A 57,671-nucleotide genomic window follows, 5' to 3' on the forward strand; every position below is an offset into this window, starting at 1 on the left:
GGCAATTTATGGTGAAGGTTGAGCTCGTTTATATTGATAGGGAACAGCAAACAGTGCATCAGCGACTGGAGTTGCAATCAGGTGCAACCGTTGCTGATGCTTTGCATGCCTCAGGAATACATCATTCTCATCCAGAAACTATAGATATGCCGGTCGGAATTTATGCGAAACAAGTGGCATTAGACACGGTACTTAAAGAAGGGGATCGAGTAGAAATCTATCGTTCTTTATCTTTGGATCCTAAAGAGAACCGACGACAAAAAGCTCGAGGAAAGAAGTAAATAAAAAATTTGGTGTAGGTTGGGCTTATGGCCCGACATTTTATTTGGCAAATATTTAATTGTTATCTGACTCAATGGATTCAGATAGGTGAGCGTCGGGCCATGGGCCCGACCTACGTGAAATTAGATTCGTTCGATCCGTTTCAAGGTTCCGTGAGAGAAATACAAACTCACTCTTTTCATCGTCATATTGCCATGGCCACGGCGCCAAGTATAGGCATAATCCCAACGGTCATTATTAAACGTAGGGCTTAATAAACTGGTACCCATCAAGATGGCAACATCATTCTTACTCATGCCAACTTTTAAACGTTTTAGCTTGGATTCAGGTAATAAGTTTCCTTGCTGAGCTATTCGACGTGCAAAGTCAAAGGAGGTGCATTGAGTTAGGGTTAAGGTACATAAAATACCAAGGAGTAAAGCTATTATTCTCATTTTTTTGCCTACCGTGAAAAATTTCGCCATAATAGCACGTCATTTACTGAAAGACACCTGCAAGGTATATAGAACTTCGTGATCTTAGAGAAAATAGTCGAACCAGGAGCATCGATGGATGAAAGTAAGCAATTAAAAAGTGCCGGATTAAAAATAACCTTACCGCGTTTAAAAGTATTGCAGATTTTAGAACAGTCTAGCAATCATCACTTAAGCGCTGAAGGGGTTTATAAGGCATTATTAGAAACCGGTGAAGACGTCGGCCTGGCGACGGTGTATCGTGTGTTAACCCAATTTGAAAATGCCGGCTTAGTCACTCGTCATAATTTTGAAGGCGGTCATTCTGTCTTTGAATTAAGCCAAGGCGAGCACCATGATCATTTAGTTTGTGTGAAGTGCGGTTATGTCGAAGAATTTGTTGATGAGATTATCGAACAACGGCAAAAAGAGATTGCTGAACGTGCTAATTTTAGGATGACCGATCACGAGTTAAATATTTATGGGATCTGTCGGCGCTGCCATTAATTGCTGATTGTAAAATGTGGGTTTGGTCTATGGCCAAACCTACAAGCTATTGAGAACAGAGCAGATTCTCTACTATTTTTCACCTACGACATCGTCTCTTTTACCTAACAAAAAATAAGTCTTTATCGGCCCAAAACCTTTTACCGTAATCGTATCATAAGGTTCAATAATGAACTCTTCCTCCAGCATAAAAGCCATCTTTTCCGAGATGTGAATCTTATTAGGCAGAGCACTTTTTTCTAAGCGACTGGCTAAATTGACTACGTTGCCCCAGACATCGTATAAAAATTTCTTATGCCCAATTACTCCCGCAATTACTGTTCCATAGGTCATACCTATGCGAAATTGCAGATTCATTTGCTGTGATATGTTAAAGGCGTGCATACGTTCTAAAACAGCAAGAGAATAATTTGCCATATTTATAGCATGGCGAGTGGTTTGCACGGGAACACCAGAAACTGCCATATAGTTGTCACCAATCGTTTTCACTTTTTCTACATGGTATTGCTCGGTAATACTATCGAGTTCTGCAAACAATTTGTTCAAAATGGTGACTGTTTTTTTAGGGCCTAATTGGTCGGTTAATTCACTGAAATTAATAATGTCCGCAAACATCACACTTGCTTGAGGATATTCATCCGCAATGTTTTGCTCACCTAACTTAAGGCGAGAGGCGATTGATTCGGGTAAGATATTGAGCAGCAGCAAGTCATTTTCTTCATTGGCTTTAGATAAAGATCTTAGAGTTTGCACTATCGAAAATATCATGATGATTGTTGATAAAAATGCAAGCCCTAAGGATATGGAAATGGTATGCTGTACTTGGGCCTCAATGCTGAGAATGGTGCGTTGAACGCGTGAGTTGACCTGTGCAAAAAATTCCCGAATGGGTTGCATGACTTCCGTTTTGGTATTCATGTACTCATCATTAAAGAGCAGTTTTTGCGCCAGATCTGGATCTGGTTTTCCCTGGATGTTGTAATGTCCTGAGCTGTCTTGAAATTTTCCATCTACGGCATTCATCGCCTTTATTTCGATTTGCGTTAATGTATTACTTTTATTTTCAGCCTTAGCCAGAAGGGCAAACTCGTTTAAGGTGAAATGATGTTCTAACATCATTTCTGCCAGAGATTTAGGTGTTTGATAGTCTTTGGGGCTTTTGTTGGCAATAATTAAATCCCAATAGGGTTCGTCATATTTCACCGGGCGGGGTGCCAGACCATTACGTATTGCTAAGACTTGCTCATAATAATTTCGGTATTTTTTATTGCTGGTTGTCACATAAAGACGAGCCATAGTGGTTAAATCATCCGAGCTTTGGCGTAATTCATCGGCGATTGAATAGGCTTTGTGGCGATCCAACTCGATGAACATTTCTTGTGCGGAGTAGTATTTTAATTTAAATAAACAATAAATTAGGCAAATTAGCGTAATTGCCAAAAAGAAAAAAAAGCAGTTGATAAGCCGAGTATTTTTCAAATTTAATTTCATGCACATTAACCGTGTGTAAACAGCTAGTTATTATTAAAAAGATAGACTATTTTGTGCTAACCAGGGTATTTTTAATAACTAATTTTAAATGCTATTCTTTAAGAGTAAGTAATTGTATTTTTTTCATTTAGGACAAGCAGTATTAATTAGGATTATTTAATGAAATTATTATTTTTAGGCACCGCAAGTGGATTGGGTAGCGATCCTTTGAATTATCAATCCAATATGCTGCTTCTTACAGATAATGGCAAAAAGCTATTAATTGATTGTGGTACCGATATTCGCTTTTCATTAACTAAAGCCAATTATACTGCTGAAGAGATCGATGCGGTTTATATTAGCCATTTGCATGCAGACCATGTGGGTGGTATGGAGTGGTTTGCACTACAACGCAAGTTTGTGTCGCATAATGGAAAGCCTTTGCTGATTGTGCATGAAGAGTTGGCTGATATGCTTTGGGAGCATTCGCTTAGTGGTGGTTTAAAAACCCTGAATGAGGTTGATGCAACATTGGGTGATTTCTTTTCGGTGCAAACGGTTGCTAATGGACAATGCTTTGAATGGGAGGGGTTACAAATAAATTTGATTAAAACCGTCCACGTGCATTCCAATGGCTGTTTAATGCCATGTTATGGTTTGGATATCACCTACCAAGAAAAGAAATTTTTTATCACTGCGGACACGCAATTTACTCCTGACCAGTTTAAAAAATACTATGAAGAAGCCACTATTGTGTTTCATGATTGTGAAACTTTGTTGACACCCAGTGGCGTGCATGCTCATTTTGAGCAGTTAACCACTTTAGATCCCGAAATTAGGTCAAAAATGTGGCTTTACCACTATAATGATGGGGCTTTGCCCGATATAAGTACCCATGGATTTCGGGGATTTGTTCGTTGTGGGCAAATTATTGACTTAAGTTAGTAATACCTTGATTATGCGGGTTAAAATGCTCGCAAAATCTTATTTTGCCCATATTTTATTGTTATACTGCTAAGCTATTTACTTGATGTGACAGGGACTGTTTTATGTGGATTGTATGGATTGCACTGTCGCGACCTTACACCTTTATTGTTTTAGCGCTGATGCTACTCATCATTGGCCCATTAACAATAATGCGCACTCCTACCGATATTTTTCCAGATATTAATATTCCTGTCGTTAGTGTAGTGTGGAATTACACAGGCTTGCCGCCTGATGAAATGGGGAACCGCATCACTAGTGTTTTTGAGCGAGCCGTAACGACTACGGTTAATGATATTGAGCATATTGAATCGGAATCCTTGCTTGGTGTCAGTGTTACCAAATTGTTTTTCCATCCCGGGGTCAATATTGATGTGGCTCTAAGCCAGGTAACGGCGATTTCCCAAACTATATTAAAAAACCTACCCCCAGGCTCATTACCGCCATTAATTCTAAATTATAAAGCATCAACAGTACCTGTATTGCAATTAGTATTATCCAGCGCAACTATTCCCGAGCAAAACCTGAATGACTTAGCGAATAACTTTTTACGCTCACAGCTTGCGACAGTGCAGGGGGCTGCAATTCCTTTTCCCTATGGTGGGAAAACTCGGCAAATTCAAGTCGATCTCGATCCCAAAGCCATGCAAACCTATGGCGTATCGGCTCAACAAATTAATGCGGCAATTGGAGCACAAAACTTAATTGTTCCTGCGGGGACTCAAAAGATTGGTTCTTATGAGTACATTGTCAAACTTAATGGCAGCCCACTTGTTGTTGATCAAATGAATGATTTTCCGGTTGCATCTACTCCTGGACGAGTGCTTTTTATTCGTGATGTCGCCCATGTACGAGATGGGTTTGCGCCCCAGACGAATATCGTACGGGTGGATGGACAGCGTGCAGTAATGATGTCCATTCAAAAATCAGGTAATGCATCTACTTTAGATATTATTAAGCAAATCAAAGAGTTGTTGCCTAAAGTTAAAGATATTTTGCCGGAAGGCTTAAATTTGACGCAATTCGCGGACCAATCAATCTTTGTGACGGCGGCGATTCAAGGGGTTATTATGGAAGGGATGATTGCTGCCGCATTAACTGGACTGATGATTTTACTCTTCTTAGGTAGCATTCGTAGTACTTTTATTATTACGATCTCAATTCCTTTATCAATCATTGCTTCAATTACCATTCTCTCTGCGTTGGGTGAAACCATTAACATTATGACCCTAGGTGGATTGGCTCTGGCTGTAGGAATCTTAGTTGATGATGCGACGGTTGCGATTGAAAATATTAATTGGAATTTGGAGCAAGGCAAAGAAGTAGAACAATCGATTTTGGATGGCGCGAAACAAATTGCTATCCCCGCGTTAGTATCTACTTTATGTATTTGTATTGTGTTTGTACCCATGTTTTTCTTAGGGGGTGTTGCGCAGTATTTATTTGTTCCCTTGGCTGAAGCCGTTGTCTTCGCCATGCTGATGTCTTATATTTTGTCACGGACCTTAGTTGCTACCTTAGCCAAATATCTATTAAAGAAACATGATTTGTCCGCAGATAAACCTGCAAGCAGCAATCGTTTCGTGCGTATGCATGAGGCTTTTGAACATAAATTTGCAGAGTTTCGTCTGCGCTATTGTGATTTGCTTGCTTCGGCTTTAAAAAACGCAAAGTTTTTTATTCCTTGTTTTTTAGCTATTGTCTTGGTTTCCTTATTTTTGCTCTGGCCGTGGTTAGGTTCTGATTTTTTCCCAAATGTAGATGCTGGACAAATTAAATTGCATATACGAGCCCCAACCGGAACTCGGGTTGAGGATACTGCTCGCCTCGTTGATAACGTGGATACCGTAATTCGCCATATTATTCCCGCGGATGAGCTAGATAGTATTGTGGATAATATAGGCTTGCCAGTAAGTGGTATTAACTTGTCTTACAGTAACTCGGCAACGATTGGGCCTGAAGATGCGGATATTTTAATTTCCTTAAAAGAGGGGCATCGTCCTAGCCCTGATTATGTTCGTAAATTAAGAACGGTTTTAAATAATGAGTTTCCCTCTGTCTCCATTGCTTTTTTACCGGCAGATATTGTGAATCAAATTATTAACTTTGGGCTACCCTCACCAATTAATATTCAAATTATTGGCTTAAAAAGAAAAGAGAATGCTCAATATGCGAATCAGTTGATGCGTAAACTTAAATTGATTCCTGGCCTTGCTGATGTGCGTACTCGGCAAGCAGATAATTATCCGACTTTATTGGTTGATGTGGATCGGAGCCTTTCTAAAGAAATCGGTTTTACTCAATCGGATATTGCATCGGATTTATTAATTAGTTTATCCGGAAGCTTTCAAACCTCTCCGACTTTTTGGCTTGATCCTCGGAATGGCGTTTCATATCCAGTAGTTACGCAAGCACCACAATATGTGATGAATTCGCTACAGGCCTTGGAGAATCTTCCTATTGGAACCTTAACCCTGCCAAGCCAAGTACAAATTTTAGGAGCGGTGAGTCAGGTCAAGCGCACTTGGACCTCTGCCGTTGAGTCCCACTATAATGTGCAGCCGGTAATTGATATTTTTGCCTCAATACAAGACCGTGATCTTGGCGCTGTGGCTAAGGACATTCAAAAGGTATTGAATGAGACCAAAAAAGATTTGCCTAAAGGTTCTTCGGTTGCGATTCGAGGGCAAATAGATACCCAAGCTCATGCCTTTTCAGGTCTTTATTGGGGCTTAGCATTTTCTATTTTACTGGTATACCTGTTGATTGTTATTAATTTTCAATCTTGGTTGGATCCTTTTATCATCATTACTGCATTACCTGCCGCATTAGCTGGAATTGCCTGGATGTTGTTTTTAACCCATACCCCGTTAAGTGTACCAGCATTGACTGGGGCAATTATGTGTATGGGGGTGGCCACTGCCAACAGTATTTTGATCATTAGTTTTGCCAGAGATCATTTGTCGACCACGCCTAATCCTTTTACGGCTGCACTTGAAGCAGGAAGAGCCCGTTTGCGTCCTGTATTAATGACTGCTTCTGCCATGGTGATCGGCATGTTACCTATGGCTTTGGGTTTGGGTGATGGTGGCGAGCAAAATGCACCTTTAGGAAGGGCGGTAATCGGTGGTTTATCGTTTGCAACTATAGCCACGCTCTTTTTTGTGCCGACGGTTTTTTATGTAATTCACGAGCGTAAATTGAACGCGAAGACGAAGCAAAGGAACAAAAATGTTTGAAAAAATGCAATTACACCTTAAAGACAAACGGCATCGTCATTATGTGATCGGCATTGCTATTTTCTTACTTATTGTGCTGTTGCTGATTATCTTTCGCATTCATGCCGCCATTGTTTTACGTAACCGCACCATTGCCGAGGCGGTCACTGTAGTGCGGGTTCTTGAGGCAACGACGGCGAAGGGAACAGACAAAATTATTTTGCCAGGTAACGTTTGGGCCTGGCATGAAGCTCCTATTTTTGCGCGTACGAATGGCTATGTGCGAACGTGGTATGTTGATATTGGTAGTCATGTTAAGGCTGGTGATTTACTTGCTGAAATTGAAACGCCAGAACTTGATGCTCAACAGCGTCAAGCCGTAGCTGATTTAAATACGGCAATTGCTAACAGTACTCTCGCTCAATCTACCGCAAAGCGTTGGGTGAATTTATTAAAAACCGATTCGGTATCCAAGCAAGAAACCGATGAGAAGGTAAGCAGTGCGAAGGCGCTGCAAGCCGCAATGGTTTCTGCCAAAGAAAACCTTGTGCGTTTAAACAAGTTAGTTGGGTTTCAGCGAGTCATCGCACCTTTTGATGGAGTAATTACTGCGCGTGCTACCGACATAGGTGCTTTGATTAATGAGGGCAGTAGTACCACCGCGAAACCTTTATTTCGTATTGCGCAAACAAATCCGCTGCGCATTTATGTCAAGGTACCGCAAAATTTATCCACCCGCCTGACAGACGACATGCAGGTCAGCTTACATTTTTCAGAACATCCAAATAAAGTGTTTATGGCGAAATTGTTCGAGACGGCTAGAGCCATTGATCCGAACACACGCACGTTGTTGGCGCAATTTACGGCAGAAAATAAAGAGGAGTTGATGTTATCGGGTAGTTATACCGAAGTTTGGTTTACCTTTCCGCTGCCACCTAATACGGTGCGTTTGCCGGTTAATACCTTAATTTTCCAAGCAGCAGGTTTACAGGTTGCGGTGGTCGATAAAAACAATAAGATTCAATTAAAATCAGTAACCATCCGTCGCGATTTTGGTGCTGAAGTGGAAATTGCTACCGGCGTGACCCCTGGGGAACGCATAGTCTTAAATCCCCCGGATTCAATTTCCAATGATGAAGTGGTACGGGTAGCCTCATGAAAAAACTGAGTATTTCTAGTTTAATGGTTTGGGTTTTAGCCGGTTGCTCACTGGCACCAAAATATGAGCGCCCGTTCATGCCTGTTCCGGAGCATTTTAAAGAGACTGGAACTTGGAAAAAAGTAACGGCCAAACCGCGGTTGGTTAAGCCGGATGCTTGGTGGCAAGCCTTTAATGATCCAATTCTTAATGATTTGGAAGAGCGCTTGACGATGGCGAACCAAGATTTAAAAATAGCATTTGCCCACTATCAGGATGCTTATGCGTTAGCTCAAGTTGCGCGCGCAGCCCTTTTCCCTACATTGCAGGGGTTATTCAACGGGGACAGGCAGCAAAACTCACGCACGGTTGCAAATCCGCCTACGGTTTTTGTTTATAATCAATTTTTAGCAGGTGGTTATCTCAGTTATGAGCTTGATGCCTGGGGAGCTGTTCGTAATCAAATCGTTGCCACCGCTCAGACGGCGAAGGCTAGTGCTGCTGATGTGGCTGCGATTCATCTGAGCTTACACGCGGAGCTTGCTAGTGATTATTTTGCGTTAAGGGGCAGTGATGAACAGCAACGTATTTTAGATCAAACCGTTGCTGCTTATAAGAAGGCGCTTTATTTAACTCAACAACGTCATAAAGGAGGAGCGGCTCCTATTGCTGATGTGGATGAGGCGGAAACACAACTGCAAAATGCCAAAACTATGGCAGAAGAGATGCGCTTAAATCGAGCGCAGTTGGAACATGCCATTGCTGTGTTAGTAGGGGAGATTCCCTCTAATTTTTCTTTAGCTCCAGCGAAACTCCCGAAGAAACTCTTAGCTATTGCGCCGAATATGCCATCAACCTTATTAGAGCGTCGACCGGATATTGTGGCGGCTGAGCATCGAGTGCAATCGGCTAATGCCAGTATAGGTGTTGCTCGAGCGGCCTTTTTTCCGCAATTTAATTTAACTGGAAGTGGTGGTTTTCAAAGTCGCTCTATAGGGAATCTAATTTCTAAGCCCAGCGTGTTTTGGTCTATTGGGCCCTTGAGTTTGTTAACGCTTATCCAACCAATTGCCGAAGTTACCGTTTTCGATGGGGGGCGATTACGCAGCTTATTAAATCAGGCCAAAGCTGATTATTTTGCTGCTGTAGCAGCTTATCGGAAGGCGGTTTTAACGGGATTCCAGGATGTTGAGGATAATCTTATTGCGATGAAGCAATTGGATAAGGAGCGTGTAACGCAGGATGCTGCGACTCGAGCGGCAATGCGTGCCTGGGTTCAAGAGCAATATCGCTATCAGGGGGGGTTAGTGACCTTTTTACAAGTTGTGGTTGCTGAAAATATTGCATTGCAGTCCGAACTTGCTTCAGTCAATATTCGTACGCGTCGACAAATCGCTAGTGTGCAGTTGATTAAAGCGTTAGGTGGAGGATGGTCTTTTGATGTGACTAAGGCTAAAGGAACTAAAAATGCATAAAAGTAACCCTGGTTGCAAGCAACCAGGGTTACATTACTACGAGTAAGTGATGGATTATGCGGTTACTCGTGCCACTAACTGCGGTTCTGCGGAATAAGCATTGGTTGTTGCCCCAATAATCATTTGCGTTACTTTGTTAAGAAGGCTGAACGTGAGTGAAGCCGCGAGGCAGGCTACACCCACTTGGAGTATTGCTGTTCCTAAAATAGCAGCTCCCATACAACCTGCAGTAAAAGCAAAGGCCGCTCTGAAGCCAGTATTTTCCATGAAGTCAAGAAAAGAGCTAGATTGATCGAAATAGTCAGCATTAATGAATGCCTTATAGGCCATCATTGCTGGAACAACCAAAAGCGCTCCGCCTAAAGCTGCAGCACTTGCAGTCATAACGAGAGAGCCAACAGTTGGAATAGTAGCACCAATTAAAAGACCGCCAAAAACCCCATTTTTTGCAGCATTAAGAGCGCCAACACCAACATCTCCTACTAATTGTTTTGATTGGCGACTACGGAAAAAGTCAGTCATTTTTGTTTCTCATGATTAAATTTGGATTGATATGTTATTTAATTGATCAGTTCTTGTCAAGTCTAAGCTAGGAAGGAGGACGTATCAATAACTGCGTCACCCTAGGCGTTTACGATGAAGGCTCTCCTGAATGTAGCATGCTACTACAGATACCTCATTCAGGAGCTCTCTCACTGTATTCGAGATGACGCGCGTAAGAACGGACTGTTAATCCAATTTAATTGTATAGGAATAGCTACCCCAGCCATCATATTCAGTTTCAAGATAACGAATACCATTGCAAGATGCGTTTACTCTAGGGTGATTCATGTAGGGACCATCTTTGATGTCAAGTACGCACCAATTTTCTGCATCATAGGCGACAGTAACATGGGCATATCCACTTTTGCATTGATAAGAATCTCTGATAAGAAAGCTGCGTGGACCAATCACTTGCAGAATAATATCTTGATCGCTAAATGCATTGACAATATGAATCTCTGGGTGTGTGTCATCGCTTAAACGAAAATAATCTTTATAGCCACAGTAAAACTCTTTTGCATGAGCGTTCACTGCCATAAGGCTTGATGCTGCCAGTACAATCCATTTCTTCATTTTAAAGCACCTTATTGTTTAAAATCGAAACGGATTATAGAGAAAAATTGTTTTATAAACAATCATTCTGCAGCAATTGGACCACCAGATTTCACATAAGTTGGTTTAGCCAGCCAAACTAGTACCAGTAAAAAAGCAAATACCCACGCGGAAGCTCTGAATATGTCATTTGTAGCCAGCATGAATGCTTGATTAATGATGGTTTCATAAAGTACACCAAAACGTTTTAAACCATGGATTCCCAATGAGTGTAATTGCTCAAGTGCTTGTTGAGTGAAGGGGCTAAAGGCATTGACATATTCTACGAGATGACTTTGGTGTAACGCCTCTCGATCATTCCATAAGGTGACACTAATTGATGTTCCAAAACTTCCCCCAAGGATTCGGAAGAAATTACCCAAGCCCAGAGCACTTGCCATTTTTTCAGGAGGCAGGTCCGCTAAAATCATGGCAACCAGCGGGGTAAAGAAAAAGGCAAGGCCGAATCCTTGTACAAAACGTGGCTCAATAAGCTGGAGGAAGCCAATGTCTGTATAGAATAAGGATTGCCAGTAGGAGGTAAGGGCGAACACCACAAAACCGATACTTGTTACTATGCGTAAGTCAAATCTACCCATGTAATTTCCAACCACAGGAGTAAGAATAAAAGGGATAATCCCTACAGGCGCTACAGCAAGGCCGGCCCAGGTCGGGGTATACCCCATTTGTGTTTGTAACCACAACGGGAAAATAACGACGTTAGAAAAATAGACTAAAAAGCCTAGGGTAAGACAAATAACCCCAATGGTGAAACTCCTATTTTTAAATAAGTACAGGTCAATAATGGGATCGCACTGTGTAAGTAACCAAACGACTAAAAAGCTTAGCGCGATTAAGGAAATAATACTTAAGCCAATAATGATATTCGAGTGGAACCAATCGAGGTCATGACCTTTATCTAATAAAACTTGTAAACAGCCAATACCAATAATTAATAAGATTAAACCGACATAATCGATTGGGCGCTTGATGATGGGGGTTTCTCTTCCTGATAGTGTGATCATGGTAAAAATCACCGAAAAAATACCCACAGGGACATTAATATAGAAAATCCAGGGCCAGGTATAATTATCAGTAATATACCCCCCCAGAATCGGCCCAAGTATGGGGCCAACTACCGCAGTCATCGCCCAGATTCCCGTAGCCAGGCCTCTTTTTTCGGGGGGATAGTTTGCCAGTAAGATACTTTGTGACAAAGGAATCATTGGGCCAGAAACAGCTCCTTGAACCACTCGGAAAAAAATTAGCATGGGCAGATTAAATGATAAACCGCAGAGCACGGAAGCAATGGTAAATAGGGCCGTAGAAAATAGAAATAGGCGAACTTCACCAAAACGGCGCGCCAGCCATCCGGTAAGTGGTAGCATGATGGCTTGGCTTACGGCAAAAGACGTGATGACCCAAGTACCATTATCTGGGCTTACGCCAAGATCTCCGGCAATGGTTGGTATCGCTACATTGGCAATGGATACATCAAGCACATTCATAAAAATGGCTAATGACAAGGAAAAGGTCATTAATGCCAGCCGACTGCCTGTTAGTGGAGGAAACTCAGTCATGCTTATTGGCCTTGGCTAAAGACATGTCTGGGGAGTTTGCTTTTAATATGGTGTCAATAAGCGTGTCTACTTTGGCTAATTGGTCAGCGAAGACGGTCGTTTTATATTTAAAAAGCGTCTTATTGGTCGTTGGCATTCTACTGCCATCGCGGTTGCTCGTATTGACCGTAACCCGCATTGATAGTCCTATTTGTAAGGGATTTTCTGCTACCTCTTTTTCATCAAGCTGAATACGTATGGGCAATCTCTGTACGATTTTAATCCAGTTTCCCGTAGCATTTTGTGGTGGGAGCAAGGAGAATGCAGAACCCGTTCCTGCATTGAGTCCTAGCACTTTGCCATGATAGGTTATACCCGGATAGGCATCTGCATAGAGAATAACTGGTTGGCCTACGCGGATATGTTCCAGTGAAGACTCCTTATAGTTAGCATCAACCCAGGTATCATGTAAGGGGACAATCGCAAGCATCGCGGTGTCTCGCGCAATTTGTTGTCCTGGATGAATGTTGCGTTTTGCAATGAATCCGGTGACAGGAGCAACAACAGTTGTTCTGTGGAAGTTTAAATAGGCGTTTTTTAGATTTGCTTTAGCGGTTTCTACCAATGGATGGCTGTATAGATTGGTGTTTTCAATTAATGCATTTGCAGCATCTAATTGGCGTAGGGAGGCATTATAGCTCGCTTGAGCGGCATCTAAGGCTGTTTGGAAGTGCTGCATTTCTTCACGAGATACGGCTCGGTTACCTACCAATCCTTTACGACGTTTTACGTCCAGTTGTGCTTTGATTAGATTTGCTTTATCTAAGATTACGTTTTGTCGGGCTTGGGCCGCATTTTCAAAGTATTGACGTACTTGGCGTACTGTTTGGCCTAGATCCGCTTTGGCTTTTTGCAAGGCTATGGTGTAGTCAGCCTGATCCATTTTAATGATGGGCTGTCCTTCTTTTACCAATTGCGTGTTTTCGGTATGAACTTCAACAACGGTTCCTGGTATTTGTGCCATGAGTTGGACCAAATTACCGCTAACATAAGCATCATCGGTATATTCTTCAAATTGCCCCCAAATTAGCCAATAGATAAACCAGACAATAGCAATAAATAAAAATAGACCGCCTAGGGCCAACATGGCTATCTTACGTTTATGTAGGGTCTCTTGGGTTGCACCACCACTTTCTTCTTTTTTGGTCATAACGATACCTCGCCACCAAGGGCTGCTAATAAGGCTACAAAAGCTTGTTTTTGACGGGTTTGTAAACTAATGAGTAGTGATTTTTGTTGTACTACTAATTGTTTTATTTCAAGGAGCTGCACGTAGTCAATGACACCACTGTCATAACGTGAACGAAATAAGCGGTAATTGGTTTCGGTAGCATGCAGTGCTTTTTCTTGAGAATGAACTTGTTTATTCAATGTTTGTAGCGCCGTCATTTGATCGCTGACTTCACGTAAGGCATTTAAAATCGTTTGGTTGTATTGATTCACTGCAAGTTCATACTCCGCGCGCTTTACGCCTAGATTAGCTTTACGGGCTCCTGCATCAAAAATAGGCAATTCGAGCGCGGCTTTAACTCCCTCAGTTTGCAGGGCAATATGGAACAGTTTGCTAAAATAAAATGATTGCAAGCTAAGCACGCCACTTAAATTAATATTGGGAAAAAAGGCTGCCTTGGCTACTTTAATTAGATGTGCTGCAGCTTGAGCACGAGCGCGCGTGGCAACAATATCGGGTCGGCGTCCGAGTAAATTAGCAGGAATTATTTTGGGTAATGCTAATTCTTGTTTATCATAAATAAATTTGGTGATTTCTATCTCTGTGTTAAACGGATTTTTACCCATTAAGGCTGCTAATTGGTGACGTGCCTGCATTTCTGCGCGATGATAGTCATCAACCGAGAGGCGTGCGGCTTGGGTGCTTGAGATGGCTGTTTTTACCGGAATGTCCGATTCCACACCTTGTTTGGCGCGATCGGTAACAATCGACTCTAGTTCTTCTAAAATACGTACGTTTTCTTTGGCCAATTGTTGCTGAAGTAGATTATTTTGTAGGTCAAAATAAACTGAGGCTATGGTTGAGCTTAAAATTAACCGTGTTTCCTCCATATCCATATGTGCCGCAAAACTTTCATTGACGCTGCTGGCAAAGGTTTCCCGATTTTTACCCCATAAATCCAGTTCATAGTTAAAATTTAATGCCAGGTTTGCGATGCGGGCTTGGTTCGCTACTATTTCAGTGAATGGCGGGGGAACTACTCCGTGAAAGGAAAAGTGGTCTTGGGCAATTGAGCCTTTGATATCTGCTGAAGGCCAAAGTGTTGAGAAAGCACCTTTAGCAATTTGTCGGGCGCGATCAATCCGAGCCCAGGCGCTACGCATATCAGGCCCATCTGTTAGCGCTATGGTAATCAGCTGATGTAGTTGAGGATCATTAAATCGAGTAAGGCAACTCTTGGATTGATTGGTTTTGGGGATCTTATAAACATGAGTTACTGCTAAATTGTGTGCACTAATTTGAGGCGTATGACTTGATGTCACGCTATGAAGTTTACAGCCTGTCGATAAAGCGGCACAACAAAGACCTGTTAATAAGAGCGAGCGCAAATTTAAATCCCTGTCTTTCTTATAAGCCCCTTAATTTATCAATATTTTTATAGAAAATATACCTTTCTGACTGTTCTTCTTTTTTTCTATTTACCAAAAGAGGCATTTGGGAAGAGCCAATAAAATTCATAGTGATTCTTTTTTGGCGGGTTAGCAGAATGTGGACTAAAATAAGTAAAGAAACGCCCTATTTTCAAACTCAAGAAGAGAGGAAAATCATGAACAGAGCGAAAAAAATAATAATGGTTTGTGTTTTTTTAGCCACAGTAGGGATGCTAACTGCATGTGGTACAGTTAGAGGTTTTGGTAAAGACGTGACTAATGTTGGTCATGGTATTCAACGAGCATCTCATCTTTGATCGCATTAATGAGTTTTTCGCCGCCTTGATGCAGCACAGCATCAAGGCTACGTTTGAGGTTCATTTAAACGGATTATTTTTCCCATCCCAAGAGAAGAATTGCTGCATGTCATGGAAAAAACATAGTCTAGGTGGCTGCAGACTAAGTTCTTTGCCAAGGCACAAAGACGCGAGTTGTTCTATTTCAGGGGCCATAATTTGTGAATCACTCAGTTCCTTGTACGCATAAGCTAACGTAACATGGAATGTTTTGGGGATTTTATTTTGTATGTCGAACTCATCTGCGATCGTATTAATTAAATCATGTTGGGATTGGGGGAGTGTTAAATTTAATTGCAAGGCGTAAGACACCTTAATACCGACAACTGTTGCTGTAGGAGTAAAGTGATTCGCTTGTAATCTGGCGTGTAAGTGTTGGAATCGTTCGTCACTGAGCAATACTGGCCAGTTATTGGGGTAATCACTTTGAATATACAAGTGATTAGTGGTCATATGATAACTAGAATAAGGGAGGGGCGCATAATAGCTACATAACGTTTTTGTCTTATTAAGAAACTCATGGACTTGTAACCAGAACGCTTCATTTTTATCACTCATATCGGCAATGACGGTAATTCCTGGAAACTGCAGGTAATTGCCTTGAGCATCTATTTTTTTATGGATGAGCATGAGTTGCTTTCTAGTAATCTGATTGGGAAGGATGCTAAAACAAAGCAGATGCTGAGTCAATTTGCTTTTGGGAGTGAAACGGAACATGTTGCTCGCCAGACATTACGTTAAACGCGGTCTTTATCTTCCGCATAATACTTATTTTTACTCGGGCTACCTCTTATGTTGAATTTTATTTATCAATTGCGGTGTGGCCTGAATCCTGCGATTCTTCGCACTTAATTCCTTTTTAACAAAAGGCTGCCATTCCCAGTTAGGGCGATCATAATCTTGAAAAAGCTCATTTAAGTGAGTAATTAAGGCTTCTTTTTCAACTAATTCCGGGGTGATTTGAATGCTAAATTGGTTTAAATCATGCTGTTGAATGGTGTAGTCATCAAACTCAAAGGGAAATGAGGCCATTTTTTGGCGAATCAGATCTGCAAAAACAGGTAGCACCTTATTCTCTTTGGTGGCATAGCAAATGTCCCCAATTCGTCCTTCAATGCCGCTTAATTGGGTAAAGACACTGGTGGATGGTTCTTCGATTAATACATCATCGAGGCGATAGCGAATAATCGGTTGGGTTGTACGTAATAGGTCGGTAATGATGGGGACAAACCGCCGCTCATCAATCCATTCTTTTTCGATAATTAAAAACGCTTCATTCATTAATAAACGATTACTTTGTTTATCACTGATGGCTAAAAATCCTTCAGTACATTGATAAACCTGCGACACTGGGCAAGCAAAGGCCTTCTCGATGATGGCCGCATCACGGGACTCTAAAACCTCGGCCACAGCAAAGATTTTTTGTGGTTTTATTGCCACGCATTGTTTAGCTAAAGCTAATAAAACACTGGCAGGCGCAGAGAGAATGGTAGGTTGTAATTGGGTAAGCCGTTCTTTATGGGCATCAAAGCGTTCAAGCAAATCAAAAAAATGGAATTGGATTTTTTTACTGTTACTTAAGGTGGTGTAGAGCTGATTGTTCGCGCGTAAGAAAAAAGCAACGCGCTCCTGTTTTTTTAAGCCTTGTGGTAGGGCTTTTGCCAATAAAATGCCAGCCCAGGCATCTCGCTCGTGGGGGCTAGCAAGAAACAATCCCCGATTGCCTGAGGTTCCAGAGGAAAGGCCAACTGCAATATCACCAATTAATGGTGAAAAATCACGTGAGTTTTCCGCACGTAAAGCAACCTCCAGGGCATGGTCTTTTTTTATATTTACCGTATTAATTTCATCAAAATGCTGCATCATTACTTTTTTATTGATGATTGGCCACTGAGTAAATGGCTTATCTAAATAGGGCTGATAAAAGGGGGATTTCACTAAAGTCTTTTTCACCAACTTTTTAAATCGCTTTTCCTGATAGACAGACAATTGTTCGCGGTTACGAAAACACAGGCTTAAGTATTGAGTTTTGAAATAATAATAAAGTAATCTAAGAATCATGAGCTTACCTTTTTAATGCGATCGCGAATGTGTTGGCAATGCGCAGGAATAATATCCATAGCTTGGTTTTGTTGATGCAATTGATGTAACTGCAAAATAGTGTTTTGGTATGCTTGCTTATCCTCATGGATTAGATAAGTCAGGTTGCTGGGGTAAATTAATTTTTTAAAGGTTTCTTGATGCCAGCAACTGTCGGCAATTAAAAAAGTTTCATTGCCCTCAATGGTTTTAAAATACAAACCAATTTGTCCTTTGGCATGGCCAGGCAAAGGTATGGCTGTTAATTGGCCATCATTAAATAAATCAAAACCAGACGTAAACGGGGCTAATTCTGCGGGTAGAGCTATTTCGTGCTTTAGAAGAACTAAACGGTCATAGAAATTTTTGGGAAGTAAGTCAGGTAAAAAACCTTTCAGTAAGGCTCGGATGCCCTTTTTCTTATCGATACCGCTGATGGCTTCAGGATGACAGATAAATTGAGCATTGGGAAAATCTTTTAAACCACCAATATGATCGGCATGAAAATGCGAAATAACAATGGTGCGAATCTCGCTTGCGGAAATATGCTGTTCTTCTAATTGTTGTTTTAGGGATTTTTTTAATACTACTGGGGTCAGTCGTCGGTACAGTGAAAAAGGAAATTTTTGTGTCAGCTGGAAGAAGCGCTCGCTATAACCGGTATCAAATAAAATATAGCCTTGTTTAGGATGCTTAATTAAGGCACAAAGTGCAGGGTAGTCGCATTGCTGCATCCGCCCAGATTTTAGAGTCATCCGCTCGCAATGTTTGCAATATCCGGCTTCAAATAGTTGATATTCAATCATGATGTTGGTACCACTTTGCGAAGCGCGCTATTCCTTGATGAATACTAAATAGTGGCCGATAACCTAAATCCTTTTGCGCCGCCTCTATATTTAAAGTTTGTCCTAAAGATAAAACCCCAGCGCTGTATTTCGTTAAGCGAGGTTCTGAATGCATAAATGGTAAACGATAAATTTTTTCCAAACATGCAGCATAGTTTTTGGCTAGAGCATAAGGAATAAATTTAGGCATAAAAGGCTTTTGCAGCGCGTCAAATAATTGCTTCAGTATGTGGATTAAGGTTTGGGGCTCGTTATTAGTGATATTATATTTGTTCCCACAAAATTGAGGGGCGGCTTTTGCGGCTAAGAGCAGGCTTTCTACTACATTTTCAACGTAGGTAATATCAATAAGATTTTGTCCTGTACCAATAATGGGTAACATACCTTTGCGTTCGCTTTGTAATAAGCGGGGGAAAATTGCTCGGTCATAGGGACCGAAGATGGCGCGAGGACGTAGGGTAATCACGTTAAGGTTCTTTTCTCGGAAGGCTTTATCAATCAAGGTTTCCGCCATTAATTTGGTTTTGACGTAATGATTTGCGGGTTCTTTTGGTAACGGTTCTTGTTCTTTGATGTTATGTCGCTCGCTAAAATCAAAGTAAATGCTTGGGGATGAGACATGGACTAAGCGCGTTGTTTCTGCGGTACTGTCAATGATATGTTGTGTTCCCAAAACATTAGCAGTATAAAAATCTTGATAACGGCCCCAGGGGCTAGAGAGGGCGGCACAATGGAATATGGTTTGTGCTTCTTGAGGAATTACTTTTTTTAGTTTTACTTTATCGTGTAAGTCCACGTTAATAAAACGAGCCCCCGCGTGCTCCAGGATTTTTCCCAATGCTTGATTGCGCCCTAAGGCGATGACCTCAACTCCTTGCTCCAGTAAACGCTGAGTTAAATTCAGTCCTAAGCAACCTGTTGCTCCTGTAACTACAGAAACCATTTTAGTACTCCAGAATAAGTCCGCCCGCTGCAAGTCCGGCACCAGTACCTAAAAGCAGCACTAATTGTCCGCGTTGTAATTGCTGACTGTCAATTAGGTGACATAGCGCGGTGGGAATTGATGCCGCAATTTGATTACCATGATGAGGGTAAATGGAGACATACTTTTCTTGGGGAATATTTAGTCTTTTTTGGATGTGCTGCATGGCCAATAAGCTGGCTTGATGAGGAATAATCCAATGAATATCGCTTAGGGATACCTGAGCTTTGTTTAATAGATTTTCCATCAAACTATCTAATAGTTTTGAGGCTAACTTAAAGACTTTTTTTCCTTCCATATGGAATAGGGATTGCTCCACAGTTGGGGTTGGATAGCGCGTACCACCGGCATCGATTTTGCATATATTCGCGCCAATACTATGAGTTTCATGATGCGCTGAAAGAATACGTTCTCTCCCTTCGCTTTGTTCTACTACACAGGCCGCGGCACCGTCACCAAAAATGGTGCAAGTTTCCATATCTTGCCAATTAAGTCCTACAGATGCGATTTCGCTGGAAACAATTAAGATTCGTTTAAAACGTCCGCTGGCGAGCAAATGAGAGGCAATATCAAATGCAGTAATAAAGCTTAGGCAGGTACTGTTTACATCAAAGCAGGCAATCCCTGATGATTCGAGGCCTAATTGTTGTTGAATTAAGGCGGCAGTACAGGGAATAGCTTGCTCCCCAACCCCACAGGCACTGATAATTGCATCCAGATCCGTCAAGTTGATCTGCGCTTTTTCTACCGCGATACGAGAAGCCTGTGCTCCCATATAAGAGGTGGTTTCATCCATCGAGGCAAAATGTCGCGAAATAAGACCAGATTTTTTTTGTACGCTTCCTTCGGCTAACTGAAGTTTGGCATCCAATTCAGTTGATAAAATTTTATTTCTCGGCAAATAGCGACCCATTCCCATAATTTTTACATTAGGCATTGGTTTCATTCCTTACAAAATTAGTCGTGGTTGGAGGCACTTTTTGGGTAAATAGACGATGGTCTTTGGTAAAAAAGGTACAGGACAGTGCATAGACACCATAAGTAATAAACGGTGCGGCAAAAACATCGATGCTGTAATGGATGTGGCCAACCAGTACAATGCAGGCAAAAAATACACTGGCAATAAAACACAAATAACGAATCTTTTTGTTTTCCCAAAAAAGTAACATCAGTAAAAATGGACCGCCAACATGGCCTGAAAAAAAGAGATCACCATCAAAGAGGAAAAAAGAAGCGAGATTTTCGGGAATCGCTAATTCATTTGTCGGTGCTCCTAAATGAGTAAGACAGATAAATGCGCTGCGCACCAGAATGAACAGAGCGGCCGATTTGGTGACAAAAGGTATTTTTTCGGGGTGGAGGATGATGTAGCTTGTAAAACCAAGCCAGAAGAATAGGGCAGCATAGACATGGATGAATGTAACATTATGCATGGGCAAATGTTGCAGTATCAAATCGTCTACTTGTTGGCCTGCTACTTGCGAGGCATAGAGCCCAGCTTGATTGGCGGCAATAAAACTAAAAATCAGTAGGGTGATGCCTAGCAGGGCCGTCCAGAGGAAATGGGAATCTTTACAGAGTTCCTTGTACTTAGACCATACGGTTTTCATTTGTGTACTATCTCCTGATAAAGCGTTTCATAGCGCTCTATAGTTTGTTGAATGTCGTGTTGTTCTGCTAATTTTCTACTTGCCTTGCCCATTTGCCGGCTTTTTTCCGGATCATTGAGCAGTTCTATCAAATGCTGGGTGAGGGTGTTTACATCATGTTCTGCAAATAAATAGCCATTTATTCCTGGAGTAACCAATTCCGGTAGGGCCATTGCGTTAACTGCTAGCAAGGGTAATCCAGAAGCAATCGCTTCTAGGGCGACAATGCTTTGTAATTCAACGGGGCAGGCGTTTACGAAACATTGGGCTAAGCCATGTACTTTGGGATACTCATCATCTGTTAAGTACCCAGTAAAGGTTACATGCTCTTTGAGTCCTAATGTCTGCGCCAGGTGCTCTAGTCGGCGGCGTTCTGCTCCGTGGCCTGTTAATACAAAATGAGCATCAACCTGCTGTCGGGCAGCCTGAAATGCATGCAGAACCATGGATAGATTTTTTTCCAGATCCAGGCGGCCGGTGTAAAGTAGAATGGGTTTTTCAGGTATGGCAAATCGTTGGCGAATTTGTTGTGCATCCTGGCCTGGTTTAAATTTTTGTAAATCAACACCACAAGAAATGGCATGCACTTCTTTTTTTAAGTGCGCGTTTTTGAGTAGTTGTGCCGCGGTTTGAGTTGGGGTTGTCACGGCATCTACTTGGGAAAGCATATCAACAATAATGCGCCAGCAAGTGCGGTGAAACCAGGGTTCAAAACGTTTGGGGAGCTTGGTATAGTGGAAAAAATTTTCCGGCATAAAATGGTTCGTTGCTATCATGGGTAAGCCCATTTTCTTGCCCGCCCGATAACAAATTCCACCTAAAATAAATTTGCCCTGAATATGAATGAGGTCTGGCTTAAAGTCTTTAATTGCGTTAAGCATTCCTTTTTTAATAAAAAAGGGTAAGCAAACGCGAAAGTTTTTATAAAGAAACACTGGCCAGGAACGCGCTCCGTACAAGCGAACACCATCATATTCCTGGTAAGTTTGCTTTCCCGTTTTAGAGGGACAAATGACTAAAACTTCATGACCTCTTTTTTGTAGTAATGAGGCGAGGCGATGTGTGAAATAAGCCCCTCCATTTAAGTCAGGAGGATAACTGTCTAATACGGTAATAATTCTCATTAATTAAGCTTAACATTGACCCCATGGACTTTTATTGGTCCAATGTGGTCATTAATTGAGCTTTCATGATATAGGTAATTTGTTTGTAATGCAATTATTATTCGCGGAGGCAAAAGGCAGTAGAATTTATTTTTTATACTTTTATTTTTATTCTCTGATTTTTCAATGCATTTTCGTATCAATTCATGATAGATTAGCTGTCATAAATTTATAAGTTGCAAAGGATTGTTGCTAGTGCCTGGTTTTAGATCTCGCCCTGGTGTGTTTATGGGGCTACTTACTCTTTCAGTTTTGCAGGCTGGCTGCATGGTCGGGCCTAATTTTCGTTCACCTCCATTACCGCCAGTCAAGCAATATACGGAGTCGCCATTACCAGCGAAGACGGTGAAAACGCGCGGGATAGGAGGAGAAGCACAAGCCTTTATTAAAAATAAGGACATTCCTCTGTTATGGTGGGAACTTTATCAGTCTTCTGAAATTAACCAATTAGTTAAGGCAGGTTTAGACAATAGCCCTACATTGGCCTCCGCTTCAGCCGCCCTGCATCAAGCGCGAGAAAATTGGCGGGCTCAAGTCGGAAATTTGTTACTTCCAGCGATTAATGGCGCTTTCGGGGTACAGCGCCAACGTTATGCAACGGCGCAAATTGGTACACCCGGTCAAAGCTCTACGTTCTCTATTTACAGTACAGCCTTTAATGTTTCTTATGTGCTTGATGTATTCGGCGGCTCACGACGAGAATTGGAGTCCTTGCGTGCTCAGGTCGACTACCAACAATTTGAAGAAATTGCGGCACACCTTACTTTGGCTGCCAATATTGTTACTACTGCTGTAAATATCGCATCGTATCAAGCGCAAATTGATGCAACTCGCCGCTTAATTAAAATCGAACAAGATTTATTAAATATCTTAAACAGCCAATTTAATGTGGGAGCGGTTTCGCGAGCAGATGTATTGACGCAGCAAACCTTATTGGAGCAGTCTAAAGCGACCTTGCCACCATTGCAAAAAAACTTGGCTTTAGCAAGGCATTCCTTATCCGTATTGGTCGGTGAATTTCCTGAAGGAGCTTTACCCAAACTTGATTTAAATCGATTAAAACTACCCACCGAGTTGCCTTTAAGCATACCCTCAATGTTGGTGCGCCAACGTCCCGACGTGCGTGCTGCGGAGGCGCTCTTGCATTCAGCGTGCGCGAAAGTTGGGGTTGCGACGGCGAATCTTTTTCCTCAAGTATCCCTAAGTGGTAATGAGGGCTGGCTTAATATTTCTTGGTCCAAGTTATTTACAGGGCCTAACAATGTCTGGTTGATTGGTGCTGCTGTGGCACAACCATTATTTCGTGGGGGCGCTTTATTTGCTCAACGTCGGGCGGCTATTGCGGCATATGACCAAGCGAAGGCTCAGTATCAACAAACTGTTTTGCAAGCGTTTCAAAATGTGGCAGATGCTTTAAGTGCCATAGAGACGGATGCGCGCACCTTACAAGCCGATATCCGCGCTGAGGATGCGGCACATGACGCTTTAAAGTTGACCGTGCAGCAATTTCGTTTAGGTGGAGTTAGTTACATTAATTTATTAAACGCCCAACAGCAGTATCAACAAGCAATGCTGAGCCGCATTCAGGCACAGGCTTTACGTTATAACGATACGGCTGGTTTATTCCAGGCCTTAGGTGGTGGCTGGTGGCATAAGCCCTGGTGCGTAAAAGAATGTGTGTAAGCGACGGAGATATCATCCTGAATGAGGCCCGAGCCATTGAACCTAATGGCGTTGAGGATGACGTTTAAGATTTAGATACAAATTAAGAGAGAACTTCTTGAAAAAGCAAATGACAATTATGTTGGTATCTGTAGGGATACTTTTTGGCTTGATCTTTGGCTGGAAAGCATTTACAGGATTCATGATGAAACGCTATTTTGCGAGCATGCAAAATCCGATAATTACGGTCTCCACCATGAAAGCAGAAAAATCTTTATGGCAGCCTATGATGAAAGCCGTTGGCAGCTTACGGACTCGTGTTGGGGTGAATGTTACTACAGAATTAGCGGGTATGGTAAAAACGATTTCGTTTACTCCTGGAGCTCAAGTTGAAAAAGGGGCTCTTTTAGTACAATTGAATGCTGATGCTGAATTAGGGCAGTTGCATTCATTACAGGCGCAAGTTGAGTTAGCTAAAATTACTTATGAACGAGATAAAGCCCAACTTAAAGTTAATGCGGTGAGCAAACAAGTAGTCGATACGGATTGGTGGAATCTTAAAAATCTACAAGCACAGGTAGAACAGCAAGCAGCTATTGTTGAAAAAAAGACAGTGCGTGCGCCATTTTCAGGACGCTTAGGTATTAATAATGTTAACCCAGGGCAATACCTCAATGTTGGTGATACAGTTACTGCCTTACAGGACTTAAGTATCATTTATGCTGACTTTTTCTTACCCCAACAATCTTTGGCGGATTTGGAAATTGGGCAGGTAGTTTCCATTAATGTTGATACATTTCCTGAGCAAACCTTTAAAGGGAAAATTACAACCATTCAGCCTCAAGTTGATGTTAATACACGAAATGTGGAAGTTGAAGCTACTTTACTGAACCCCCGCTTTTTATTAAAGCCAGGTATGTTTGTGCATGCTGCCGTAGAAGTTCAATCAAAACGTAGTTACATCACGTTACCTCAATCGGCAATCAGTTTTAATCCTTACGGGGATATCGTGTATGTGGTTAAAGACAGCGGCAAAAAAGATGATAAAGATCGCCCCATCATCACGGTGCAACAGGTTTTTGTGACTCTAGGTGATACACGAGGTGATCAGGTTGCCGTTTTGAAAGGAATCAAAGAGGGTGAAACCGTCGTAACCAGTGGGCAATTAAAGCTTAAAAATGGCAGTCGAATTGCGGTGAATAACACCATCCAACCCAGTAATGAGGCTAACCCTCAGGTTACAAATAGACGTTAAGGATTGTATTTATGGCATTTACTGATATTTTTATTAAGCGGCCTGTATTGGCTACAGTGATTAGCTTAATGATTTTGGCAATGGGGCTACGTTCCATGGGATCGCTTCCTGTAATGCAATACCCCTTTACAGAAAATGCCATCGTTACTGTTACCACTACTTATACCGGGGCCAACCCGGATGTGATCGCAGGCTTTATTACTACGCCATTAGAAAATTCAATCGCCCAAGCCAATGGTATTGATTATATGACCTCTACCAGTACGCCAGGCACCAGTACGATTACCGTAAATTTATTACTTAATTATGATCCCTTAAAGGCATTATCAGACATTACTACCAAAGTAAACGCCGTACTTAATCAGTTACCGAAAAACTCGCAACAGCCCGTAATTACCGTGTCTGTCGGCCAAACCATTGATTCGATGTATATTGGATTTTTTAGCGATGAGTTGCCGATAAATAAAGTTACCGATTACATCATTCGTGTGGTACAGCCTAAGCTGCAGGCAGTTAATGGGGTACAGAATGCGCAAATCCTGGGAAGCCAAACCTTTGCGCTACGTGCTTGGTTGGATCCGGTGAAGTTAGCAGGATTCGGGCTTTCTGCTGCGGACATTGGGATGGCATTAGCTAATAATGATTTTATTTCTGCTGTAGGCCGTACGGATGGGCAGATGTTTATTCAAAACTTGACTGCATCTACCGATCTTAACGATGTTGAGCAATTTAGGAAAATGGTTATTAAAGCAAAAAACGGAGCCATTATTCGCTTGGGGGATGTCGCAGAGGTAGATCTTGGGGCACAGAATTATAATTCTTCGGTGAGTTTTGATGGGCGAACAGCGGTTTATATTGGGATTATTGTTGCTCCGTCAGCTAACTTGTTAACCGTAATTAATGACATTAGAAAAGTTTTTCCAACCATCCAGGCACAATTGCCACAAGGCTTAAATGCCGATATTGTTTATGACGCGAGTTTGTTCGTTGATTCATCAATTCATGAAGTTATTCTTTCGTTACTGGAAGCGTTTCTGATTGTGACCGCAGTCATTTTTATTTTCCTTGGTTCTATTCGTTCCGTTATTATTCCCCTGATTGCAATTCCTTTGTCCATTATTGGTACTTTTTGGATCATGCTGGCCTTAGGTTACTCCATTAATTTATTGACCTTACTCGCTTTAGTGTTAGCGATTGGTCTTGTGGTGGATGATGCGATTATCGTTGTAGAGAATGTGCAGCGCCATATTGAGGAGGGGCGGACTCGCATTAAAGCTGCTTTATTGGGAGCAAGTGAATTAGCGAATCCGATTATTGCCATTACCGTTGTTCTGATTGCTGTTTATGCTCCTATTGGTTTTATGGGAGGATTAACTGGGGCTTTATTTACTGAGTTTGCTTTTACCTTAGCAGGAGCGGTAACTATTTCTGCGGTAGTAGCTTTAACTCTATCCCCGATGATGTGTTCTAAATTCTTGAAAGTGGGTGATGGGAGCACTAAAGGGCGTCTTATGACCCAGGTGGATCGTTTTTTTGCCCGCTTAGAAAAAGCCTATTCGCGAGTTTTAGTAAAAACTCTACGTAATTTACCAGTGGTGCTCGTTTTTGCCGCGATTATTTTAATCAGTAATTACTTTTTGTTTATGACCTCGTCTTCCGAATTAGCGCCACAAGAGGATCAAGGGGTTATTATTTCTCAAGTAACTGCCGCGGCGAATGCCTCTTTAGCCCAAACACAACTGTTCTCTAATGCAGTCAACGCCATTTATAGAAAATATCCAGAAACGGATCATGTGTTTCAGGTCGATGGGCAAACCGGATTAAACATGTCCGTTATTGGTATGGTGTTAAAACCATGGGAAGAGCGTAGTCGCACCTCTAATCAGCTACAACCTTTAATTCAACACGAATTGAATGATATTGCGGGAGCAAAAATTGCTGCGTTTCAATTGCCATCATTGCCCGGAGGCGGAAGCGGGTTACCCATTCAATTTGTGGTGACTACAACTGAGTCTTTTGACAATTTAAATGAAGTAATGCAACCGATTTTGGAGCAGGCACGTAACTCTGGCCTGTTTGCTTATATTGATGTGGATCTCAAGATTGACCAGCTACAAACACGAATTAATTTAGACCGCAACAGAATCTCTCAATTTGGATTGACCATGCAGGATCTTGGTAACTTATTTGGTTCTGCCCTTAGTGAAGGATACATTAATTATTTTAACTTTTCCGGACGCTCTTATCAGGTTATTCCCCAAATGAATCGAGAGTCTCGCTTAAATCCTGATCAAGTATTAAATTACTACATTAAGACCTCAACGGGGGAGGCCATACCCCTATCTACGGTGGCTACTTTGCAACGACAAGTTGTTCCTGAGTCATTAAATCATTTTCAGCAACTTAATTCTGCAACGATTTCTGCAGTTGCACTACCTGGTGTTTCAACGGATAAAGCGTTAAGTACGCTAGCGGGTTTTGCGAATCAGACCTTGCCTCAAGGTTATTCAATTGATTATGCATCCCAGTCACGACAATATATAAAAGAAGGTTCTTCGTTAATGATTACCTTTTTCTTCGCGCTAATCATTATTTTCTTATCTTTATCCGCCTTATTTGAAAGTTTCCGTGATCCGCTTATCGTATTAATTAGTGTGCCTATGTCTATTTGCGGAGCGATGATTTTCGTAAGCCTTGGTATCGGAGGTGCCTCTTTGAATATTTATAGTGAAGTAGGCTTGGTAACTTTGATTGGCTTAATCAGTAAGCATGGTATTTTAATTGTGCAATTTGCCAATGAGTTGCAGGAAAAAGGGGAAAAGAAACTCGATGCAATTCTTGCCGCCGCCGCTATTCGTTTACGCCCTATTTTGATGACTACCGCCGCTATGGTGCTGGGGGTTATCCCTTTAATTATTGCTACAGGCGCAGGAGCCCAAAGTCGTTATAATATTGGCTTAGTGATTGCGACAGGTATCTCGATTGGTACTTTATTTACCCTTTTTGTGGTTCCGTCAATGTATCTGTTTTTAGCTGAGGAACATGTGGAAAAGGCTAGAGCAGAGCACTTGGAGAATGAGGAATCGTTAGGGTAATTGTTTAGACAACATGAGGGGCATTTAGAGCCCGACCTCGCGTCATTAACTTGATGATTATATTTAAATTTTAGGTTAGGCCCCTGGCTCAACAATGCATCGAATCACACTAGCAGGGGGCCCAACCTACATTGTATTACAGGGCAACAATCGCTGTATCTGCTGCTTCTACCGAGACCTCACTTACAGGCGGCTGAGTTGGTTGAATAAATAATCCGAATCTTACTATTAATGCAGCATCCAGTTTCTGTGGTTTATCCACTGCTTCATTCATATTCTCTAAGAAACGTTTTCTTGTAGAGGTATAAAGATTTAATGTTTCTAATAAGGATAGAAAACAGGCTTTTAAATAAGCAAAACTCAACGTATCCATATGCCTGTTTGGGGCGAGTAGGACACTTTCAAAGCGAGGTTGTTTCACTAGTATCTTTATCTTTTCAAAACGTTCTTTGATTGATAGAAAGGTTGGCTCCGCATTCGTATTAACGGGCACGGGTTCATTCGCCTCGTCCTGGGCATTTGTTGCTATTGCGAATAAGTCATTAATTAGCTCAGATTTTTCAGTTAATGGATCTTTAAGCTTAGATTGGGTTTTTTGTACGGCACTAACTGGTTGTTCATTTTTCTTTTGTGTTGCATCACTCAAATATCCTTTTATTCGTGCTAAAACAACCAGAACGCGATCAAGTTGTGCGTATTCCTCATAATGTTTGCGTTCAAATTCCCCTATTTTTTCTTGTAACTGTTTTTCTAGGCTCGAACTAATGTCTTTTACCGTTTTGGCTTGTGCAATGATTTGCGTCTTAAACGTAAGTAATTCTTTACGCAACTCTTTGCGATATTCCTGATCGGTATATTGCAGACCAATATGACGGTTACATAGTTTCTTCAAGTGTCGATTAAAGGTTTTTGTCGTATAGTTGTGAATAAAAGCTTGGTTTTCTTGAGCCTGGACTTTGTCGATTTCTTTCAGCTGTGTCAGTTGTTCTTGAGCAGTCTGTAATCTCATTTCATAGGTTGATAGCAGACCAAGGACGTAATGATAACTAGCGGTAATCCAGCCCTCAATTTCAGTAAATTTAGGATCGTATGCATTAAGTGGTTCACTACATACGTCATCTAATAGATGCTGGTCCTCATAGGTACTTACATCGACTTTTACTTTCTTGCTATCTCGAAATTGAGCCAAGATAGGCAAGTTTTTTTTATATTGCTCTTGCAGGCCTTTAACACACTCCTCAAGGGTGAATGGATGTATGCTAATGGGTTGTATGGTTGAGATGAGATCAGGGTGTTTATATCGTTTATATTCTTGAACATACAGATATAAAGTTTCAATATCGTAATAATCTCTTTTTACTCGAGCAATATTTTCCTGAGCTTTTGTAATTTTTTTATTGAGAATATGCGTACGCTCTTCCAAGGGTTTTTTGTCGCAGACTAAGGCAACATGTTCTTCAGAAGGTAAATCAAGAGCGTCTAAGAAACCTTTATAAAATTCATTGGTGATGCGTCTTAATGGTTCTGACAGGCTACCTGGAGCTAGTCCAAGTTTTGTTTCCCAATGATCTGCTTCCAGCAGCATTGGCGTAAATATTCCAGGCCGTATCTTATCTATATTATTAAGAGCCGCGTCATGTGCTGTAGTGGTAAATTCATTTAATTTTTGCATCAACTCTCTGTAAAGCAATAACATCTGTGGCGACTGTAGAAAGAGTTTAAAATAAGAATGCGAATTTTTAATCATCGCTTCTATAGTCAATGTTGCTTGTTTGGCATTCTTGTACAGTGAGTTTAGTTCTTCTGTAGATTGATAATTCTTATTTTTTAGCGATCTAATGTGATTCGGACTAATATAAAAAGCGTTAAGCGCAAACCACACCGAATTTTGTTGTACTGTTCCAGGTACGGGAATTTGTTCTGGTGCTGTTTGATATGCAAAAGAATGTCCTTGGATTACAGCATAAAGATTTTGAGCTTTACTGATTAATTCGCGAGTAATAAAACTATAATGAGGAGCTGTCGCCAAGCGTTCGCTGAGTTTAATAATTTCGTTGATATGGCCATAAGCCTGTAATAGCGTACTAACATAATTCCATTTCCATAACTTGGCCATAGTTTCTTCGCCAATCGCGGAATAAGGACCATGAAGATTGTAATCGTTTAAATTTTCTAGTTCGTGGGCAATTCCTTCAATGTGGAACAGGCAATTATAAATATCTTTTATTGCGCGAACCTGCATGCTCTGGGCGAGCTGCTGATAAGGATCTTCCATTTCAGGATAAGGAACACCTTTGGCTTGGGGAGTTAATTGTTTACGCATGGCATCATTAAATAATGCTTGAATGCCATATAACGCTGATCTAAATTCCGCAATGCCGTTAGAAATATTCGTGTCTTTGAGAAGGCGATTGGCTCTTTCTCCCTGCTTTAGGTTTAAGCTGAGAGTGGCTGCTTCATTTTCAGCAACAAGTTTTTCTTGAGCAATACCGATGTACTGTTGGTTTTTATGGTGCCAATCCATAGTCACCTGAGCAAAATAAGTTTCAAAATGCTCGTCCAGGACTTCGAACAAGTCAATGGGAGGTATTGTTTTAGCATCGCTTTTTTTCTTCGATAAAACTTCTGCTAAGAATTTATCAAACTGCCGTATACTTTCTTTACGGGATTCAGGGGCTGCGCAAACAACATAAGCTTGAAAGACATTATACAAATTGCGGCATTGAGTTTTTACTTGGTCGTTTAATGTCTCAATATTTTGCACGGTGCCTTTGATGTTATGGGTTTTTAGAAGCTCTTGGAATGCCGTTTCCGTAGATGCTTTTTCTTGTGCCAAGCGCATAAACTGTTGTTTCTTTTGTCGCCAATTTGTTTCGATTATGGCAAAATGCCTTTCAACATCTTTGAATAAAGCCGCGACCGGCAGGTCGAGTTCTACAACAGGATTATCCGATAATAAATCAACTAGAATATGATCTAAATTGAGCATCTCATTAGGTGTTAATGTTGATGCTGTTGCTAAATAAGGTTGAAACACCGCATATAAATTACGGCATTGCTCTTTGAGTGCTCCATCCAATTGACTTAGGTTATAAATGTTTTCGTGCAGACTATGTTCTTGCACGATCTTGCTAAATTCTATATAGGCTTGCCGAGCTGCTTGGAGTTTATTGTATTTACTACGATATAACGCATACAGTTCAATTGCCTGATCAGCGGTTAATTGGTCAGGGTTTGGAATTAAGGCATTAGTCTGAGTATTTTGTAGATTAGTCTCATCAATATTATAGATACTGGCGTTAGTACTATCATAAGGAAGCAAGGGTGCTTGAGCGTTTGGACTTGGCTCCTGAGAACTGTGTATTTGTATCAGTTTCATGAACTCATTATACGCTTGTCGTGCAACTTGGAATTTATTGTGCTTATTGCGGTACCATTCACAGAGTTCAAGGGTTTGATCGGCTGTTAAGGCCTCAGGATTTCTCAGTAAAGTATGCTGAGTGCTATCGCTTTTGTCGAATTTCAGTTTTTGCGACTCTTGCCTGAGAAACGCGGCTGCAGCCTGCTCATCCAAGAATGCTGTGTGTTGTAAATCATAATAAGAGCCATCTGTTGTTGGCCATGAGTTTTTGATCGTCGTAAGAGCTGTTATGCAACTTTCCATCAATACGTTTAGGTCAACAATAGTAGGAGTATCTTTTACATCTACTATTCTATTGGTTAGTACTGCAACAACATATTGTTCAAAATTTTGTAAGTCGTTTTTGTGTGTTGTTAAATAAGGCAAATAAGGACGTAACTTATTAAAAAGGTTTCTTAGACGAGTTTTGCTGTCATTGCTGAGCTGATGTAAGGTTAAATGAGTTTGATCTTCGCGAATAGCTCTTTTAATTAGCGTATTGAAGCTAATAAAATTTTTTCTCAGCGTTAGAAATTGAGTTTTTTCAATTGTTAACGGAACTTCATCATTTTTAATCCCGAGAGGAATTGTTTCATCAAGGGTATATACATTAGTTTGTCGATTATAAGGATATAAGGCTAACTGTGCATTTTTATATACCGAGTCAATTAGATCACGATTGAGCCTAATATGAAAGAGTTGGGTTGCTTCATTTTTTTCAATTAATGTAGATAGGGCCGCTCTTTTATGCCGAACCAAACTGACATGATCAGGGTCTAGTGCTCGTGTAATGAAGCTCCATGGTCTCGATATATAGGAGGACCAGGTGGAGCGTGTAGTATATGATGACCAGGCTTTCGGGCCCAGGAGGCCGGCGATCATTTGGTCATTGAGATCGACATCCAGGCGTTCTACATAAGGTTTAAATATTTTGTAATGGCTAATAAGTTGTCCTCTTACATGCTCGGGCAATTGATGTAGACTCAGTTTTTGATGCTCTGCATTTTCCAACTCGTCGAAAAATGCGTCAATCGCATCTTGGGCTTGCTTGGTTTTATAGAGTGTTTTATTTGCAGTATCAATACGCTTATAAGCAAGTTCCAGTCTTAGCTCAATAAAACGAGAATCCTCAATTTGCAGTAACTCTTCACCTCTTTTTTTAAAATCAATGGCTTTTTTGGGAAGGAAAACGAGTGCTTCATATAATTTTTGCGCATTAGCCATCAGTGGGGTAGATAGGGTGCCCGGATTGAGCATGCAATTCACTTCAATTTTATCTACAAGACCGAATAGCTTCGGGAGTACATCGTACTTGATTTGAGATAATTTACCGCATACCACATCTTGGGAGAATTCACTTAATTCCCCAACCTGTTCGAGGGTACTCATTACCAGGGTAATTAGATTACGAAGAATATGGATGTAATTTAAAAATTTAATTGAAACAAGAATCTTATTTCCCTTTAAATTTTCTATGTCATTTAATAAATGAAGCGCGGCATTTTGTATTTCATCTAATTTTTTTTGATTGAGCTTAGGCTCATTTTGGCGAATTTGTGATGAGTACGATTCGATTTTTTCAGTTAGTTGATTAATATAACTGGGTAATAGTGCGCTGAATTCGGTTAGGAAATTATAATCGACATCTCCTCCTAGAGGGCGCAATTGATCTATGGTTTTACCAGTGGCTTCACCGACAGTTTTGGCAATAGGGTAGGGTTGAATCGCATCTTTTGTTGCCTGGGCATTTTTTTCTGCAAGTTGTTGCACCTGAGCTAAATGGGGTAGGATAAAGTCCAGTTCTTCACGGAACATTTCTTTTAAATCTACATCCAAATGCGTGGCTAGGTAGCTTGCTTCATAAGTTGTTTCAATTGTATTACTAAGGAGTAATTGGGCATTTGAGTTGGTTTTGCGTAAATCTCTGATATCAATATTTTCTAAATCAATAAATGATAAACGAGCATAATAAAGTGCGTTGATCAGTTTTTTAATTTGGGTAATGTTATCGGGTTCAAGTCCAAAGTCTGTAAAAGGAACACCTACCGTATTGATCCGCTCCTGGGCAAAATATGGACGTATTTGTGGACTCACATGCTTGCTGTTAAGAACGTCAAAAATTTGCGCGTAAACACGCTCTACATGTTTGGAAAGCTGGTTTCTCTTAAATGATTCAATAACTCGTAGTTTTTCTTCTATCATCAGATGCCCTACATTATTAACCCCGCGGTAGTGTAATGCATAATACTTAAATTATTATTAAGAATGTAGGTTTTTTGAACTTATTTTTTTATGAAACCACTTTTACTGATAATTCTAACGTAAAATCAGCCACCTTATTGGTTAAGCCTGGATAATCGGTATAGGCTCCTATGTTGATTGGCCTATTTACCCGTTCTTTTGTTTTTTGCGTTTCTTCTAACATCGCTTTGACCTGTGCTCCATCTGTGCATACAAAATAAACATCTGATTCCGGACGGCGTAAAAATTGTGCTTGAAATGATTTAAATACTAATGAAACCTTACATTGAGCCCGTTCCGCATGATAAAAACCATGGATTCCACCCGCTAAGTCTGCGCCAACAGATAATGCGCCAAAGTACATTGAGTTTAAATGGTTACGGCTGCGTCTTCTCAGCGGAAGACAAATAACAATTTCTTCTTCATCTATTTTTATTAGCCGTGGTTTTAAGTAGCCGATCATCGCCACTTTAAAATGACAGAAATACCAGAAAAATAATTTGAAACGAAAAGTAGGGCTCATTATTTTTCCTCCTTAACCATACTAATACTTTGGATAATATATGGGCTACTTGATGGTTGTTTCGTTGCAATAACAATTACAGAAAAGGCCACCTTGATATTAATTTCTGGCAGCAAGATTTCTGTATTGACGCGTGCAAATTTCATTCCTGAGACAACCCCTGAATCGACTACCTGGGGTTCTATAAGGAAAAGAGGATGAATGGATAGTTCCTTGTCACGGATTGTTTCTGCATACCCCCCAAGGAAGACCTTCAGAGCATCCCAGCTATTTATGGTAAATCCTGCTTTATACTCCTCAGGTTCCTCATCTATAGACTTATAATCTACACTTAAGGCATTAAGTAAGATTTTTTTGGTCCAGGCGGTTACTGGCATGGGTTCCTTGGCGTAAAGATTGGGAGCCAAAATGATAATGATAGCGAGTACTAGAGCTCTCATCACTAAAATCCTTTTATATTAACGAGTTATTAAATTAAGTGTAGCAGAAGTATCCATGGATACCCAAGCTGCTTTAGAGGCAAAAAAACATGTCTTTTGCAGTATCTTGGTTATGGAGTTAAAAATGTCTATACGCTTTGCTAATTTAAGTTCATAATTCATTTTTGTTTTCAGAATTATTAAACCAACCGAACGAATTTTATGCAAACTATCAGTATTCGTGGTGCACGAACCCATAATCTCAAAAACCTTGATTTAGACTTACCTCGAGATCAGTTAATTGTTATTACTGGTTTATCAGGCTCAGGCAAGTCTTCATTGGCCTTTGATACGCTTTATGCCGAAGGACAGCGACGTTATGTTGAATCATTGTCAGCTTATGCCAGACAATTCTTATCCATGATGGAAAAACCGGATGTTGATTCTATTGAAGGTTTATCGCCAGCTATTTCGATAGAACAAAAAGCAACCTCACATAACCCTCGTTCTACGGTAGGGACTATTACCGAGGTTTATGACTATTTACGCCTACTTTACGCCCGCGTTGGTGAGCCTCGTTGTCCAACACATCATGTGCGTTTGCATGCACAAACAGTCAGTCAAATGGTGGATCAGGTGATGACCTTACCTGCTGATTCCAAAGTGATGATTTTGGCGCCGGTAGTGCGTGAGCGGAAGGGAGAGCAAGTACAGTTATTCCAACAGTTACAAGCGAAGGGCTATGTGCGGGCGCGTATTGATGGGGAGTTGTATGAGCTTGATTCGCCGCCAAAACTTGGCCTTCGCACGAAGCATACTATTGAGGTAGTGATTGATCGTTTTAAGGTAAGACCCGAAATTGAACAACGCTTAAGTGAGTCTTTTGAAAATGCGTTGAACTTGGCTGAGGGGCTCGCAATCGTCGCCTCCATGGATAATCAATTTACTGATTTGGTATTTTCTTCCAAATTTGCGTGTCCTGAATGCGGTTATAGTTTGAGTGAACTTGAACCACGCCTTTTCTCTTTTAATAATCCTGTTGGTGCTTGCCCTTCTTGTGATGGCTTGGGAGTGGATCAGTTCTTTGATCCTGAACGCGTAATTCATGATGCTACGGCCAGCCTGGCAGAAGGAGCTATTCGTGGTTGGGATAAAAAGACCAATTATTACTTCTCTATGTTGGAATCATTGGCGCAGCATTATGGTTTTAATACGGACACCGCTTTTTGTGACCTTCCTCAAGAAATGCAGGAGATCATTTTATATGGTAGTGGCCGTGACGTAATTGAGTTTAATTACCATCGACCCAATGGTGGTTTTATGTTGAAGCGGCATGCATTTGAAGGTGTCATTCCTAATATGCAACGTCGTTATCGGGAGTCCGATTCCGGGATGATCCGGGAAGAGCTTGCTAAATATTTATCTTCGCGCCCCTGTCAGACCTGTAGCGGCACACGGTTACGTGAAGAAGCACGTAATGTGTTCATTGATGATAAAAACTTACCGGAAATTTCCGCATATTCCATAGAAAAGTCATATGAGTTTTTTAAAAATTTGCGTTTAACCGGCTATAAGGGTGAAATTGCCTCCAAGATTAATAAAGAAATTGTGGAGCGCTTAGGCTTTTTAGTTAATGTCGGTTTAGATTATTTGTCTTTAACTCGTAGTGCGGAAACTTTATCTGGTGGTGAAGCACAACGTATACGTCTTGCGAGTCAAATTGGCTCGGGTTTGGTCGGGGTGATGTATATTTTAGACGAGCCTTCAATTGGTTTACATCAACGTGATAATGATCGTTTATTAAAAACCTTGATGCATTTACGTAATCAAGGTAATACCGTTATTGTGGTTGAGCATGATGAGGATGCTATTCGTAGTGCAGACTTTGTGTTGGATATTGGGCCTGGAGCGGGGGTTCATGGCGGTGAAATTGTTGCTCGTGGTACTCCAGAAGAGGTTATGCAGAATCCCGCATCGCTTACAGGACAATATTTGTCAGGCAAACAGGCAATAGTTGTGCCAAAAGAACGTTTGCCGGTTAATCCAGAGAAAATGATTCATTTAAAAGGAGTTAACTGCAATAACCTCAAACAGGTTAGTGTTAGTATTCCTTTAGGCTTGATGACTTGTATTACAGGGGTTTCCGGCTCAGGGAAGTCCAGTTTAATTAATGATACTTTGTATCCGATTGCTGCGAACCAGTTAAATCGAGCCAGCTTATTTACCCCAGGGGCGGTAAAAGAAATTTCAGGGTTGAATCTCTGTGACAAGGTAATTGATATTGATCAAAGCCCCATTGGTCGGACTCCGCGTTCAAACCCTGCGACTTATACGGGCCTATTTACACATGTTCGTGATTTATTTGCCGGAACTCCTGAGGCTAGAGCTCGGGGTTATCAACCAGGTCGTTTTAGCTTTAATGTTCGAGGTGGACGTTGTGAGGCTTGTCAGGGAGATGGACTCATTAAAGTGGAGATGCACTTTTTGCCGGATATTTATGTTGCCTGTGATGTGTGTCAGGGTAAGCGTTATAACCGAGAAACCTTGGATATTCAGTATAAGGGGAAGAATATTCATGAAGTTTTAGAAATGACAGTCGAAGATGCCTGTACCTTTTTTGCTGCTATCCCTGTTTTAGCCAGAAAATGTCAAACCTTGGTGGATGTTGGCCTGTCTTATATTAAATTAGGCCAAAGCGCCACTACCTTGTCAGGAGGAGAGGCTCAACGAATTAAACTGGCTCGTGAATTATCAAAGCGTGGCACCGGAAGTACTTTATACATCCTCGACGAACCAACTACGGGCCTGCATTTTCATGATACTCGCCAGTTGCTCTCAGTCTTATTCCGTTTGCGGGAACAGGGGAATACGATTGTTATTATTGAACATAATCTGGATGTGATAAAAACGGCGGACTGGATTATTGACTTAGGCCCGGAGGGAGGCAGTAAAGGAGGGCTTGTCGTTGCCACAGGAACCCCAGAGCACGTTGCCGAAAGTCCACAATCCTATACCGGACAATTTTTAAAACCACTTCTAAATAAGAAATAAAAACAACATAATTGGCTGCTGTTTGTAATTAATGGCACGGACTTAAGGATTTAATTTCACGAGTTACTGCGGTTTGACCGCGGTAATTCGGTCCTCCCTATAAGTCATGCAACACATTTATTAAATCACAGAATACTTCTCTTAACGACTACCCCTGTTATTTTTACTATTTTAAGCTATAACTTAAATAGGATATTTTTTATAGGATAACAACATGGGTACTTTCTTTCTTGCACTTTTAGTTATCATTGTTCTTGTAGTGATCTGGGCTATAGGTATTTATAACGTTTTAATCCAGTTAATAGAGACAATTAATAACGACAAAAAGCAAATCGATATTCAATTAGATCGACGATTTAAGGTATTCGAATCCCTCATTGATACCGTTAAAAAATACATGGATTACGAGAAAACGACGTTGAAAGATGTTGTGGCCTTACGTAATCAAGCGCAAGCGGCTAAAGCTGCAGGTGATGAGCAAGGTCGGATTGCCGCAGAGAATGGGATTTCTCAAATTGCATCGGGTCTTAATGTGGTTTTTGAACAATACCCTGATTTGAAAGCAAATCAAAATGTGATGCAATTGCAGGAAGAAATTGTGAATACTGAAAACAAATTAGCGTATGCCAAACAAGCATATAACGATGCAATTGAGCGCTATAATGCGAAGAAAAAGTCCTTCTTTGAATCAATGGTGGTGAACTATTTCTCTTCAGCATTGAATAAAGAGTTTGTTTACTGGGGGCTTCCTGAAGAACAAATTCAGGCTAGAGAAGACTACACTGTAAAACTTTGAGATAGACTATGAGTCTTGCTGACTATCATGGCAGTGCAGGTGACTGGCGCGAACAAATAAGAAAAAACCAGCGTAGGACGCGTACGGTAATTGGATTATTTGTTGGGGTTTACTTTGTTGTCGGTTTTATTGCGGATATCGTGGTTTTACAAACCATGTATCCAGGTATTACCGTACAACAAAGTATGAATGCATTGACTCATTTTCGAGTGATTCCCTACGCTACATTGCTAATGGTTGGTTTTGCGGCAATTTCTTTATTAATCACGTACTCGCTTTACGACCGCATTATGCTTTTAGGCACTGAGTATCGAGAGATAACCCCGGAAAACGCGCAAAATGTACAAGAACAGCAATTATATAATGTAGTGGAGGAAATGACTGTTGCTGCGGGCTTACAGTACGTGCCCAAGGTTTTTATTATCGAAGCAGATTATATGAATGCCTTTGCTAGTGGCTATAGTGAAAAGTCTGCGATGGTCGCTATCACACGCGGATTAATGGATAAATTGAACCGTGCTGAATTACAAGCCGTTATGGCACATGAATTAAGCCACATTCGCCATGGCGATATTAAATTAACCTTAACCGTAGCTGTTTTGAGCAATATTTTGCTTATTGTCGTCGATGTTTTATTTTATTCCGTTTTATTTAGACGTAATGGTAATGATCGACGTGATAACAATCAATTGTTCATGGTGATTATGATTCTGCGCTATGTCTTACCTTTAATTACTGTTTTATTAACCTTGTTTTTAAGCCGTACCCGTGAATACATGGCCGATGCAGGCTGTGTTGAATTAATGCGGGATAATGAGCCTATGGCCCGAGCTTTATTGAAGATTAGTTCTGATCATGAACAAAACGCAGATCATTATTCAGAAGAGTATGGGAATACTGCTCATGAACAAGTGCGTCAGGCATCCTATCTTTTCGACCCATCAGACATCTCTGCGATTAAATCCTTAAGCAGTGCTTTTGATACTCATCCGTCAATAGAGCAACGATTGCGTGCTTTGGGTTTTAATCGCAAGTAATTACATGAACTTAACTTCAGGTGAGCCCAAATAAGGCCGTATGTTTTGTTTTTGCTCAGAAAATGGTACAATCTAACACCTTGGTTCATTTGGATTCTTATTCATGTATATCGATGACTCAGAGTATTCAGGGCGTATTATTTGTTCCAGTGATGGTTTTGAAAATCTTAAAGCTCAGGAGTTTTCCGAAGTTTTTGCTAGGGCTTGTGCTGAAGCAGGGATGGGGGCTGTCTATAGTGGCATAAGTGGTGTTGTGAGTAAGTATGCCTATTCATTTTTTCGTCCCGAAATGGTAAGTAATGCTGGTGGCTTTCTTTCTTTCGCGGGCGTAGGTGCTCTCGCTGCACTTTTAAAATGGATCCCTCAGCTATTAACTAAGGATTACCTAAATAATAACGATTATTTAGCCGAGCATACCAATCTGAAGTCGTTTATAGAGAAAAGCTTAAATTTGGCATATACCTTTGCTGCAGTAGCTGCTTCTGCCGCTCTAATCGGTAGCCCAGTTGCACCAACCCTTGCGTGTACGATGCTATTACCCACAGTTATTTGGGTACTTACTTCCTTAAATGATGGACTCTCGGCGTGCATCACGGCTTGCATTACTTCAGGTTTAGCTAAAGTGGGCTAACCTGTTCAAGCTTTTGATTATAAAAATAAGCGCTTGATGCGCTTATTTTTTGCATATATTTTTATTGTTACCAATACACAATGGGTAGGACTCCGAGACATCAAGTTGATATTGCACATTTTAATGCCTCTCTTTTGAACACATTGATTTATCTGCTTTTTTCCCATCTTTATCTTGTCTAACGCACTATTTTTTGTTTATGATGGGGGATGATGATAATACCTTCTAGAAAAGGAATTTGGATGTGATGAAAAAGCAAGCGGTAATTCTGTCATTATTTTTATTAGGTAGTGGGCAAATAGTTTGTGCTGATGCATTGTCCAGAACACGAACTGAAATGGTTAATGAAACCACTAGTAATGTAACTGGTTTTTTGAAAAAGATAACTCCAGAATTCCTCTATGGATATACTGATTTTCACTTTAAATCATCTTCTTCGGGGAATGTAAACCGTTACAATGGGCATTCAAATCTTTATTCAGCTGGAGCGGATCATCTTTCCTTCGGCCCTAGCGTAATGGCAGGTGTTTACTATTTTCGAGTCGATACTTCATTAAACTCCGCTTTTTTGTTAGCACCGAGTCCGCTGACGACGACCTCTCAAAATATAAAGAATGATACGATTTTTGGTCACGTATTAAAGATTTTTACGCCGCAAATCTATATGGATTTCGCTGCAGGTTATGGACAAAACAAAATCAATAGCTACTTGACTGTTGCTCCTGGCACTGTAGATGAGACACATGCCTATGCCCGTAATGGTAGCGATAACTGGTTTGTTAGTGCTAATGGGATTTATAGAAAAAGCTGGCAAAAGTTTTTGCTAAGAGCAAATTTCGGTGTTTTATATAGCCAAATTGACACCGGTCCTTATTCTTATAAATTCCCTGCATTAGAAACTATGGTGCCTATTCTAGCTTTAAGGAATAAAGCAACCTTGTTAATGGAAAATGCAGAGCTTGGTTATTTTATTAATCCTAAATTAATGCCTTTTATTAATGGTGGTTTATTTCAAGTAGCTCAGTTCTCAAATAGCCGTCCTATTGTGAATTCTGCTATTACCGTTAATGGCAGTTTACCTCAATTAAACATGAATAAAGATGGTTTTCGTTTAGGCGGGGGAATTTCCTATACGCATAAGAATGTTACGATGCGTGTTGAGGAAAAATATTACAATGCGAGCAGCACATTCCACAGCTTCCAAACTTTGGCCGCTATAGAATACCAGTTTTCATAGGCATTCTTAGCCGCCTGATGTAATCCGATAATCTCCGACCTGCTGCGGTTCCGTGGCTCGTTGGGGCTCGGGGAAAACATGAGAGAGTTTCTCGGCACGTAGCCTCTACCTTTATCGCAGTGAAACGGTTACATTCACAGAAAGGACCAATTTTGCAATGAATGCTCCGCAGTTTTTGCCTAAAATGCTGAAATCCAAATTGACGCAATTTTCTCTTGGTCTTTTTTGTACAGCATTCATTTTTCTTGCGGATGTAATCCATCTTCCTTTAGTAAGCTTCCTTATTGATCAGCTAGATGACCGAATTTATGATCAAATTGTTCAATTAAATCGTCGCCCTCATTTACCGAATCCCAAAGTAGTGATCATTGATATTGATGATCGTTCAGTACAACAGGAGGGGCGCTGGCCCTGGCCGCGTAATAAGCTGGCCGAATTAATTAACAAATTAAAGGGAGCCGGGATCGTAACTATTGGTATGGATATGGTTATGGCTGAACCTGAAGTAAATTATGCCTTAGGTTTAAAGGATGAGTTATTGCCATTAGTTCCCAAACTCCCACCTAATCAACAGCAGCTCCCTGCTTTATTAGAGGCGATTGCGCCACATGTTGATAATGACCGTATTTTTGCTCATTCTTTATTGGAGCATAATGTTGTTTTGGGATTTTTGTTTCATAATGATCAAGTAGTTAAAAAAGGCGCTTTGCCATCACCCTTAACGACTCCAAATAATACGATTATCTATCGAGGCGATATGCCTCTTTATCAGTTTTCAGGTTATAACGGGTGTTTGCCTTTGTTTCTTGAGGCGGCTACTCAAGCGGGCTCGGTAGCGAATCTGCCTGACTCTGATGGCTCAGTGCGTCATGGCTTGATGATCGCAAGCTATGATAACAAGCTCTATGCTACCTTATCGTTGGCAATTGCAATGAATTATTTGATGGTTGATCACGTTACCTTGACCACTACGGGCAGTGAGTTAAGTGGAATCCAAATGGGGGCTGTGTTTATACCAACGAATTCTCGAGGTCAAATTCTTATTCCTTTCTGGGGACTTCCTGGGACATTACCTTACTATTCGGCAACGGATATTATGCAAGGCAATTTTAATCCCAATGAGCTACAAGGCGCCATTGCGGTGGTTGGCTCAACCATGATTTTGCTTGCCGATTTACATCAGTCTCCTGTTGCACAATCATTTCCGGGGGTGGAAATGGTAGGCAACATGGTGCAAGGCATCGTGGGGCAGCAGCTTGTTACCCAATATAATTGGCATACATTCAGTGCTCGCTTGTACCTATTATTATTAGGATTCTTTTTCTCCTGTATCTTCGCCTTTATGGGGGTTACAGGTATGTTAGTGTTGGCATTTATCAGTATATTGGCAACCTTGGCTATTTCCGTTTATCTTTTTGTCGCTAAAGGTTTGTATGTGCCCTTAGCTTTCATTCTGGTACTAATTACCCTTCAGACGGTGGCTAACTATGGTTATTTATTTATTATGGAGCGGCGGCAAAAGAGGAAAATCAATCAGCTGTTTGGTCAATATGTACCTGAGCAATATGTTAAAGAATTAATTGATTCTCCAGAACAATACAATATGGATGGACAAGAGCGAAATATGACCGTGCAGTTTAGTGATATACGCAATTTTACTAGTGTCAGTGAGTCGTTGGAGGCCTCTAATGTTAAGCGGCTATTAAATACATTTTTTACACCGATTACGGAAATAATTTTCAGTTTCCGCGGCACTATTGACAAATATGTAGGCGATATGATTGTTGCATTTTGGGGGGCTCCTATGGTTGATGATGATCATGCCTACCATGCAGTCATGGCTTCGTTAACCATGATAAATAGCTTGCCAGGAATCAATGAAAAAATGGTGGCAACAGGACTTCCTGCCGTAAATATTGGGGTGGGTTTGGCTACAGGATTAATGAACGTAGGTGACATGGGATCGGAATTCCGGCGAGCTTATACGGTTCTTGGCGATACGGTAAACCTTGCTTCACGATTACAAGATTTAACCAAATTTTATCATGTAAATATTTTAGTGAGTGATGGAACTCATGCTGCCGATGATCGATTTGTTTGGCGGCCCGTAGATAAAATAACGGTTAAAGGACGTAAAACGGGATTGGTTATCTATCAACCAGTTGGTTTGCGTACGGAGGTTGATGATGCAGTTGTGGCTGAATTGGCTGAATACCAAGCAGCTTTAGATGATTATTATGCACGTAACTGGTCGTCGGCAGAAAAGAAATTTGATATTCTGAAAAGCAAATCTCCGGAAATTTATTTGTATCAAATGTATCTTGAGCGCATTAAAGGATTCGAGGTGGAACCACCTGCTGAAGATTGGAGTGGTATTTATGTTCATCTACATAAATAATTAATGTTTTGTTTATTGTACAGGGAAAAATATGAAGAGAATAATTTTAATCGGACTTTTATCCATGACGACCCAGGTTTTCGCTGAGTCTGCTGCTAAAGTATTGTTTACTCAGAATAAGGTTACCGCCTCCCATGGTGGGAGTACACGTACTCTTTCGCGTGGTTCCGCTCTAGAACCAGGTGATGAAATTGTTACTGCAGCGGAAGCAGCCGTGCATCTTCAGTATTCAAATGGTGCTTTAGTGAACATTGGTTCAAACTCATCATATAAGATTCATGCATATGCTCCAAAGCAATCTGGTGTACAAATTGACGCAGAGTTAACTCATGGAAAATTAGAAATTCAAAATAGTGGAAAAATTAAAGAAACATTAAAAACCCCTATTGTATCTCTAGCTATTCTTGGAACCCATATCCGTGTTGATGCGACTCGTTCAGCGAAGACAAAGGTTAATCGTAAAAATAAGCAATGTGCTGGAGCACGTGCCATCGAAAATACGTACGTCCAGGTTCTTGAGGGATTAGTTTCTGCTCGTGATAAGCTTTTAAGACCAGGAAAAAGTGTACGTGTTACCTGTGATCGTATTGTCGATGCTCCATTCCCACCAGATGGTATTGTTAATTCGCCATTAAACTCACCAGGAAAAATTGAAACTATGGCTGGAGGAGCTGTTGCGGATACCAACGTTTCAGACGAAGGGGCTTTAATTGCGACTTATGTTGCTACAAACCAGGTCCCAGGTACGGTTACGACTGGTAGCATTGATTCCATCCAGGCGGTTACTGCTATTGCAGATCTTTCTCTCGCTTGTAGTACTGGTTTACCTTAGTAGATTCTGGTTGCCAGCGACCAGGTAATTGCATAACCCGTATGACGACTCTGTCTAATACGGGTTACAAGTTCTTATCATATTGTTAAAATCAAGAGCCTCAGTGTGAGGCCGTGAAACTACTCAGAGGGCTGGCTTCAAACTCCTGGGTTGTTTCCTCTGCTTGCAGTAATGCCATTTAAAATGTAACGCATAGCGCTACTTACTCCCGTAAGCCAACCCCTTTTCTTAATAAAAACAGATTTAATGCCACTAATAAAACGAGCATGATGCAAATGATACTCATCGCTAAGCCCATGCCGACTTCGCTTTGGCCAATCATTGCTTGTCTAAGTGCATTAACCATATATAAAATTGGATTTAAAAGAGATACCTTTTGCCAAAAGTTCGGTAGCATTTCTGTGCTGTAAAAGACACCGCCTAAATAGGTTAGCGGGGTTAGCACAAAGGTGGGAATAATCATAATGTCATCAAAATTACGTGCAAGCATAGCATTCGTAAATCCTGCTAAGGAAAATACTGCGGAAACCAGTAAGACAACCAATAAGGTCAAGGGTAGATGACTTAATTGCACCGTTAGAAAAAAGCAGGCAATAAGATAAACTAAAATCGCAACGATTAAACCACGTACCATACCTCCCAACACATATCCCAGCAACAAGAAGCTATTATGCATAGGGCTAATTAACATTTCATCAATACTTTTTTGAAAGCGTACACTATACAGCGAAGACGATACGTTGCCATAGGCGTTAACAATTACTGACATCATAATTAAGCCAGGGGCAATAAACATGGGGTAACTAACTCCCTGGATTTCACCAATGCGAGGCCCAATTAAGCTACCAAAAATCAAAAAATAAAGAGTAGTTGTGATAACCGGAGGCAAAAAAACCTGGCTAGCAATACGAAACATCCGTACAATTTCACGTCGTACTAGCGTGTATAAAGAAACAAGTTGTTTTTTAATGGCCATTTTTTATAAGATCCAAAAAGAGTTCTTCTAAGCGATTTGTTTTATTACGCATGCTGCTAATATTGATGCCGTGCTTGGATAAGATAGTAAAAACTGTATTTAAGCTGTCATGCGAATCAACACGAATTTCTAAGGTATTACAATCAATGAGTGTGGCGAGCAAAGGACTCACATCAGGTAAGCTGTGAATTGGCTGCTCTATATTGAAGATAAATGTTTGATGGCGTAATGTTTGCAGTAAGGCTTTCATGGAGCTGTTTTTAATAATTTGCCCCTTATCAATAATGGCAATATTTTTACATAATTGCTCTGCCTCTTCTAAGTAATGAGTAGTCAGGATAATTGTGGTGCCTTCTTTATTAGTACGGGTTAAAAACTCCCACATACTGTGTCTGATTTCAATATCAACACCGGCGGTTGGTTCATCAAGAATTAGGACTCGAGGCTGATGTACCAGGGCTCTGGCGATCATTAAACGGCGTTTCATACCTCCAGATAAATGGCGGACAATGGAGTTGCGTTTATCCCATAATCCGAGCTGTTTTAGAAGTTCCTCCGCTTTGGGTAAGGCATTTTTTCGCGAAATTCCATAGTAACCAGCCTGGCTTAATAAAACTTGTAGGCAGGTCTCGAAAATATTCAAGTTAATTTCTTGGGGCACTAAACCAAGACATGATTTTGCTTTTTCAGCATCTTTTTCCAGGTCATAGCCACAAATACTAATTGCACCAGAGGTTTTTGTAAGTAAGGTGCTGATTAGGCCAATCGTAGTCGATTTTCCTGCGCCATTAGCCCCAAGTAGGGCAAAAAAATCACCTGTTTTGATTGTTAAATCAATACCGTTAAGAGCTTGAACTCCATTGGCATAAGTTTTAGATAGTTGTTTAATGTCTAAGGCATGCATATAGAATAGTGTGAGGATAAAAATATCATTATACACAATAATTTTATGATTATACGGAGCAACATTCCTTTTTGGAGGCGCGTATAGCAGAAATTTTACTTAATCGGAATTATGATTGGGTAGCAATAAGTTTGTCTTAAATTTTTATTGGGGCTTTGCAATGTTAGTTGGGGAGTCCGCTTTTATTTCCATGGCCCCGCATCTACTTAATAAAGGCATAAATCTAGTTATTCTATATGATGTTGATCCGCAAGTAATTGCTCATAATTAGCTTACTGGAGGCAAAGATGGATGTAACTATAGAGCAAAAGACAGGGCTTAAGCATGTAAACAAGGGGTAAAAACACCAACATAATCTTATGTTGGTGTGGTCAATAAAGCCTGTTCCGTTTACTGAGCATGATTGATTGGTCTTGTTTTCATCCAACCTGTAATGCTATATCGGGTTTGATGGGTAGTTATAACTTCGTGAGGTAATTCGCTATTAAAACAAATGAGCCGATTTCCTTGGGGGTTAACACGTTCAAGTAGATGGTCATTAGTGTCATAAAGTTTTAATTGGCCACCGTACTCATCTTGCCAGTCTTCATTTAGATAATAAACAAAGGATACTTTTCTGGTTTTTTGTGCTGCAAATTGATCGACATGTTTTTTGTAAAAAGTACCGGGTTGGTAACTTGCAAAGTGTGTCTCAAATTCATGTAAACCAAGAAATAGATTTTGATTGAGAATTTGGCATAGTTGGTAAATTTGATTTACAAAAAATTGTATTGCAGGATCTTGGTTATTGGTTTCTAGCCACAAAATTTCATCTGTGCGGATGGTATTATTTTGCTGCGAACTAATATTAATACCAATTTTAGCACTTCGAAATAAACCTTGTTCATAGAGATGTTTCGCGGTGGTCCGAAGCGAAAAATAATATTCCTGGGATAAGAATCCATCGAGGAGATGAAATCCTTGATTGCAAAGATTATCAATAAGAAGCTCGGTATTTTGTAGCATTAGCGTCCTTCAAGAAGATGTTGGTGTTCTCGCCACTGCGGCATGAATTGGCTCATGAATCCATAAAATCGTTTGTTATGGCTGGGCTCCAGGATATGTACCAATTCGTGGACCAATACATATTCTAAACAAATCTGCGGCTTTTTAATAAGATTCAGGTTTAACCAAATTCGTGCTGCATGAGGATTACAGGAGCCCCAGCGGGTTTTCATTTTTTTTATGCCCCACTCGTTGATTTTGACACCAACAATTGATTCCCAATGTAGAATAAGTTTCGGTAGCAACAGTTCCATTTGGCGTTTGTACCAGGTATCAAGAAGAGTTTGTACTTGCACTGGTGAACTACCTGTTTGGGTATAACAATGGATGAGCTCATCTTGGAGTTGCACATGATTTGGACCATGATGCTCTTCAATTATTAATAAATAATTCTTGCCCATAAAAGGTATTGGTGTACCCGTTTGTAAGGGGAGAGGCTCTAACGGTGCACGACTACGAATACGTTCACGATGTTCATGAATCCATGCTTTTTTTTCTTCCAGTGTTTTACGGATTAAGCGCTCACTGTATTTTAGTGGGGCGCTGACTCGGACTAAACCATCTGGGGGGTAAATACGCAGATTCATATTTTTTACGGGCTTTCTTAAGACTTCAATAGAAATGCCATCTAATTCGATAATCATACAACGGGAAAAGGAGATTCTTTTTTTTCATTTTACTCTCTTTCTGTAGGGATACAAGGACTGTCTATATATTCACCATTAATGTCTAAGACCATGTTTACATTTGCACGTTGATAGCGAGTTAACATATCATATTGCTCTTTGGTGATGTAGCCGTATGAGTTATTGCAATAGACTAATGAATGAGCATAAGGTCTTGGTGCGACTTGGACGGGTATGTCACATTCCCAGCGAAATTTGGTTAAATCGCAGTTTGCAAATGCAGCATGGAGCGGCAAAAGTGATAACGCGATTAGGAACAAATAGTTTTTTCTCATTATGCACCTTCAGGAATGTATATATTTATTTTTTTTAAGTATAGGATAATAATCTTAAAAAATTTGTTGTTTGCATGCAAGGATTGTTATGCTTTCATCCAGTTCTGAATATCTTATGGCTCTGCGTGAGCGAGATTTCCTTCTCTTTTTAGAGTGGCCTAACTTTGTTGCCCATAAATATGGGAGGCCTGATGCGCCCTTAAGTGGCGATGGCCTTATGGATTGTCTGGTTTTTGAATGGCTAAGTTATGGTTTTCGTGATGAAGATATCGAGCATATGGCTATCCTCTATGCTATTTCCGAGTTAACTACGCTGTTGCATTCTGGTGTGTTAATGTTTCAATTAATGACTACCGCTACGGCGCTCTTTTCATGTATGGCTTTCCACACGCTTAATTTAGATGGCACAACTTTTCCCATAGGATTAAATGAGCGTGAGATTAATAAATTTATGGATGAAAAAACGAGAATTGGAGACAGAGGTCCTGAGCTGTTTAACGAAAGTACCAGTTTAGTTCGCCATGATTTTTTAAAACGGACTTCCTTGATTAACGAGTCTGAAGTACTTATTTCTTGTAAAAAAATCTACGATATTAACTTTGTATTGCATGCTGTGAGCGAATATAAGGATAAACTTTATTGCGAAGAGGACAAAGATAAGGGAAATGGTTTGTGTTATACGCGCTTGGGAGTGGTAGAAGCATTTTTGTCTTATTTAAAGGGGCAGACTGAGTTGGGAGATAAAGCATTATCTGAAATAAATAATTATGTGACGTTGCTGCGCAAAGCCCAGCCCAAGAAGTGGGAGGAAAAGTATTTGGATAAGATTGCCCCACCTACATTTCTGATGCAGGTATCCAAGACTTTTTTTACATATTGTGCCTTCTTTTTTACTAAAATAATCCCCGGACCGGTGGTGGAGGATACGGCTGAAGCGATGCCGCGGACGAAGTGAGTTGCTACTTGAGTCGACCTTGGCTCGTAGCTTGGGTCTATGGTCCGCGTGAGCTTTGGTGTGGCGGGATGCCTCGTGTTGGGCCAATATGGGGCATCCAACAATTTTACCGCTTTAGCGCCATTTCATGAGCCAATAGCGCGTCTTTATAATGCAGCGCATCAGGACTTCCCATATATCCACCTAAACTATGTTTACCAACAACTCGATGGCAGGGGATGAATAGCGTCAAGGGATTGCGCTTACAGGCTTGGCCTACGGCTCTAGGGCTGCTTTGTAATGTTAATGCCAGCTCACCATAAGTAACTGTCCGCCCAATAGGAATAACTAATAAAGCATTTAATACTTTTTGTAGATAGGCACTGCCTTGCGGTTTTAGTTGTAATTGAAAGCGATGATTTGGATTTGTAATATAAGAAGTTAACTCGTGTTGAATTAAATCAGATATGGGGTGTTTGATCGATGGGCCTGAGTCTATAGTGAAAAAAGAGCGATAAACAAAGTGCTCATCAAATTCAACGGCGAGCTTACCCCAGGGGGTAGGAAAAATAGAGATAATAAGATTAGTTGCCAGATTAATTTTTATCATACAACCACCTCATTTGATGCACGTGTGCAGACAAGTGAGATACTTGCATCTCTCTCCTAAGAAAGAGATGCAGAGCAAATTAATCAGCTTTTTTAGTTGCTAATTTTTCTTTGATACGTGCAGCACGGCCTGCTAAGTTACGTAGGTAATACAGTTTAGCGCGACGTACATCACCACGTCTTTTTACAGTAATACTGTCAACGATTGGGCTGTAAGTTTGGAATACACGCTCAACACCAACGTTGTGAGAAATTTTACGTACAGTGAACGCAGAGTTCAAACCACGATTACGCTTAGCAATTACAACACCTTCAAAAGCCTGTAAACGCTCACGGGTTCCTTCAATTACTTTCACTTGAACCAGAACAGTATCACCTGGGCTAAACTCAGGAATTTCTTTACCCTGCATTTGCTCAGCATTAAGTTGGTCAATAATATTAGTCATGGACTACTCCTCAAATTGGTCTCCCTAGTTCAGTGGCTAGGAAATACCGTGTTCGCACTTAAACTCAGCAAGCAATTGCTGGTCTGTATTATTTAATTCTATTTTTTCCAGTAAATCTGGTCGCTTAAGCCAGGTTTTACCGAGAGATTGTTTTCTTCGCCACAATTCGATTTCTTTATGATTTCCACCTAGTAAAACAGGAGGAACATCTAATCCGTTAATTGTTGCCGGTCGTGTGTAGTGAGGGCAATCCAGCAAACCATTCATAAATGAATCCTGTTCTGCTGAACCAAGGTGTCCCAAACTGCCAGGTATCAAACGAATAATCGCATCGATAAATACCGTAGCGGCCAATTCACCACCACTTAAAACAAAATCTCCAAGAGACCATTCTTCATCGACATAATGTTGAAGAATGCGCTCGTCAATTCCTTCATATCGCCCTGCAATAAACAGCAAGGGTTGTGTGTCATTTGCCACTTGGTTTAAGTCGTGCTGACGAATCACCTTTCCTTGCGGGCTAAGGTAAATCGTTTTGCAATGACTAGGCATCTGACTACGGGCCTGCATAATTGCTGCTTGCAAGGGCTCATACATCATGACCATTCCTGGCCCACCACCGTAGGGTTTATCATCAACTTGCCGATATGGCCGTGAAGCCCAATCACGTGGATTCCAGTGATCTATTTTAACCAAGCCTTGCTCTATAGCTCTACCCGTAATGCCATAATTTATGGCATTTAGTATTTCGGGTATTAAAGTGATAACTCCAAGATGAAGAGCCACTTAAAAATCCAGATCCCAATCAACTGTAATTAGTTGCTGGCTGAGATTAACATCTAATATGAATTGGCTAGGTAAATAAGGGATTAAATGCCTTTTTTCACCTTGCACTACTAACACATCATTAGAGCCTGTTGGGATGATTTCAGTAACTTTACCAAAGGATTCCCCTTTGGAGTTCACTACATTCATACCAATTAGCTGGTGCCAGTAATATTCGCCAGAGTCCAGTTCTTCAAGCTGTGCTTGCTGAACTGCTATCTCTACATTAGTCAGATGAGCTACAGTTTCTCGCTCAGGATAACCTTCAATCTGGGCTATGATGGACTTAGTTTGTACTTCTGCATTAAGCAGTTTAATTGGTTGCCATTTATGATTAATAAAGGCATGCCAATCTTCGTACCTCAAGATATTATCGCGAGGCTCTGTGAAGGAGTGAACCGTAACAAAGCCTTTAATACCATGAGGGCGTCCAAAACGACCAACAACTATCCAGTTTTCCTGATTACTCACGATTATTAAGCAGCTTTATCTTTTTTGTTAAATTCTTTTACCAGAGCACTTACGCGATCAGATAATTGCGCACCAACTTTTTGCCATTGGCTTAATTTTTCTGCATCGATGTGAATACGTACTTCTTGTCCGCGTGCTACTGGGTTGAAGTAACCAATAGACTCGATGTAACTACCATCGCGACGCTTGCGGCTATCAGTAACAACTAAATGATAAAACGGACGCTTTTTCGCGCCACCTCGTGATAAACGTATAACGACCATTATTTTCCTCTACTTTAGAGTGGTTACGTAAAAATGCCGTGTATTGTACGAAAATTAACTCGGCATGTGAAGTAATTCTTACGAATTATCTTAAAAAAATCGTACTGCGCTCATTTTTCTAACATTATTCTTTAATAATTACTTAAACTCATCTGGGAACATGCCCTTTAATCCAGCCATTCCCCCCAAACCACGCATCATTTTTTGCATGCCACCGGGTTTGGTAAATTTCTTCATCATTTTCTGCATTTGTTCAAATTGCTTTAATAGCTTATTAACATCTTGAATTTGAGTTCCTGAACCCATAGCAATACGCTTTTTGCGTGAACCCACGATCAATTTAGGGATACGTCGTTCTTTGGGCGTCATCGAATTAATAATAGCAATTGTTTGAGCCATTGCTTTGTCGCTAACTTGCTTCATTGCTTGTTGTGGCATCATTTGGCTTACACCGGGTAGTTTGCTCATCATACCGCTAATGCCGCCCATATTATTCATTTGTAATAGCTGTTGTTTGAAATCTTCCAAGTCAAAGCTTTTACCTTTCTTTAATTTTTTAGCTAATTTTTCACTGGCTTGCTTGTCTGCTTTACGCTCTACTTCTTCAATTAGCGTAAGAATATCTCCCATCCCCAATATTCTTGACGCGACACGCTCTGGGTGGAATGGCTCTAGCGCCTCGATCTTTTCCCCACTCCCGATAAACTTGATGGATTGGCCTGTAATTTGTTTTACGGATAGGGCAGCACCACCACGCGCATCACCATCCGTTTTCGTAAGAATAACCCCAGTTAATGCTAAGGCTTCATGAAATGCTTTTGCTGTGTTGGCTGCATCCTGGCCGGTCATACTATCCACAACAAATAGCGTTTCTATTGGTTTAATCGCTTGATGTAGGCCTTTAATTTCGGCCATCATTTCCGCATCAATGTGTAAACGGCCCGCGGTATCAATAAGTAGCACATCCATATATTGCTTTTTCGCACTATCAATGGCTTTTTGTGCAATAGCTAATGGTTGCTCATGGGCTTCCGCCGGGAAAAACGCGACATCAATTTGCTCAGCTAATACTTTGAGCTGTTGAATTGCAGCAGGTCGGTATACGTCGACGCTGACTACCATAACTTTCTTATTTTCAGTCTCTTTTAGGTAACGTGCAAGTTTTGCTGTGCTGGTTGTTTTACCAGAGCCTTGTAATCCAGCCATTAAAAATATTGCTGGGGGTTGGGTTTTGAAATTGAGCTCGGCACGTTCACCACCCATGACTTGAATTAATTCATCATGGACAATTTTAATAAAGGCTTGATCTGGGTTTAAGTCGTTTAAAACTTCTTGCCCAAGTGCCTTTTGTTTTACCTGTTCAATAAATTCTTTAATAACTGGTAAGGCAACATCCGCTTCAATAAGTGAGAGTCTGACTTCACGTAGGGCGCTTTGTACATTCTCTTCTGTTAAGCGACCCTGTCCGCGTAAATTTTTAAACGTGCGGGTCAAGCGTTCGGTTAAGGTGTCAAACATGGTGGTGGTACCCGAAAAAAATAGTCACTATAGCACATAGAGATTATATTTTGCCAGTCTGGAATGTGCTGGCTTAAAACAGGAATACCGCAATTATCAGTATTTTTAAATTCAAATAGAATCTCCAGTGCCCCATTTGCCATATTATAGTTCGTTGTGGAACAGTTTCTTTCATAAAGAACGGCAAAATTGCAGAGATTTTCTGTTTAAATCGTGGTATTTTAGCCCAGCGGTAACTATTTATCGTGCTCTGTTTGGATAGCTCTGGGTTAATAACAGAGAATTTTGTGTATTTATTACGCTATTATTAAGGGTTCCTTAAGCTTTGGACTATATAATAAAAGCCTCTGTGGGCCCAACACTGCAACGAAGGAATGCGATGAGCAATAAAAAACACTCACTAACTATTTTTAGCTTAACCATGATTACGGTTGGCTCTGTAGACAGCATCCGTAATTTACCTGCTACTGCTTTATTTGGTAGCCAACTTATATTTTACTTTGTTTTAGGTGCATTATTTTTCTTGATTCCTACGGCTCTTGTTTCCGCGGAACTTGCTTCAGGATGGGCCAAGCAAGGTGGTATTTATATTTGGGTTAAACAGGCCTTTGGTAAAAAGATGGGCTTTTTAGCCATTTGGTTGCAGTGGATTGAGAATGTAATTTGGTATCCGACCATTCTATCGTTTGTAGCGGGCACTATTGGTTATTTAATCAACCCAGCATTAACCGGCAATCCATATTTCCTTTGGTCGGTCATTGTGAGTTGTTTTTGGGGTGCTACCTTACTTAATTTACGCGGTATGAGCTCTTCTGCTTTGTTTAGTAATCTGTGTTCACTGGCAGGTTTATTATTGCCTATGTCCCTGATTATTGGTTTGGGCGTAGCTTGGATTGCTCAAGGAAATCCATTACAAGTGCAATTTGATGGACCCAGTATTGTTCCTCATTTATCAGATCAATCGATGTGGGTATCTTTAACGGCAATTATCATGTCGTTTTGCGGTATTGAGATTGCAACAGTTCATGCAAATGATGTGAAAAATCCCCAAAATGCCTTTCCTAAAGTTTTGGTCTATTCCGTAGGAATTATTTTAAGTACCTTAATTCTCGGTTCTTTAGCAATTGCTATTGTATTACCACAAAATGACATCAATTTAGTTGCTGGAATTATGCAGGCTTTTGAAGCATTTTTCTCTAGTTATCATATGCATTGGATGATGCCTATTGTTGCAGTTATGCTGGTGTTAGGTGGCCTTGGTGGGGTGAGTAATTGGATTATTGCTCCGACTACAGGCTTATTGGTTGCTGCTGAAGATGGTAATTTACCGGGCGCATTCCAAAAGACTAATGCGAATGGTGCTCCTGTTGTGATGTTATATACTCAAGCAACGATTGTAACCTTGCTATCAGGTCTGTTTTTATTTATGCCTAGCGTTAATGGTTCTTATTGGTTGTTAACTGCATTAGCGGCCCAGTTGTATATGTTGATGTACTTCATTATGTTTGCCGCGGCGATTAAATTACGTTTATCTGAGCCTGAGCATCCTCGTGCATTTAAAATTCCAGGCGGTATGTTTGGAATGTTATTTGTCGCTGGGGTAGGTATTATCGGTGTATGCGCTACTTTAGCTGTAAGCTTTATTCCTCCTGACGGGATTGATGTTGGTAGCTTGGCACGTTATGAATGTACCTTAATTTTTGGTTTACTTCTGATGTGTTCTCCTCCGTTTATCAGTTCTTGGCTACAGGCCAAAACTCCCGATATGGAACCAGCGGTTTAATTTAAATGACCCTCTGTCTTTAGTTAGTGATCGCAGCATATGTTGGGCTCTTGGCCCAACATAGAGTTCTGCTGTGGCCCTGCACTCCATGTGTTGGACCAGGGGCGAATCCTCAATTCAGGCATCAATAACATGTCAATCGAAAAAAATAAGCTATTAACAACCCTCACCGCAAGACTACCTGAACTTGAATGGAAAGTTGGTGAGTTAGGATATTCATTTTCAAGTCATAAACTACCCCGCGGCTTATTCCGCTCAGAGAGTCAAACTGGAGCGGCATGTATTGCTGAAATTAAAACAGACATTCAAAGCTTAACTAAGCAAGAAGGGAATAGTGCTTGTTATCTGGCAACGCGAATTCAGCAAAAAGTAAATGTCTTGGTGGCTCTATGTCAAATTCATAACCGTCATCATAAGCCAGATGATAATGCTTCATTTGGCATCAAAAGCTTAAGTACCAGGCAGCAATGGATACAAACTCTGGAAACCGATATTCAGACATTAGAAAAACAGCAGCAGGCAATGACAAAGGCTTTAGAGCAAATGATGCGTGGGCAGAACGCCAATGCAATTTTGCAGTTGAAAGCAGAATTAGGCGCACTTGAGCGCCGATTAACCTTGGCGAAAGAAACCTTAAATAGAGCTACTTCTTAGTCTTTTGTTCACGGCTGGAATACGGTACATTAATTGCTGTTTTTCATCGGCCATATAAAAAGGAGCTTTACACATGTCAGGAAAATTTTCTCAAGTTACTAAAGACATCAGTACTCAATTAGCAAAAATGCGTAAAGAAATGCCAGAAGTTATGGCAGGTTTTTCTGCTTTAGCGCAAGCATCGTCTAAAGAGGGGGTATTAGATAAAAAAACTAAGGAACTGATTGCTATGGCGTTGGCAGTTGCTAATCATTGCCCGGGCTGCATTGGTTTTCACTCTCAAACCTTAGTTAAGTTACAAACCTCAAGAGAAGAACTTCTTGAAACTTTAGCTATGGCAGTATATATGGGGGGCGGCCCATCTTTAATGTACGCAGCTGAAGCTTTGGAAGCATTTGAAGAGTTTAATGTTTAAATTAAGCATTGGCACATCCTTTTGATGTAGCACCTGTCTTGAATTAAAATTCAAGACAGGTGCTACGTTTATTTTGTTAATTCAATGCCTGTTGTAGTTGGTTTGCTTGAACTTGTTGTTGGACTGGCTGTTGAGTGGCTTGTTGTTGCTGTGTAGGCTGTTGTACTTGTTGTTGACCACCCCAGGCGCCAGCGACTAAATCCATTTCTGCTTTAGCGGCATTAGTTTGGCAAGGATATTTCTTTGTTATTCCCAACCAGGCAACTTGGGAGACGGTCATTGAATCCTTATCGCTTTGCTGGCTGGAAATCTCATTATAGGTTTGCTGAATAAGATCATTTAAGGCCAGTGGATTTAATTGCACACTCGGGGGCAGGCAAAAGATGGGGTGTCCTTGGCTTTTTGCTGTTTCGTTTGCTTGAATCAAGGTTTCTTGAATACTTTCGCTAGTAATCATTAACACATGACGCGCCGATCTCGCCCAAGCTTGAGCTTGAGGATCTGCTTTCATTTCCATTTGCGGAATATTATTGGCAATGTCCATATAATTTCTAATCGTATCTGCACAGGCATAATTTGCGAAAAAAATACAACAAATAAAGAATAAGCGCATAGTTAGTTCCTTAAGTTTTAACTTTAAATACCATGGGGTCTAATTAACCCTAGTTTAAAAGCGATTATTAAAAAAATGAATAAACTCAATGAGATGGCGACCCTAATTGTTAAGGCTTTTACCGTTCGCTTGGTATTTCCTGAGTCACGAAGTAAAAAAACAAGGCCACTAGCGAGCGAGCCTGCGATAATAATCATGGCAAAGATGATGATGATTTTAGTGATCATTTGTTATACTCCCGGAACTGCCGATCAAATCTGAAAAATTTTTGAGCAATTAATAAACTATGCCTAGTGTAACCTTTTTTAAATTTCGTTTCACCCCAAGTTGGATAATGGTTTTGTTAACCTTGTTATCCGTGGGGCTATTTCTGCGTTTAGGATTTTGGCAAATTCATCGTGCTGAAGAAAAAGAACAAATGCTTGCCGCTGAAAAAAGGCAGGCGAACCTAAAACCATTATTATGGACTTCAAAACAAAAGTTGCCATTACAATACACACCGATTAAAATAACGGGGCGTTATTTGCCAGAAGTATTTCTCCTCGATAACCAGCATCACCAACATCAGTTTGGTTACCATGTTTTATCCCCATTAGAACTTGCAGATGGTTCTGTTGTGATAATCGACCGAGGGTGGATTCCAGGCGATATGACCCGGCGTATTTTTCCAAAAATTACTGCGCCTAAGAATTTAATTCAAGTGCAAGGAACGACTTATTTTCCG

The 57,671-nt window shown here is 40.7% G+C and carries 52 protein-coding genes and 1 pseudogene (2 of these 53 only partly in view); 23 read left to right on the forward strand and 30 right to left on the reverse strand.

Translation table 11 applies throughout. The features are described from left to right. Together J2N86_RS01640 and J2N86_RS01645 are read left to right on the forward strand one after the other, a co-directional pair. On the forward strand, positions 1-22 hold the 3' portion of the coding sequence (locus J2N86_RS01640) for a type II toxin-antitoxin system RatA family toxin (protein ID WP_252580473.1). The gene continues 413 nt to the left of window position 1, outside the view; only the last 22 of its 435 coding nucleotides appear in the window; its start codon lies beyond the left edge, outside the window; the stop codon is at positions 20-22. Further along, a complete protein-coding gene (locus tag J2N86_RS01645) occupies positions 9-281 on the forward strand; it encodes an RnfH family protein (RefSeq protein WP_252580475.1) in 273 nt (90 codons plus the stop codon). Before J2N86_RS01640 ends, J2N86_RS01645 begins: the two co-directional genes overlap by 14 nt. A gap of 123 nt (positions 282-404) precedes the next feature. On the opposite strand, the gene J2N86_RS01650 is transcribed toward J2N86_RS01645, so the two are convergent. Then, a complete protein-coding gene (locus tag J2N86_RS01650) occupies positions 405-746 on the reverse strand; it encodes an outer membrane protein assembly factor BamE (RefSeq protein WP_252580477.1) in 342 nt (113 codons plus the stop codon). 84 nt (positions 747-830) lie between these two features. On the opposite strand from J2N86_RS01650, the gene fur reads away from it, so the two are divergent. Then, entirely contained in the window at positions 831-1,241 is a 411-nt protein-coding gene (gene fur / locus J2N86_RS01655; protein WP_252580479.1) for a ferric iron uptake transcriptional regulator, read from the forward strand. Between the two features lie 72 nt (positions 1,242-1,313). Here fur and J2N86_RS01660 read toward each other — a convergent pair whose 3' ends face one another. Continuing rightward, on the reverse strand, positions 1,314-2,732 hold the full coding sequence (locus J2N86_RS01660; RefSeq protein ID WP_252580480.1) for an adenylate/guanylate cyclase domain-containing protein: 1,419 nt from the start codon (positions 2,730-2,732) through the stop codon (positions 1,314-1,316). 159 nt (positions 2,733-2,891) lie between these two features. On the opposite strand from J2N86_RS01660, the gene J2N86_RS01665 reads away from it, so the two are divergent. From J2N86_RS01665 to J2N86_RS01680, 4 genes are all read left to right on the forward strand, one after another. After that, positions 2,892-3,656 (forward strand): MBL fold metallo-hydrolase, encoded by a 765-nt coding sequence (locus J2N86_RS01665; protein WP_252580482.1) that lies wholly within the window; start codon positions 2,892-2,894, stop codon positions 3,654-3,656. 104 nt (positions 3,657-3,760) lie between these two features. Beyond that, positions 3,761-6,934 carry an efflux RND transporter permease subunit gene (locus J2N86_RS01670; RefSeq protein ID WP_252580484.1) on the forward strand — a complete coding sequence of 1,058 codons (3,174 nt, stop codon included), beginning with the start codon at positions 3,761-3,763 and terminating at the stop codon, positions 6,932-6,934. After that, positions 6,927-8,072 carry an efflux RND transporter periplasmic adaptor subunit gene (locus J2N86_RS01675; RefSeq protein WP_252580486.1) on the forward strand — a complete coding sequence of 382 codons (1,146 nt, stop codon included), beginning with the start codon at positions 6,927-6,929 and terminating at the stop codon, positions 8,070-8,072. Before J2N86_RS01670 ends, J2N86_RS01675 begins: the two co-directional genes overlap by 8 nt. Then, positions 8,069-9,526, forward strand: a complete 1,458-nt coding sequence (locus J2N86_RS01680; RefSeq protein WP_252580488.1) for an efflux transporter outer membrane subunit — start codon at positions 8,069-8,071, stop codon at positions 9,524-9,526. The genes J2N86_RS01675 and J2N86_RS01680 overlap by 4 nt, the downstream gene beginning before the upstream one ends. A 54-nt stretch (positions 9,527-9,580) precedes the next feature. Here the strand turns inward: J2N86_RS01680 and J2N86_RS01685 are convergent, their stop codons facing one another. From J2N86_RS01685 to J2N86_RS01705, 5 genes are all read right to left on the reverse strand, one after another. Further along, a complete protein-coding gene (locus J2N86_RS01685) occupies positions 9,581-10,048 on the reverse strand; it encodes a hypothetical protein (RefSeq protein WP_252580489.1) in 468 nt (155 codons plus the stop codon). A gap of 207 nt (positions 10,049-10,255) precedes the next feature. Then, entirely contained in the window at positions 10,256-10,642 is a 387-nt protein-coding gene (locus J2N86_RS01690) for a hypothetical protein (protein ID WP_252580491.1), read from the reverse strand. A 62-nt stretch (positions 10,643-10,704) separates the two neighbouring features. Then, positions 10,705-12,240 (reverse strand): DHA2 family efflux MFS transporter permease subunit, encoded by a 1,536-nt coding sequence (locus J2N86_RS01695; protein WP_252580492.1) that lies wholly within the window; start codon positions 12,238-12,240, stop codon positions 10,705-10,707. Then, positions 12,233-13,429, reverse strand: a complete 1,197-nt coding sequence (locus tag J2N86_RS01700) for an HlyD family secretion protein (protein ID WP_252580494.1) — start codon at positions 13,427-13,429, stop codon at positions 12,233-12,235. The genes J2N86_RS01695 and J2N86_RS01700 overlap by 8 nt, the downstream gene beginning before the upstream one ends. After that, positions 13,426-14,838 (reverse strand): efflux transporter outer membrane subunit, encoded by a 1,413-nt coding sequence (locus J2N86_RS01705; RefSeq protein WP_252580496.1) that lies wholly within the window; start codon positions 14,836-14,838, stop codon positions 13,426-13,428. The genes J2N86_RS01700 and J2N86_RS01705 overlap by 4 nt, the downstream gene beginning before the upstream one ends. 158 nt (positions 14,839-14,996) lie before the next feature. Between J2N86_RS01705 and J2N86_RS01710 the strand changes: the two genes are divergently transcribed. Then, on the forward strand, positions 14,997-15,197 hold the full coding sequence (locus tag J2N86_RS01710) for an entericidin A/B family lipoprotein (RefSeq protein WP_252580497.1): 201 nt from the start codon (positions 14,997-14,999) through the stop codon (positions 15,195-15,197). A gap of 60 nt (positions 15,198-15,257) precedes the next feature. On the opposite strand, the gene J2N86_RS01715 is transcribed toward J2N86_RS01710, so the two are convergent. From J2N86_RS01715 to J2N86_RS01745, 7 genes are all read right to left on the reverse strand, one after another. Next, positions 15,258-15,953 (reverse strand): DUF1868 domain-containing protein, encoded by a 696-nt coding sequence (locus J2N86_RS01715; RefSeq protein WP_252580499.1) that lies wholly within the window; start codon positions 15,951-15,953, stop codon positions 15,258-15,260. 66 nt (positions 15,954-16,019) lie between these two features. Next, entirely contained in the window at positions 16,020-17,297 is a 1,278-nt protein-coding gene (locus J2N86_RS01720) for a F390 synthetase-related protein (protein ID WP_252580500.1), read from the reverse strand. Further along, positions 17,294-18,121, reverse strand: a complete 828-nt coding sequence (locus tag J2N86_RS01725) for an MBL fold metallo-hydrolase (protein ID WP_252580501.1) — start codon at positions 18,119-18,121, stop codon at positions 17,294-17,296. The genes J2N86_RS01720 and J2N86_RS01725 overlap by 4 nt, the downstream gene beginning before the upstream one ends. Then, complete coding sequence (locus J2N86_RS01730; protein WP_252580502.1) at positions 18,114-19,103, reverse strand: NAD-dependent epimerase/dehydratase family protein; 990 nt, start codon at positions 19,101-19,103, stop codon at positions 18,114-18,116. Before J2N86_RS01730 ends, J2N86_RS01725 begins: the two co-directional genes overlap by 8 nt. Position 19,104: 1 nt before the next feature. Further along, complete coding sequence (locus tag J2N86_RS01735; protein WP_252580503.1) at positions 19,105-20,079, reverse strand: beta-ketoacyl-ACP synthase III; 975 nt, start codon at positions 20,077-20,079, stop codon at positions 19,105-19,107. After that, positions 20,072-20,752, reverse strand: a complete 681-nt coding sequence (locus J2N86_RS01740; RefSeq protein ID WP_252580504.1) for a sphingomyelin synthase family protein — start codon at positions 20,750-20,752, stop codon at positions 20,072-20,074. The genes J2N86_RS01735 and J2N86_RS01740 overlap by 8 nt, the downstream gene beginning before the upstream one ends. Beyond that, the gene (locus tag J2N86_RS01745) at positions 20,749-21,915 is read right to left on the reverse strand and encodes a glycosyltransferase family 4 protein (RefSeq protein WP_252580505.1); all 1,167 of its coding nucleotides are present in this window, start codon (positions 21,913-21,915) and stop codon (positions 20,749-20,751) included. The genes J2N86_RS01740 and J2N86_RS01745 overlap by 4 nt, the downstream gene beginning before the upstream one ends. 234 nt (positions 21,916-22,149) lie before the next feature. On the opposite strand from J2N86_RS01745, the gene J2N86_RS01750 reads away from it, so the two are divergent. From J2N86_RS01750 to J2N86_RS01760, 3 genes are all read left to right on the forward strand, one after another. Continuing rightward, positions 22,150-23,637 (forward strand): efflux transporter outer membrane subunit, encoded by a 1,488-nt coding sequence (locus J2N86_RS01750; RefSeq protein ID WP_252580506.1) that lies wholly within the window; start codon positions 22,150-22,152, stop codon positions 23,635-23,637. A gap of 97 nt (positions 23,638-23,734) precedes the next feature. Beyond that, positions 23,735-24,871 carry an efflux RND transporter periplasmic adaptor subunit gene (locus tag J2N86_RS01755; protein ID WP_252580507.1) on the forward strand — a complete coding sequence of 379 codons (1,137 nt, stop codon included), beginning with the start codon at positions 23,735-23,737 and terminating at the stop codon, positions 24,869-24,871. A gap of 11 nt (positions 24,872-24,882) precedes the next feature. Then, positions 24,883-27,966, forward strand: a complete 3,084-nt coding sequence (locus J2N86_RS01760) for an efflux RND transporter permease subunit (protein WP_252580508.1) — start codon at positions 24,883-24,885, stop codon at positions 27,964-27,966. A gap of 136 nt (positions 27,967-28,102) precedes the next feature. Here J2N86_RS01760 and J2N86_RS01765 read toward each other — a convergent pair whose 3' ends face one another. The 3 genes from J2N86_RS01765 to J2N86_RS01775 all read right to left on the reverse strand — a co-directional run bounded on the left by J2N86_RS01765 (position 28,103) and on the right by J2N86_RS01775 (position 34,570). Continuing rightward, positions 28,103-33,568, reverse strand: a complete 5,466-nt coding sequence (locus J2N86_RS01765) for an SdhA (RefSeq protein WP_252580509.1) — start codon at positions 33,566-33,568, stop codon at positions 28,103-28,105. Between the two features lie 88 nt (positions 33,569-33,656). Further along, positions 33,657-34,130 (reverse strand): PaaI family thioesterase, encoded by a 474-nt coding sequence (locus J2N86_RS01770; protein WP_252580510.1) that lies wholly within the window; start codon positions 34,128-34,130, stop codon positions 33,657-33,659. Continuing rightward, entirely contained in the window at positions 34,130-34,570 is a 441-nt protein-coding gene (locus J2N86_RS01775; protein ID WP_252580511.1) for a hypothetical protein, read from the reverse strand. The genes J2N86_RS01770 and J2N86_RS01775 overlap by 1 nt, the downstream gene beginning before the upstream one ends. A 201-nt stretch (positions 34,571-34,771) precedes the next feature. Here J2N86_RS01775 and uvrA point away from each other — a divergent pair, with 201 nt between their 5' ends. The 7 genes from uvrA (at position 34,772) to J2N86_RS01810 (ending at position 44,531) form a co-directional block, all read left to right on the forward strand. Further along, positions 34,772-37,600, forward strand: a complete 2,829-nt coding sequence (uvrA, locus tag J2N86_RS01780) for an excinuclease ABC subunit UvrA (protein ID WP_252580512.1) — start codon at positions 34,772-34,774, stop codon at positions 37,598-37,600. A 214-nt stretch (positions 37,601-37,814) separates the two neighbouring features. Next, positions 37,815-38,396: a LemA family protein gene (locus J2N86_RS01785; protein ID WP_252580513.1), complete on the forward strand. Its 582-nt coding sequence runs from the start codon at positions 37,815-37,817 to the stop codon at positions 38,394-38,396. A gap of 8 nt (positions 38,397-38,404) precedes the next feature. Continuing rightward, a complete protein-coding gene (gene htpX / locus J2N86_RS01790) occupies positions 38,405-39,433 on the forward strand; it encodes a zinc metalloprotease HtpX (protein ID WP_252580514.1) in 1,029 nt (342 codons plus the stop codon). A 103-nt stretch (positions 39,434-39,536) separates the two neighbouring features. Next, positions 39,537-40,064 (forward strand): hypothetical protein, encoded by a 528-nt coding sequence (locus J2N86_RS01795; RefSeq protein WP_252580515.1) that lies wholly within the window; start codon positions 39,537-39,539, stop codon positions 40,062-40,064. A gap of 247 nt (positions 40,065-40,311) precedes the next feature. Then, positions 40,312-41,301: an autotransporter outer membrane beta-barrel domain-containing protein gene (locus J2N86_RS01800; protein ID WP_252582320.1), complete on the forward strand. Its 990-nt coding sequence runs from the start codon at positions 40,312-40,314 to the stop codon at positions 41,299-41,301. A gap of 157 nt (positions 41,302-41,458) precedes the next feature. Further along, positions 41,459-43,699, forward strand: coding sequence for a CHASE2 domain-containing protein (locus tag J2N86_RS01805; RefSeq protein ID WP_252580516.1), 2,241 nt, complete (start codon positions 41,459-41,461; stop codon positions 43,697-43,699). A gap of 31 nt (positions 43,700-43,730) precedes the next feature. Further along, complete coding sequence (locus J2N86_RS01810; protein WP_252580517.1) at positions 43,731-44,531, forward strand: FecR family protein; 801 nt, start codon at positions 43,731-43,733, stop codon at positions 44,529-44,531. A gap of 202 nt (positions 44,532-44,733) precedes the next feature. Here J2N86_RS01810 and J2N86_RS01815 read toward each other — a convergent pair whose 3' ends face one another. The 5 genes from J2N86_RS01815 to J2N86_RS01835 all read right to left on the reverse strand — a co-directional run bounded on the left by J2N86_RS01815 (position 44,734) and on the right by J2N86_RS01835 (position 48,416). Continuing rightward, on the reverse strand, positions 44,734-45,507 hold the full coding sequence (locus J2N86_RS01815; RefSeq protein ID WP_252580518.1) for an ABC transporter permease: 774 nt from the start codon (positions 45,505-45,507) through the stop codon (positions 44,734-44,736). Then, complete coding sequence (locus J2N86_RS01820) at positions 45,497-46,411, reverse strand: ABC transporter ATP-binding protein (RefSeq protein ID WP_252582322.1); 915 nt, start codon at positions 46,409-46,411, stop codon at positions 45,497-45,499. Before J2N86_RS01820 ends, J2N86_RS01815 begins: the two co-directional genes overlap by 11 nt. Positions 46,412-46,801: 390 nt before the next feature. Then, positions 46,802-47,416, reverse strand: a complete 615-nt coding sequence (locus tag J2N86_RS01825) for a 2OG-Fe(II) oxygenase (RefSeq protein WP_252580519.1) — start codon at positions 47,414-47,416, stop codon at positions 46,802-46,804. Next, positions 47,416-48,099 carry a M48 family metallopeptidase gene (locus J2N86_RS01830; RefSeq protein ID WP_252580520.1) on the reverse strand — a complete coding sequence of 228 codons (684 nt, stop codon included), beginning with the start codon at positions 48,097-48,099 and terminating at the stop codon, positions 47,416-47,418. The genes J2N86_RS01825 and J2N86_RS01830 overlap by 1 nt, the downstream gene beginning before the upstream one ends. A 32-nt stretch (positions 48,100-48,131) precedes the next feature. After that, the gene (locus J2N86_RS01835) at positions 48,132-48,416 is read right to left on the reverse strand and encodes a hypothetical protein (protein ID WP_252580521.1); all 285 of its coding nucleotides are present in this window, start codon (positions 48,414-48,416) and stop codon (positions 48,132-48,134) included. Between the two features lie 88 nt (positions 48,417-48,504). Between J2N86_RS01835 and J2N86_RS01840 the strand changes: the two genes are divergently transcribed. Beyond that, positions 48,505-49,371: a helical bundle domain-containing protein gene (locus J2N86_RS01840; RefSeq protein ID WP_252580523.1), complete on the forward strand. Its 867-nt coding sequence runs from the start codon at positions 48,505-48,507 to the stop codon at positions 49,369-49,371. A 106-nt stretch (positions 49,372-49,477) separates the two neighbouring features. Here the strand turns inward: J2N86_RS01840 and J2N86_RS01845 are convergent, their stop codons facing one another. The 6 genes from J2N86_RS01845 to ffh all read right to left on the reverse strand — a co-directional run bounded on the left by J2N86_RS01845 (position 49,478) and on the right by ffh (position 53,482). Further along, on the reverse strand, positions 49,478-49,960 hold the full coding sequence (locus J2N86_RS01845) for a methylated-DNA--[protein]-cysteine S-methyltransferase (protein ID WP_252580525.1): 483 nt from the start codon (positions 49,958-49,960) through the stop codon (positions 49,478-49,480). A gap of 79 nt (positions 49,961-50,039) precedes the next feature. Then, positions 50,040-50,405, reverse strand: a complete 366-nt coding sequence (rplS, locus tag J2N86_RS01850) for a 50S ribosomal protein L19 (protein ID WP_133136861.1) — start codon at positions 50,403-50,405, stop codon at positions 50,040-50,042. Between the two features lie 36 nt (positions 50,406-50,441). Continuing rightward, a complete protein-coding gene (gene trmD, locus J2N86_RS01855) occupies positions 50,442-51,191 on the reverse strand; it encodes a tRNA (guanosine(37)-N1)-methyltransferase TrmD (RefSeq protein WP_252580526.1) in 750 nt (249 codons plus the stop codon). Further along, the gene (rimM, locus tag J2N86_RS01860) at positions 51,192-51,701 is read right to left on the reverse strand and encodes a ribosome maturation factor RimM (RefSeq protein WP_252580528.1); all 510 of its coding nucleotides are present in this window, start codon (positions 51,699-51,701) and stop codon (positions 51,192-51,194) included. A gap of 5 nt (positions 51,702-51,706) precedes the next feature. After that, entirely contained in the window at positions 51,707-51,964 is a 258-nt protein-coding gene (gene rpsP / locus J2N86_RS01865; RefSeq protein WP_252580530.1) for a 30S ribosomal protein S16, read from the reverse strand. Between the two features lie 138 nt (positions 51,965-52,102). Then, positions 52,103-53,482, reverse strand: a complete 1,380-nt coding sequence (ffh, locus tag J2N86_RS01870; RefSeq protein ID WP_252580531.1) for a signal recognition particle protein — start codon at positions 53,480-53,482, stop codon at positions 52,103-52,105. Between the two features lie 379 nt (positions 53,483-53,861). Between ffh and J2N86_RS01875 the strand changes: the two genes are divergently transcribed. The 3 genes from J2N86_RS01875 to J2N86_RS01885 all read left to right on the forward strand — a co-directional run bounded on the left by J2N86_RS01875 (position 53,862) and on the right by J2N86_RS01885 (position 56,334). Continuing rightward, complete coding sequence (locus J2N86_RS01875) at positions 53,862-55,265, forward strand: APC family permease (protein WP_252580533.1); 1,404 nt, start codon at positions 53,862-53,864, stop codon at positions 55,263-55,265. 132 nt (positions 55,266-55,397) lie between these two features. Then, positions 55,398-55,919, forward strand: coding sequence for a primosomal replication protein PriC (gene priC / locus J2N86_RS01880; RefSeq protein ID WP_252580534.1), 522 nt, complete (start codon positions 55,398-55,400; stop codon positions 55,917-55,919). Between the two features lie 73 nt (positions 55,920-55,992). After that, complete coding sequence (locus J2N86_RS01885) at positions 55,993-56,334, forward strand: carboxymuconolactone decarboxylase family protein (protein ID WP_252580536.1); 342 nt, start codon at positions 55,993-55,995, stop codon at positions 56,332-56,334. Positions 56,335-56,410: 76 nt separating this feature from the next. On the opposite strand, the gene J2N86_RS01890 is transcribed toward J2N86_RS01885, so the two are convergent. Then, positions 56,411-56,947, reverse strand: a complete 537-nt coding sequence (locus tag J2N86_RS01890; protein ID WP_407658965.1) for a phosphatase — start codon at positions 56,945-56,947, stop codon at positions 56,411-56,413. A gap of 23 nt (positions 56,948-56,970) precedes the next feature. Continuing rightward, positions 56,971-57,105: pseudogene (locus J2N86_RS01895) on the reverse strand (DUF2909 domain-containing protein); the annotation flags it as partial. 128 nt (positions 57,106-57,233) lie between these two features. Here J2N86_RS01895 and J2N86_RS01900 point away from each other — a divergent pair. Beyond that, a protein-coding gene (locus J2N86_RS01900) for an SURF1 family protein (RefSeq protein ID WP_252580538.1) crosses the window boundary here: on the forward strand, positions 57,234-57,671 show its 5' portion. The gene runs 297 nt beyond the window's last position; the window shows 438 of its 735 coding nt (coding positions 1-438); its start codon is at positions 57,234-57,236; its stop codon lies off the right edge, out of view.

Origin of the sequence: Legionella lytica, assembly GCF_023921225.1 — a bacterium.
Lineage (GTDB): Bacteria > Pseudomonadota > Gammaproteobacteria > Legionellales > Legionellaceae > Legionella > Legionella lytica.

Bases quoted from the DNA above. Each gene is read 5' to 3' on its own strand.
- J2N86_RS01645 (WP_252580475.1), top strand. From the start codon at position 9: ATGGTGAAGGTTGAGCTCGTTTATATTGATAGGGAACAGCAAACAGTG.
- J2N86_RS01650 (WP_252580477.1), bottom strand. From the start codon at position 746: ATGGCGAAATTTTTCACGGTAGGCAAAAAAATGAGAATAATAGCTTTA.
- fur (WP_252580479.1), top strand. From the start codon at position 831: ATGGATGAAAGTAAGCAATTAAAAAGTGCCGGATTAAAAATAACCTTA.
- J2N86_RS01660 (WP_252580480.1), bottom strand. From the start codon at position 2,732: ATGAAATTAAATTTGAAAAATACTCGGCTTATCAACTGCTTTTTTTTC.
- J2N86_RS01665 (WP_252580482.1), top strand. From the start codon at position 2,892: ATGAAATTATTATTTTTAGGCACCGCAAGTGGATTGGGTAGCGATCCT.
- J2N86_RS01670 (WP_252580484.1), top strand. From the start codon at position 3,761: ATGTGGATTGTATGGATTGCACTGTCGCGACCTTACACCTTTATTGTT.
- J2N86_RS01675 (WP_252580486.1), top strand. From the start codon at position 6,927: ATGTTTGAAAAAATGCAATTACACCTTAAAGACAAACGGCATCGTCAT.
- J2N86_RS01680 (WP_252580488.1), top strand. From the start codon at position 8,069: ATGAAAAAACTGAGTATTTCTAGTTTAATGGTTTGGGTTTTAGCCGGT.
- J2N86_RS01685 (WP_252580489.1), bottom strand. From the start codon at position 10,048: ATGACTGACTTTTTCCGTAGTCGCCAATCAAAACAATTAGTAGGAGAT.
- J2N86_RS01690 (WP_252580491.1), bottom strand. From the start codon at position 10,642: ATGAAGAAATGGATTGTACTGGCAGCATCAAGCCTTATGGCAGTGAAC.
- J2N86_RS01695 (WP_252580492.1), bottom strand. From the start codon at position 12,240: ATGACTGAGTTTCCTCCACTAACAGGCAGTCGGCTGGCATTAATGACC.
- J2N86_RS01700 (WP_252580494.1), bottom strand. From the start codon at position 13,429: ATGACCAAAAAAGAAGAAAGTGGTGGTGCAACCCAAGAGACCCTACAT.
- J2N86_RS01710 (WP_252580497.1), top strand. From the start codon at position 14,997: ATGTGGACTAAAATAAGTAAAGAAACGCCCTATTTTCAAACTCAAGAA.
- J2N86_RS01715 (WP_252580499.1), bottom strand. From the start codon at position 15,953: ATGTTCCGTTTCACTCCCAAAAGCAAATTGACTCAGCATCTGCTTTGT.
- J2N86_RS01720 (WP_252580500.1), bottom strand. From the start codon at position 17,297: ATGATTCTTAGATTACTTTATTATTATTTCAAAACTCAATACTTAAGC.
- J2N86_RS01725 (WP_252580501.1), bottom strand. From the start codon at position 18,121: ATGATTGAATATCAACTATTTGAAGCCGGATATTGCAAACATTGCGAG.
- J2N86_RS01730 (WP_252580502.1), bottom strand. From the start codon at position 19,103: ATGGTTTCTGTAGTTACAGGAGCAACAGGTTGCTTAGGACTGAATTTA.
- J2N86_RS01735 (WP_252580503.1), bottom strand. From the start codon at position 20,079: ATGCCTAATGTAAAAATTATGGGAATGGGTCGCTATTTGCCGAGAAAT.
- J2N86_RS01740 (WP_252580504.1), bottom strand. From the start codon at position 20,752: ATGAAAACCGTATGGTCTAAGTACAAGGAACTCTGTAAAGATTCCCAT.
- J2N86_RS01745 (WP_252580505.1), bottom strand. From the start codon at position 21,915: ATGAGAATTATTACCGTATTAGACAGTTATCCTCCTGACTTAAATGGA.
- J2N86_RS01760 (WP_252580508.1), top strand. From the start codon at position 24,883: ATGGCATTTACTGATATTTTTATTAAGCGGCCTGTATTGGCTACAGTG.
- J2N86_RS01765 (WP_252580509.1), bottom strand. From the start codon at position 33,568: ATGATAGAAGAAAAACTACGAGTTATTGAATCATTTAAGAGAAACCAG.
- J2N86_RS01770 (WP_252580510.1), bottom strand. From the start codon at position 34,130: ATGAGCCCTACTTTTCGTTTCAAATTATTTTTCTGGTATTTCTGTCAT.
- J2N86_RS01775 (WP_252580511.1), bottom strand. From the start codon at position 34,570: ATGAGAGCTCTAGTACTCGCTATCATTATCATTTTGGCTCCCAATCTT.
- uvrA (WP_252580512.1), top strand. From the start codon at position 34,772: ATGCAAACTATCAGTATTCGTGGTGCACGAACCCATAATCTCAAAAAC.
- J2N86_RS01785 (WP_252580513.1), top strand. From the start codon at position 37,815: ATGGGTACTTTCTTTCTTGCACTTTTAGTTATCATTGTTCTTGTAGTG.
- htpX (WP_252580514.1), top strand. From the start codon at position 38,405: ATGAGTCTTGCTGACTATCATGGCAGTGCAGGTGACTGGCGCGAACAA.
- J2N86_RS01795 (WP_252580515.1), top strand. From the start codon at position 39,537: ATGTATATCGATGACTCAGAGTATTCAGGGCGTATTATTTGTTCCAGT.
- J2N86_RS01800 (WP_252582320.1), top strand. From the start codon at position 40,312: ATGAAAAAGCAAGCGGTAATTCTGTCATTATTTTTATTAGGTAGTGGG.
- J2N86_RS01805 (WP_252580516.1), top strand. From the start codon at position 41,459: ATGAATGCTCCGCAGTTTTTGCCTAAAATGCTGAAATCCAAATTGACG.
- J2N86_RS01810 (WP_252580517.1), top strand. From the start codon at position 43,731: ATGAAGAGAATAATTTTAATCGGACTTTTATCCATGACGACCCAGGTT.
- J2N86_RS01815 (WP_252580518.1), bottom strand. From the start codon at position 45,507: ATGGCCATTAAAAAACAACTTGTTTCTTTATACACGCTAGTACGACGT.
- J2N86_RS01820 (WP_252582322.1), bottom strand. From the start codon at position 46,411: ATGCATGCCTTAGACATTAAACAACTATCTAAAACTTATGCCAATGGA.
- J2N86_RS01825 (WP_252580519.1), bottom strand. From the start codon at position 47,416: ATGCTACAAAATACCGAGCTTCTTATTGATAATCTTTGCAATCAAGGA.
- J2N86_RS01830 (WP_252580520.1), bottom strand. From the start codon at position 48,099: ATGATTATCGAATTAGATGGCATTTCTATTGAAGTCTTAAGAAAGCCC.
- J2N86_RS01835 (WP_252580521.1), bottom strand. From the start codon at position 48,416: ATGAGAAAAAACTATTTGTTCCTAATCGCGTTATCACTTTTGCCGCTC.
- J2N86_RS01840 (WP_252580523.1), top strand. From the start codon at position 48,505: ATGCTTTCATCCAGTTCTGAATATCTTATGGCTCTGCGTGAGCGAGAT.
- J2N86_RS01845 (WP_252580525.1), bottom strand. From the start codon at position 49,960: ATGATAAAAATTAATCTGGCAACTAATCTTATTATCTCTATTTTTCCT.
- rplS (WP_133136861.1), bottom strand. From the start codon at position 50,405: ATGACTAATATTATTGACCAACTTAATGCTGAGCAAATGCAGGGTAAA.
- rpsP (WP_252580530.1), bottom strand. From the start codon at position 51,964: ATGGTCGTTATACGTTTATCACGAGGTGGCGCGAAAAAGCGTCCGTTT.
- ffh (WP_252580531.1), bottom strand. From the start codon at position 53,482: ATGTTTGACACCTTAACCGAACGCTTGACCCGCACGTTTAAAAATTTA.
- J2N86_RS01875 (WP_252580533.1), top strand. From the start codon at position 53,862: ATGAGCAATAAAAAACACTCACTAACTATTTTTAGCTTAACCATGATT.
- priC (WP_252580534.1), top strand. From the start codon at position 55,398: ATGTCAATCGAAAAAAATAAGCTATTAACAACCCTCACCGCAAGACTA.
- J2N86_RS01885 (WP_252580536.1), top strand. From the start codon at position 55,993: ATGTCAGGAAAATTTTCTCAAGTTACTAAAGACATCAGTACTCAATTA.
- J2N86_RS01890 (WP_407658965.1), bottom strand. From the start codon at position 56,947: ATGCGCTTATTCTTTATTTGTTGTATTTTTTTCGCAAATTATGCCTGT.